General features: G+C 69.0%; 36 protein-coding genes and 9 pseudogenes. 22 read left to right on the forward strand and 23 right to left on the reverse strand.

Annotated elements, in window-relative coordinates; genetic code table 11:
- The first annotated feature begins 258 nt into the window (after window positions 1–258).
- Window positions 259–399 carry a hypothetical protein gene (locus ACZ4NT_RS04995; protein ID WP_183117208.1) on the forward strand — a complete coding sequence of 47 codons (141 nt, stop codon included), beginning with the start codon at window positions 259–261 and terminating at the stop codon, window positions 397–399.
- Window positions 400–627: 228 nt separating this feature from the next.
- On the opposite strand, the gene ACZ4NT_RS05000 is transcribed toward ACZ4NT_RS04995, so the two are convergent.
- Entirely contained in the window at window positions 628–1,602 is a 975-nt protein-coding gene (locus tag ACZ4NT_RS05000; RefSeq protein ID WP_467723490.1) for an alpha/beta hydrolase, read from the reverse strand.
- 267 nt (window positions 1,603–1,869) lie between these two features.
- Between ACZ4NT_RS05000 and ACZ4NT_RS05005 the strand changes: the two genes are divergently transcribed.
- Window positions 1,870–2,787, forward strand: coding sequence for an NAD-dependent epimerase/dehydratase family protein (locus ACZ4NT_RS05005; RefSeq protein WP_467723492.1), 918 nt, complete (start codon window positions 1,870–1,872; stop codon window positions 2,785–2,787).
- Between the two features lie 32 nt (window positions 2,788–2,819).
- On the opposite strand, the gene ACZ4NT_RS05010 is transcribed toward ACZ4NT_RS05005, so the two are convergent.
- Window positions 2,820–3,185, reverse strand: a complete 366-nt coding sequence (locus ACZ4NT_RS05010) for a hypothetical protein (RefSeq protein ID WP_467723496.1) — start codon at window positions 3,183–3,185, stop codon at window positions 2,820–2,822.
- A 581-nt stretch (window positions 3,186–3,766) separates the two neighbouring features.
- Between ACZ4NT_RS05010 and ACZ4NT_RS05015 the strand changes: the two genes are divergently transcribed.
- Together ACZ4NT_RS05015 and ACZ4NT_RS05020 are read left to right on the forward strand one after the other, a co-directional pair.
- Complete coding sequence (locus tag ACZ4NT_RS05015) at window positions 3,767–4,468, forward strand: SDR family NAD(P)-dependent oxidoreductase (protein WP_467723500.1); 702 nt, start codon at window positions 3,767–3,769, stop codon at window positions 4,466–4,468.
- A gap of 98 nt (window positions 4,469–4,566) precedes the next feature.
- Window positions 4,567–4,854, forward strand: a pseudogene (locus ACZ4NT_RS05020) (DUF2071 domain-containing protein); the annotation flags it as partial.
- 24 nt (window positions 4,855–4,878) lie between these two features.
- Here the strand turns inward: ACZ4NT_RS05020 and ACZ4NT_RS05025 are convergent.
- Window positions 4,879–6,183: a glycosyltransferase gene (locus ACZ4NT_RS05025; protein WP_467723503.1), complete on the reverse strand. Its 1,305-nt coding sequence runs from the start codon at window positions 6,181–6,183 to the stop codon at window positions 4,879–4,881.
- A gap of 211 nt (window positions 6,184–6,394) precedes the next feature.
- Here ACZ4NT_RS05025 and ACZ4NT_RS05030 point away from each other — a divergent pair, with 211 nt between their 5' ends.
- On the forward strand, window positions 6,395–8,473 hold the full coding sequence (locus ACZ4NT_RS05030; RefSeq protein WP_467723506.1) for a glycosyltransferase family 4 protein: 2,079 nt from the start codon (window positions 6,395–6,397) through the stop codon (window positions 8,471–8,473).
- Between the two features lie 52 nt (window positions 8,474–8,525).
- Here ACZ4NT_RS05030 and ACZ4NT_RS05035 read toward each other — a convergent pair whose 3' ends face one another.
- Both ACZ4NT_RS05035 and ACZ4NT_RS05040 read right to left on the reverse strand, forming a co-directional pair.
- Complete coding sequence (locus ACZ4NT_RS05035) at window positions 8,526–9,047, reverse strand: DUF427 domain-containing protein (RefSeq protein ID WP_467723573.1); 522 nt, start codon at window positions 9,045–9,047, stop codon at window positions 8,526–8,528.
- A pseudogene (locus tag ACZ4NT_RS05040) lies at window positions 9,045–9,329 on the reverse strand (UBP-type zinc finger domain-containing protein); the annotation flags it as partial. The gene ACZ4NT_RS05035 and the pseudogene ACZ4NT_RS05040, both read right to left, overlap by 3 nt.
- A 518-nt stretch (window positions 9,330–9,847) precedes the next feature.
- Between ACZ4NT_RS05040 and ACZ4NT_RS05045 the strand changes: the two are divergent.
- The gene (locus ACZ4NT_RS05045; protein WP_467723574.1) at window positions 9,848–10,702 is read left to right on the forward strand and encodes a hypothetical protein; all 855 of its coding nucleotides are present in this window, start codon (window positions 9,848–9,850) and stop codon (window positions 10,700–10,702) included.
- 242 nt (window positions 10,703–10,944) lie between these two features.
- On the opposite strand, the pseudogene ACZ4NT_RS05050 reads toward ACZ4NT_RS05045, so the two are convergent.
- The 5 genes and pseudogenes from ACZ4NT_RS05050 to ACZ4NT_RS05070 all read right to left on the reverse strand — a co-directional run.
- A pseudogene (locus ACZ4NT_RS05050) lies at window positions 10,945–11,142 on the reverse strand (hypothetical protein); the annotation flags it as partial.
- Between the two features lie 470 nt (window positions 11,143–11,612).
- The gene (gene dacB, locus ACZ4NT_RS05055) at window positions 11,613–13,199 is read right to left on the reverse strand and encodes a D-alanyl-D-alanine carboxypeptidase/D-alanyl-D-alanine endopeptidase (protein WP_467723507.1); all 1,587 of its coding nucleotides are present in this window, start codon (window positions 13,197–13,199) and stop codon (window positions 11,613–11,615) included.
- A 639-nt stretch (window positions 13,200–13,838) separates the two neighbouring features.
- Window positions 13,839–14,306: pseudogene (locus ACZ4NT_RS05060) on the reverse strand (peptidoglycan-binding domain-containing protein); the annotation flags it as partial.
- A gap of 141 nt (window positions 14,307–14,447) precedes the next feature.
- A pseudogene (locus ACZ4NT_RS05065) lies at window positions 14,448–14,708 on the reverse strand (M23 family metallopeptidase); the annotation flags it as partial.
- A 533-nt stretch (window positions 14,709–15,241) separates the two neighbouring features.
- A complete protein-coding gene (locus ACZ4NT_RS05070; protein ID WP_467723509.1) occupies window positions 15,242–19,375 on the reverse strand; it encodes an nSTAND1 domain-containing NTPase in 4,134 nt (1,377 codons plus the stop codon).
- A gap of 533 nt (window positions 19,376–19,908) precedes the next feature.
- Between ACZ4NT_RS05070 and ACZ4NT_RS05075 the strand changes: the two genes are divergently transcribed.
- Complete coding sequence (locus ACZ4NT_RS05075) at window positions 19,909–20,334, forward strand: hypothetical protein (protein ID WP_121408744.1); 426 nt, start codon at window positions 19,909–19,911, stop codon at window positions 20,332–20,334.
- A 65-nt stretch (window positions 20,335–20,399) separates the two neighbouring features.
- Complete coding sequence (locus ACZ4NT_RS05080) at window positions 20,400–21,308, forward strand: hypothetical protein (RefSeq protein WP_467723511.1); 909 nt, start codon at window positions 20,400–20,402, stop codon at window positions 21,306–21,308.
- A gap of 45 nt (window positions 21,309–21,353) precedes the next feature.
- On the opposite strand, the gene ACZ4NT_RS05085 is transcribed toward ACZ4NT_RS05080, so the two are convergent.
- The 3 genes from ACZ4NT_RS05085 to ACZ4NT_RS05095 all read right to left on the reverse strand — a co-directional run bounded on the left by ACZ4NT_RS05085 (window position 21,354) and on the right by ACZ4NT_RS05095 (window position 23,336).
- On the reverse strand, window positions 21,354–21,914 hold the full coding sequence (locus tag ACZ4NT_RS05085) for a dihydrofolate reductase family protein (RefSeq protein ID WP_467723513.1): 561 nt from the start codon (window positions 21,912–21,914) through the stop codon (window positions 21,354–21,356).
- Between the two features lie 712 nt (window positions 21,915–22,626).
- A complete protein-coding gene (locus tag ACZ4NT_RS05090; RefSeq protein ID WP_467723515.1) occupies window positions 22,627–22,944 on the reverse strand; it encodes an Imm21 family immunity protein in 318 nt (105 codons plus the stop codon).
- Between the two features lie 44 nt (window positions 22,945–22,988).
- Window positions 22,989–23,336 carry a DUF1330 domain-containing protein gene (locus tag ACZ4NT_RS05095; RefSeq protein WP_121408741.1) on the reverse strand — a complete coding sequence of 116 codons (348 nt, stop codon included), beginning with the start codon at window positions 23,334–23,336 and terminating at the stop codon, window positions 22,989–22,991.
- A 332-nt stretch (window positions 23,337–23,668) separates the two neighbouring features.
- Here ACZ4NT_RS05095 and ACZ4NT_RS05100 point away from each other — a divergent pair, with 332 nt between their 5' ends.
- The gene (locus ACZ4NT_RS05100) at window positions 23,669–23,854 is read left to right on the forward strand and encodes a hypothetical protein (RefSeq protein ID WP_467723517.1); all 186 of its coding nucleotides are present in this window, start codon (window positions 23,669–23,671) and stop codon (window positions 23,852–23,854) included.
- 749 nt (window positions 23,855–24,603) lie between these two features.
- Here the strand turns inward: ACZ4NT_RS05100 and ACZ4NT_RS05105 are convergent.
- Window positions 24,604–25,542 carry a sigma-70 family RNA polymerase sigma factor gene (locus ACZ4NT_RS05105; protein WP_467723518.1) on the reverse strand — a complete coding sequence of 313 codons (939 nt, stop codon included), beginning with the start codon at window positions 25,540–25,542 and terminating at the stop codon, window positions 24,604–24,606.
- 10 nt (window positions 25,543–25,552) lie between these two features.
- Window positions 25,553–26,743, reverse strand: a pseudogene (locus ACZ4NT_RS05110) (NAD(P)/FAD-dependent oxidoreductase).
- Between the two features lie 1,957 nt (window positions 26,744–28,700).
- Between ACZ4NT_RS05110 and ACZ4NT_RS05115 the strand changes: the two are divergent.
- The 5 genes from ACZ4NT_RS05115 to ACZ4NT_RS05135 all read left to right on the forward strand — a co-directional run bounded on the left by ACZ4NT_RS05115 (window position 28,701) and on the right by ACZ4NT_RS05135 (window position 33,343).
- On the forward strand, window positions 28,701–28,994 hold the full coding sequence (locus ACZ4NT_RS05115; RefSeq protein WP_467723520.1) for a hypothetical protein: 294 nt from the start codon (window positions 28,701–28,703) through the stop codon (window positions 28,992–28,994).
- A 943-nt stretch (window positions 28,995–29,937) separates the two neighbouring features.
- Window positions 29,938–30,456, forward strand: coding sequence for a hypothetical protein (locus ACZ4NT_RS05120; RefSeq protein ID WP_467723522.1), 519 nt, complete (start codon window positions 29,938–29,940; stop codon window positions 30,454–30,456).
- 194 nt (window positions 30,457–30,650) lie between these two features.
- On the forward strand, window positions 30,651–31,085 hold the full coding sequence (locus ACZ4NT_RS05125; protein ID WP_467723524.1) for an NUDIX domain-containing protein: 435 nt from the start codon (window positions 30,651–30,653) through the stop codon (window positions 31,083–31,085).
- A 472-nt stretch (window positions 31,086–31,557) separates the two neighbouring features.
- Window positions 31,558–32,106 (forward strand): DUF4262 domain-containing protein, encoded by a 549-nt coding sequence (locus ACZ4NT_RS05130; RefSeq protein WP_467723526.1) that lies wholly within the window; start codon window positions 31,558–31,560, stop codon window positions 32,104–32,106.
- A gap of 1,105 nt (window positions 32,107–33,211) precedes the next feature.
- Entirely contained in the window at window positions 33,212–33,343 is a 132-nt protein-coding gene (locus ACZ4NT_RS05135) for a hypothetical protein (RefSeq protein WP_467723528.1), read from the forward strand.
- Between the two features lie 15 nt (window positions 33,344–33,358).
- On the opposite strand, the gene ACZ4NT_RS05140 is transcribed toward ACZ4NT_RS05135, so the two are convergent.
- Window positions 33,359–33,724, reverse strand: coding sequence for a hypothetical protein (locus tag ACZ4NT_RS05140; protein ID WP_467723530.1), 366 nt, complete (start codon window positions 33,722–33,724; stop codon window positions 33,359–33,361).
- Between the two features lie 666 nt (window positions 33,725–34,390).
- Window positions 34,391–35,017 carry a hypothetical protein gene (locus ACZ4NT_RS05145; protein WP_467723532.1) on the reverse strand — a complete coding sequence of 209 codons (627 nt, stop codon included), beginning with the start codon at window positions 35,015–35,017 and terminating at the stop codon, window positions 34,391–34,393.
- A 402-nt stretch (window positions 35,018–35,419) separates the two neighbouring features.
- Here ACZ4NT_RS05145 and ACZ4NT_RS05150 point away from each other — a divergent pair, with 402 nt between their 5' ends.
- From ACZ4NT_RS05150 to ACZ4NT_RS05165, 4 genes and pseudogenes are all read left to right on the forward strand, one after another.
- Window positions 35,420–35,905, forward strand: a complete 486-nt coding sequence (locus tag ACZ4NT_RS05150) for a hypothetical protein (RefSeq protein WP_467723534.1) — start codon at window positions 35,420–35,422, stop codon at window positions 35,903–35,905.
- Window positions 35,906–35,980: 75 nt separating this feature from the next.
- A pseudogene (locus ACZ4NT_RS05155) lies at window positions 35,981–36,794 on the forward strand (IS5 family transposase).
- Between the two features lie 821 nt (window positions 36,795–37,615).
- The gene (locus tag ACZ4NT_RS05160; protein WP_467723536.1) at window positions 37,616–37,825 is read left to right on the forward strand and encodes a hypothetical protein; all 210 of its coding nucleotides are present in this window, start codon (window positions 37,616–37,618) and stop codon (window positions 37,823–37,825) included.
- On the forward strand, window positions 37,822–39,765 hold the full coding sequence (locus tag ACZ4NT_RS05165) for an ATP-binding cassette domain-containing protein (protein WP_467723538.1): 1,944 nt from the start codon (window positions 37,822–37,824) through the stop codon (window positions 39,763–39,765). The genes ACZ4NT_RS05160 and ACZ4NT_RS05165 overlap by 4 nt, the downstream gene beginning before the upstream one ends.
- A 649-nt stretch (window positions 39,766–40,414) precedes the next feature.
- On the opposite strand, the gene ACZ4NT_RS05170 is transcribed toward ACZ4NT_RS05165, so the two are convergent.
- The 6 genes from ACZ4NT_RS05170 to ACZ4NT_RS05195 form a co-directional block, all read right to left on the reverse strand.
- Window positions 40,415–40,666 (reverse strand): hypothetical protein, encoded by a 252-nt coding sequence (locus ACZ4NT_RS05170; protein WP_467723540.1) that lies wholly within the window; start codon window positions 40,664–40,666, stop codon window positions 40,415–40,417.
- A 488-nt stretch (window positions 40,667–41,154) separates the two neighbouring features.
- Complete coding sequence (locus tag ACZ4NT_RS05175; protein ID WP_467723541.1) at window positions 41,155–41,508, reverse strand: hypothetical protein; 354 nt, start codon at window positions 41,506–41,508, stop codon at window positions 41,155–41,157.
- An 88-nt stretch (window positions 41,509–41,596) separates the two neighbouring features.
- A complete protein-coding gene (locus ACZ4NT_RS05180; protein ID WP_010988952.1) occupies window positions 41,597–41,842 on the reverse strand; it encodes a DUF2283 domain-containing protein in 246 nt (81 codons plus the stop codon).
- Between the two features lie 69 nt (window positions 41,843–41,911).
- A complete protein-coding gene (locus ACZ4NT_RS05185) occupies window positions 41,912–42,676 on the reverse strand; it encodes a transposase family protein (protein WP_467723544.1) in 765 nt (254 codons plus the stop codon).
- A 284-nt stretch (window positions 42,677–42,960) separates the two neighbouring features.
- Window positions 42,961–43,119, reverse strand: coding sequence for a hypothetical protein (locus ACZ4NT_RS05190; RefSeq protein ID WP_467723546.1), 159 nt, complete (start codon window positions 43,117–43,119; stop codon window positions 42,961–42,963).
- Window positions 43,120–43,132: 13 nt separating this feature from the next.
- Window positions 43,133–44,566 (reverse strand): endo-1,4-beta-xylanase, encoded by a 1,434-nt coding sequence (locus ACZ4NT_RS05195; protein ID WP_467723548.1) that lies wholly within the window; start codon window positions 44,564–44,566, stop codon window positions 43,133–43,135.
- Window positions 44,567–45,450: 884 nt separating this feature from the next.
- Here ACZ4NT_RS05195 and ACZ4NT_RS05200 point away from each other — a divergent pair.
- The 4 genes and pseudogenes from ACZ4NT_RS05200 to ACZ4NT_RS05215 form a co-directional block, all read left to right on the forward strand.
- A pseudogene (locus tag ACZ4NT_RS05200) lies at window positions 45,451–46,917 on the forward strand (non-reducing end alpha-L-arabinofuranosidase family hydrolase).
- Between the two features lie 252 nt (window positions 46,918–47,169).
- Window positions 47,170–48,390: a metallophosphoesterase gene (locus ACZ4NT_RS05205; RefSeq protein WP_467723550.1), complete on the forward strand. Its 1,221-nt coding sequence runs from the start codon at window positions 47,170–47,172 to the stop codon at window positions 48,388–48,390.
- Window positions 48,391–48,465: 75 nt separating this feature from the next.
- A complete protein-coding gene (locus tag ACZ4NT_RS05210; protein ID WP_467723551.1) occupies window positions 48,466–48,600 on the forward strand; it encodes a hypothetical protein in 135 nt (44 codons plus the stop codon).
- A gap of 307 nt (window positions 48,601–48,907) precedes the next feature.
- Window positions 48,908–49,183: pseudogene (locus ACZ4NT_RS05215) on the forward strand (transposase); the annotation flags it as partial.
- Window positions 49,184–49,301 lie beyond the last annotated feature (118 nt).

The raw sequence follows: 49,301 nt of genomic DNA on the forward strand, positions 1-49,301 counted from the left end.
AAAGCCTCCCCCACCGGATAAGGGGGAGGGAAGGGTGCGGTGGTGTGGGTCTCTTCCTCCTCCGTTAAACCCCCTCGGGGGGGGGGGGGGGTCCTTCCCCCCCCCCCCCCCCCCTCCCCGGGGAGTACGGCCGCACCCCGGCGGAACGCCCCACGCCGACGATGCCGCACCGCCCCCGTCCGGCGACGACGGCAACCCCCTGGGCTTCCTCACGCGGCGTGCGGCCGTTGAACCCCGGAAGGCCACGGAGGTCTGATCATGGCCCGCAGCACCGCGATGCGGGCCATGACGGGCGCGTCGACGATGGGGTGCGAGGGCCAATGGACAGGAGGAGCGGCCATGGGCGACGCCCAGGCCGCAGCACTGCAGGATACGGTCGAGGTCATTCTCGGCGAGTGAACGGTGGGGGGCGGACTGTTCGCCCGCCCGGTACCGGATGCGGACCGACCTGGACGAGGTGGCGCGGGATCCCCGCGTACCCGGCGTCGAGTTCTTCCGGGACCAGCCCAAGATCGAGGTGCAGTCCAGGGACGGGCCGACCTTCAGCCCGAACCTCTACTACGCGATGTCGATCGCCCGGCTGCTCGACATCGCCGAGGAGACGGGCATCGCCCGGCCCGGGTTCGTTCAGTCGTCGTGGAGGGCCGTCCTGAGCGCGTCGACGGCGAGCTTGCGGGCGACATTGGCGGCACGGGTGTCGCGCAGACTGTCCAGCAGCAAGAAGTCGTGGACCATCCCGGCCACCCGCACCGAGGTGACGTCCACGCCGGCCTCGCGGAGCTTGTTGGCGTACTGCTCGCCCTCGTCGCGCAGCACGTCGGCCTCGTCGGTGATGACCAGGGTGGTGGGCAGCCCGCGGAGCTGGTCGAGGGGCGCCTGGAGCGGGGAGGCGTACACCTCGGCGCGCTGGGACTCGTCGGTGGTGTAGGCGTCCCAGAACCACTTCATGCCGTCGCGGGTGAGGTAGTAGCCCTCGGCGAACTGGAGGTAGGACGGCGTGTCGAAGTCGGCGTTGGTCACCGGGTAGAGAAGAACCTGCGCCTTGAGGTCGATGCCGCCGCGGTCCTTGTTCATCAGCGCGAACACCGCGGACATGCAGCCGCCGACCGACTCGCCGGTGACGGCGACGCGGGAGGTGTCCAGCCCGTGCTCCGCGCCGTGCTCCATGACCCACTGGCCCACGGCGTAGTTCTGCTCGACCTGGGTCGGGTACTTCGCCTCGGGCGCACGGTCGTACACGGGGAAGATGCCCGCCGCTCCGGCGCCCACGACGAGTTCGCGGAACAGCCGGTCGTGGGTCTTGTCGTCGCCGAAGACCCAGCCGGCGCCGTGGATGTACACCACGACCGGCAGTGGTCCGGTGGCTCCCTTGGGCCGGATGATGCGGGTGCGGACCGTGCCCCACTCGCCGGCGTCCACGTCGACCCACTCCTCGTCGACGTCGGGGCGCTCGACCCCTTCGCCGCTCTGTAGGTCGGAAAGGATGCCGCGGCCCTGATCCGGCGGGACCTCGTAGATCCGGGGGTGGGGGTCGGTCGCCTCGCAGAGCTCCTTCGCGGCTGGTTCGAGGTACGGGGTGATCGGAGGGGGGAGATCCACCATGTCCACTCCATTCACGGACACGCACGTGCCCAGGGGGTTCGCTATACAGGCAGCAATCGCACCTTTTTTAATCGGCACTCACTCGTACCGGGTTCCATCGTTCGCCTCGCTCCCCCCTGCTGCAACCCGGACCACTGCGCCCGGCTCAGGAGCGTTTGGAAGCGGCTTTCCGCTTTGAAGTAAGCAGTGCTAACATGTGAATGTGCGGTTGTCTTGCAATCAAGCGCCTTCCGGGTACCGAGTAGACACGAGAGAGTGATGGTTTCCATGCATACGGTTCTGGGTGCGAACGGGCCGATCGGTGAGGAGCTGACGCGTGAGCTGTTCCGTAGTTTCACGCGTGACATCCGGCTGGTCAGTCGTAAGCCGGTGAAGATCCATGACTCGGATGAGCTGGTCGCGGCCGATCTGACGGATCCGGAGGCGACGGCCCGGGCGGTGGAGGGCAGTGAGGTCGCCTATCTCACGGTGGGTCCGCCGATGGATTCGGAGCTGTGGGAGCGGCAGTTCCCGGTGATGATGCGCAATGTCGTCGATGCCTGCGCGAAGTACGGCACCAAGCTCGTGTTCTTCGACAACACGTACATGTATCCGGGGACGACCACCCCGCAGACGGAGTCGACGGGTTTCGTGCCGAACGGCCGCAAGGGCCGGGTGCGTGCGCAGATCGCGACGATGCTGCTGGACGCGATGAAAGCCGGATCCGTCGACGCCGTCATCTGCCGGGCCCCGGAGTTCTACGGTCCCGGCAAGACGAAGAGTCTGACCAACTCCCTGGTCTTCGACCGGATCAAAGCGGGCAAACGGCCGTTCGTCCCGGTCAGTGCGAAGACGGTCCGGTCCCTGATCTGGACGCCGGACGCCAGCCGGGCCATGGCCCTGATCGGCAACACCCCGGACGCCTACGGGCAGACCTGGCATCTGCCCATCGACCAGCACCGTCTCACCTACGCCGAGCTGATCGACGTGGCCGGGGAGGTCACCGGCCGCCGGATCGGGTACAGGGTGCTGCCGCTGGCCCTGTTCAGGATCGGCGGCCTCTTCGTCGGGCCGCTCAAGGAGGTCGAGGAACTCCTGCCGCGCTACCACGGGGACAACATCTTCGACGTCTCGAAGTTCGCCGACCGCTTCCCCGACTTCCGCGTCACCTCCTACCGCGAAGGCATCACCGAGATCCTCCACTGACGCTGCCCCGGCGCCCCGCCCGCTCGGCGGCCTCACCCGTCGGTGGTGCTGCGCTCCCTGGACAGCCAGCTGCGGTAGGTGCGCAGGGCCTGGCGCTGCTTGTGCCGTTCGGAGACCAGGGCGATCGCCGGGTTCATCCCCGGATCGGTCTTGCGTCCACGCGCGAGGCGCCGCATCTGAGGGCGGGCCTTCGCCATGCCGGCGGTCGAAGCAAGGGCCTTGTCCGACCAGGTGATCGGCTCCATTGGCCGGTCGGCCTCGCGCTCGCTCCTCCAGCGGTGAGGGAGGTCGGGGGTGAGTGTCAGGGCGGCGCCCATGCCGACCGTGGCCACGCCGCTGGCGAGGACGCGCTCGGCGCAGTAGCGCTGGGTGATGCCGCCCGTGAGCATCAGTGGCACGGGTCCCTCTTGACCAGGGTCTTGCGGGGTCCACGCCCAGGACGCTGTCGAGCATCCCCTGCTGGGCTTGCGTCAGCTTGTCCCATGCGAGCCGCTGCGCGATGGTCCAAACGCCCAGGTCCTTGCCCTGCACGACGACCTCGCCCGCCCGCGAAGGCAGGACGCCAGCTGAGCGGACGTGCCGGAGGGTGAGGTGAAGCCCGCGCTGCCAATCGACCCCCAGGCCAGGCACCGGGCAGGATCGATCGCGTCCCACGCCTCCATACGGCTCTCCGCGAGCTGACCAGCGGCGGACACGCCCGTTTTCCCCGGCGGCCCGCCGTTCGGCGCTCTCACGGGTCTTGCGTGCGGCGGCACGTTGCGGGACGCAGGACCTGCGGGAGCCCGCGGACGCGCCGGCGGCCGCGCGGCACGGTCACGCACCGGCTGACTGATCTGGACCGGGGGCGCCGTCGACCCTGGTAAGCCGCCGGCAGGCCGACGCGCCGTTCCTGGTGTGCCCGCGTCTGCATCCGACCGAAGGCAGACCAGCGAATCACACATGTACTGCCAGGTCGTCGGCACGGAACGCGAGGCGGGGCATGGACCTACGAGGTGCACGGATTCTGGTGCCGGGTGCCACCGGGGAGATCGGGGCGGCGCTCGCCGTACAACTGCACGCCCTCGGTGCCCGCGCGGCGCTGGCCGGACGTGACCGCGAGGCCCTCACCCGTGTCTCGGCGGCGTGCGAGCGCGCTCCCGCCCGCACCTTCGACGCCTGGGACGCCGACTCCTGTGCGAAGACCGTCGACTGGGCGGCGGCGGAACTGGGCGGCCTGGACGGCGTCGTCGTATGCGTCGGAGTCGCGGCATTCGGGTCGGCCGGGGAGGTGGAGGACGCGGTGTCCGAACACCTGATGGCGGTGAACGCGCTGGCCCCCATGGCGTTCCTGCGGGCCGCCGGGGACCGTTTGCCCGAGGGCGGCGTCCTCGCGGCCGTCACCGGGATCGTCGCCGAGGCGGCACCGGCCCGGATGGCGGACTACGCCGCCGCCAAGGCCGCGCTGGCCACCTGGCTGACGGCCGTCCGCCGCGAGCAGCGACGCCGGGGATTGACCGTGCTGGAGATCAACCTGCCCCACATGGACACGGGCTTCGCCGGGCGCGCCGTCGTGGGCCAAGCGCCGCCGCTGCCGCGGGGATTGCCCGTTTCGGAAGCAGTGGACGTGATCGTGCGGGCGCTCTCCGAGGGGGCGAGCCTTGTGCGTCCCGGCAGCGGTGCGGCGCTCGACGTGGTGCGGTAGGGCGGACATGCCGAGGAGACGTCCGGCGTACGGCCCTTCGTCCACCGCGCCCGGCCGCGGAGGCGTTGACCCCGCTGACTCCGCGTACGGTGCGGCGCGTGCTGTTCCGGCAGCGCCGGCGAGACCTGGTGTTCCCGCACTGGCCCACCGACCCGTTCGAAGTGGCCCGACTGCTGCCGGCCGGCACCGTGCCCGACCTCCACCAGGGCCGGACGTACGTCGGCCTGGTCTTCCTCCGCATGGACGACCTCGCCTTCGGCCCTGCCGTACATGGGGAGCCTCGGCGAGGTCAACGCCCGCCTGTACCGCCGCGACGCCGCAGGACGGTGTTCCCTTCGCTCGACTGCGGCCGACCGCTGCCCGTACCGACGGCCCGCGGCGCGTTCGGCCTGCCCTCGACGGCGCCGGGATCAGTCCGTCGACTTCCGCCGGCCCATGGCGGCCAGCAGCTCTCCGGCCGCCCACCCGGGCCCCCGCCGCCGTACCGCCGCGGCCAGTTCGGGCATACGCGGGCTCACGGTCCGCCACAGCGTCCTGAGGGCCGCAGGGACGTCGGCCGGCGACAGCGTGTTCGGGTCGAGCACCACGCCGGCACCGGCGTGCTCCGCGTCCCGGGCCACCGAGAACTGGTCGCTGGAGAACGGCAGCACCACCGCGGGCACGCCCGCTCGCAGGCATTCGGTGAAGGAGTTGCTGCCACCGTGGTGCACCATCGCGTCCACCTGCTCCAGCAGCGCGCGCTGGGGCACCGACGGCACCACCACGGCCCGTTCGCCCGCGAGATCGGCCAGCGAGGCGGCCCGGTCTCCAGCCGCGACGACGACCGACCCGTCCGGCATGCCGTCGAGCAGCCCCGTGACGACGGTGCGCAGGACGTCGTCGCGCGCGGACAAGAACGTACCGAGCGCGACGAGGACGACCCTCTCGCCGCTCGAACGCAGCATTTGCAGGCGCGCGTCCCACTCCGCGTCGAGCGGGTCCGGGGCCGCGGCCATGTGCCCGGCGAACAGGCGCACCGGGCCCGGTGGAGGCGTCGGCAGCCAGCGCAACGCCGGGTAGGCGTAGACGACGGCGTGCGGCGAACTGAGGGCGAAGGCCCGGCCCGGAGCCGGCCGGGAGGGCGCGTGCCGCCGGGTGAAGGCCGCGAACAGGGCGGTGAAGGCCTCGTCGTTCTGCCGCGCTGCGGCCCTCAGTTCCCGCAGCCGCTCCGGATCGGGCCGCAGTGCGTCGGGCCAGGCGTAGGGGACGCCGAAGTAGGAGTCGGGGCCGGAGAGCACATAGCTGGGATGCCCGGGGCAGAAGGTCGCGTAGGGCACGCCCAGGCAGTGCAGGGCCAGGGTGACCGGGTAGCTGAGCTGGTCCACGACGTACCAGTCGGGGCGCAGCCGCCGGTCGGCCGAGCGCAGCGCTTCGAGCACCCCGTCCGGGTCGGCCAGCATGTCAGCCCGCCTGTGGCGGGCCTGGGCCAGCAGTGCCGACACGGCGCCCTCCCTGGTGGCGTCCAGGAACTCCGCCAGCCGGGCCGCCTCCCGGGCATCCTGCTCGGTCGCCTCGGCCACCCCGGTGTTGGCATTTCGCGTCACGGACAGCGGCTCGAAGCCCACCCCGGTCTCCCGCACCAGGTGCTCGAACGCCGGAGCGCAGGCGAAGTACACGTCCGCACCCCGCCGTCGCAGAGCCCTGGCCAGGACCGACAGCGGTCGTGCATGGGACATGAAAGGGGGACTGACGACAACGACACGCGGCATGCGAACCCCTCGGCCAAGGCATCTTCCGCCCGTTGTTCAGCAGACCCGGGCCAGCGCATCGTAGCCACGTTCGGGCAGGTCGGACGGTGTGGCAATCAGCACCGAAGGCAGGTGCATCCAGAAGGCCGACACCCCGCGAACCATAGAGGTCAGCGCCGTCCCTGAGACAGGAGAACCCGTGGCCGGCACCGCTTTCGCACCCCCCTCAGCGGCTCACGACCTCGCACGGCCGGGAGGAACGGGACACGAGACCCGCGACCCCTTGGTGGCCGCCCGCACCGCGTTCTTCAACGGCTCCGGCTGGACCGCACACCTTCCCGAGCCAGGACACGACAGACGTCTTCCCCACGCGCAGAGTGAACTGGCGAAACTGCTGGAAGCCGAGTACGGGCTCCGGCCGCGGGCCGCCCCGCCCGGCGAGGAACCCGGGGTGGACCGCCGGGACAAGGCCGTGGCGGGACTGCGTCGCGCCGCCCGGCTGGGCGTTCCGCTGACGCCGGAGGCCCTTCTCACCCACCGGGAGGACGACCCCCGCCTCATGGCCGTGCTGACGGAGCTGTGGCCGGAGACCGTTCGCTGGCACGGCCCCCGGCACGCCGAGGAAGTACTGCGCGCCATGCTCGGCGAGTCCCGCGACGGACCAGCCGCCGGCCACCTGCTGGACCTCGCGGTGGCCGCCGGCCTGCATCCCCTGACCCCGGTCGAGAGCGCGTCACTCGCGCGCACCACCACCCACCGGGCCGTACGCCATTCAGCCTGGCGGTACCTGCGTCAACTCCCCGGTGGCCCCACCCATCTGCCCCATCCTTCCCAGGCCGGGGACGCCTACGAGCGCCTCCTACTGGCGCCCCCGGTACTCGCGTTCGGCCCGGAGAAGCACGGGTCCGCGGGCCGGCTGGTCGCCCAGAGCATGCTGCTGGGCGGCCTGGACACCCCGGGGCAGGGGATGAGCGGTGGACTGGCGGTGCTGCTGGGCGGGCTCGGCGACCGGCTGGCCGCGACCGACGGGATATCCGGCGTCATCACCGTCGTGACCGCCGGGCACGAGGACCTCGCCGCCGACGACCGGCTTGCCCACGAACGCGCCCCCGGGCACTGGGTCCTGCGGCTCCCCGTGGACGCCCCCTCGGCCCCGGCCCAGGTTGAGATGCACCGCCACCGCCCCGCACTCACCTGGTGGGCGGTCCGCCTGCTCGGCGCCATGCCACGGCCCCTGGACGTCCTGCACGTCAGATACGCCGACGACGGCAGCCTGGCCCTCGCCGACGCCGCCGAGCGCCTGGGCGCCGCGCTGGTCTTCACGGCCACACCCGACCCGCACCGCGGACTCGCCGAACGCCATGCCGCGAGCGATCCCGCCGACCCCACGGCGGCGGACGCCCTCCGGCACGATCTGCACCGGGTCTTCCTGGCCGACCGGCTCGTCGAGCGCGCGGACACGGTCGTCGGTATCCCCGGACGCGGCGGCACGAGCGAACTCGTCCGCCACTTTCCCGGCCTCGCCCGGCTCAACGAAGGACGCGGACCCAGCGCCCCGCCCGAAGGCATCGCTCCCTACCGGCCCGCACCCGACGAGGACGACCGGCGGCGCGAGGCGCTGCAGGGGCTCTACCGGGACGGGACACGCCCCGACGCCCTCGACCCCCGGGACCGCGAACTTCCCGTGCTGCTGTGTGTGGGCCGGCTGCACCCGGTCAAGCAGCAGGACCTCCTGGTCCGGTCCTGGCTGGCGACGGGCGCCCACCGCACCACGACCCTCGTCCTCATCGGCGGCAGCCCCGGCACCGGCACCGCCGCGGAGGACGACATCCGTTGCCGCATCGACACCCTCATCGCCCCGCACCCGCAGGCCGCGCGCCGCCTGGCGCTGCTGCCGGCCCTGCCGAACTCCGAGGTACGCCGACTGCAGCGTGCCCTGGCACAGCGCACGGCCGACGCCTGCTGCTGGTACGTCTGCCCGAGCGCGAAGGAGGAGTTCGGGATAGCGGTCCTGGAGGCGATGGACGCCGGCCTTCCCGTCGCCGGTCCCCGCCGCGGGGGAGTCGCGCACTACCTCCGCGACCAGGTCAACGGCCTCCTGATGGACACATCCGGCCAGGCGGGCCTGATGCGGGCCCTACGGCGGGTCGCCGCCACCTCCGCCGACGAGCGGCGCCGTTACGCGGCTGCCGGCAGGAAGCTGGTCGCCGAGCGGTTCTCCGTGACACGCATGGCGGACGAACTGGCCGCCGAGTACACCGCCCTGCATACCGGCTGACCGGTGTGCAGGGCCCGCCACGAGAGGGGTGGGACCGAGCGACAACTCGGCCTCACCACAGCAGGGTGCCCGGCCCGCCCTTGAACGGCCCGCGCACCTCCGACGTGATCCAGCCGCCGTAGAAGTCGCCCTCCTGCGCCGTGACGTCCTCTCCGGCGACCGTGCAGCGGTCCATGCGGCTCGGGTAGAAGGCGAAGTAGTCCTTGAGGGCCGCGAAGCCGGGTTCGGGACGGGGATAGCTCCAGGCGGCGTCGGCGCGTACGTCGTCGTCCCCCACGGCGACGTCCCAGTACCGGGCCGAGCCCTTCCACTCGCACCAGGTCCGGCCCGAGAGCGCCGGGATCAGCAGCTCCGTACGGAAGTCCGCCGGAGGGATGTAGAACACCGGCGGATGACTGGTCTCCAGCACCCGGACGGACTTCCGGGTCTCCGCCACCACCTGGCCCGCGCACTCGACCCGCACGACGCGGTCGTCCTCCCGTACGGCGGGCGGGCGCGGGTAGTCCCAGACGGACTCGGGCGGCCGTGGGGCGGAATGCGGCACGGGTTGTTCCGGCAGCGGATCCAGGTACACCTCGTCCTCGTAGCACCAGGCCCACTCCTGGCCGGGGGCCAGGGCGCGGGCCACCGGGTGGCCGCTGGAATCGAAGTGGGTCGTCGCGTGAGCGCCGGGAGAGCTGTCGCTGCAGCCCACATGGCCGCAGGTCAAGCAGAGCAGCAGGTCGGCCGGCGCCCGTCCGCGTGCCGCGCACGTCGTGCATGTTCCACTCAGCGGCGCCGGTTCGGCCGTCCCGGTGTGAGAACAGGGCCTCCCGGAGGGCCGGCCGCCGTCGTGCCGGGGCGCCCACTTCGTCATCGGTGATCACCGGCCGGTGCAGTGCTGTCCACGATCTCTCCTCCGCCGTCTCTCGTCTCACCCCTTGCTTCGCCCCCACCCTGCGCGGGGGATGCAGGCGGCGGGCAAGTGCGCCGCCGTTCAGCGGGGCCGGGGAGCGCAGTCGTGCCGGTGTCGGCCGGGTTGATCGGAGCCGGCCTCCCACCTGGCGAGGATCTTGAGCCGCTCTTCGTCGGGGCATCCCCCCACGCCGACGGCACGCTCGTCGCCGCCGAGGCCGGTCCCGGGCAAGACCGTTACGGGTCCTGGGCCCGTACGAGACTCAAGATCGCGCACCGCCCTTGACGCCGCAACCAGTGTCTCGTGGAGACGCGCACACCAGGAGGCCACGCACGCCGCGCTGGACTGCCCATCAGGCGGGCCGGCTGCGGACGCGTCCCCGCCGAGTGAGAGACCAGCGGTAGTCCAGAGGCGTCACCCCGCGCGTGCCGTAACTTCGACCACCCCGTTCTCGTACCGCCGCATATGCACATCCTTCGATGTCGATGTCGATGTCGATGTCGATGTCGATGTCGATGTCGATGGACGACGGTCGGCGGGCGAATGCCCGTGTCGGCCGGTCGGTGGAGGACGCGACGGGCCCTGGGCGTGCGTACCCCGATATGGTCCGCGCATCCCACGTACCGTCAAGCCACCCGCCGATCCTCGCCGTCACCCCCGCAGGCACGACCTTCGTGCCGGTTCGGAGTCGGCCTTTCTCGACGTCGCCGTCGGAACAGGAGCAGTCCATGCGTCTCTACGCCCAGACCCCAGCGCGTCGGGGTCGTCAGCTGATCGCGGATCTGATCGCTCTGCTCCTGATCGCGATCACCGTGAAGTTCGCCCTGGTCGTCCGTGACGCGATCCTGACGCTGGCCGAGCCCGGGCGGAAGGCGGAGAGCGCGGGAGACAGTCTTGCCTCCGGTCTCGACGACGCCGGCAACGCGGCCTCGAAGGTCCCCTTCGTCGGGGACTCGTTGAAGAAGCCGCTCAAGAGCGCGGCCGACGCCGGCACCAGCCTCTCCGATGCCGGACAGTCCTTGCAGGACACCGTGAGCCAGGTCGCCACCCTCACGACGATCGCCCTGATCGTCCTCCCGACCGCCGTCATCCTGGTGTTCTGGCTCGTTCCACGGCTGCGGTGGATCCGGCGCAGCGCCACGACTCGTCGCCTTCTCGACGCCCCTGGTGGCGCCGACCTCCTCGCGCTGCGCGCGCTCACCGGGCCGCAGCGGCCACTGGCCGCGATTTCCACGCCGCCGGGCGGCCTGGCCGACGCCTGGCGTCGCGGGGACCCGGATGTCATCGCCGATCTGTCGACGCTGACGCTCCGACGCGCGGGTCTTCGGCCCTGATGGAGGAGAACGCCCCCGTCTTCCGGTCCGCGACCGGAAGACGGGGGCGTCCCGCGCAGGCACCATCTGTGGCACCGGTCAGGTTCGAGCGTGTGCAGCAACAACCTGCTCCAGCGGGTTAACAGGCTTGCCCGACTGGCCATGTAGTCGCAGACCACGGCAACTGCGGCTGCAGTACTGGTGATGGTGCACCCACGCTTGGCGAGCAGGGGCCGCACCTCACTGGCCGCCCGGGTGATGGTCGAGCGGCCCACGCCGAACCAGCAGGCCGGCACGTCATGGGTGGCCCCATGACGGAGATGACCGGGGTGGCCAGCAGCCGGTCGGCGAACACCAGCTGGCGCTCCGCACCGGCGCCTACGGCCGCTTCCGTGGCCGGCGTACGAGCCTGGCCTGATGGCGCTGGACCCACAACGGACTGATCTCCTACACGAGTTCACCGATCACCTCGGCCGTCAGGCCCCTGATCGGCCGGTTGCTTACGAGCACGGCGCGCGTTGCATTCCCCACCACATGGCCATGATCAACGATCAACAGCTCGACGTCTCACCGCCAACCATTCACGAGCTTGTGATGAGGCGGACGAAGGTGATGTGTCCGCCTCGTCTGAGGATGAGCGCATGCCGGCCGTAGTCGACCAGCTTGCTCGGCGCAAGGACGGCGCCGGGCTGCGTCTCTGATTTTAGGTTTGCATGCTCATGTAGGCAGCTGCTGCCTCGGATGATCACAGGCGACCTGTCACGATCATGCCGTGAGTCGCCGTAGGTTCCCCCCGTCGAGATGCCGCGGAGCGCACGGGCACCTGCGCCCCCCGGGGCCCTGTGCAGCAGCCCCCGCGCGGGACGGACCCGGGCAGGGGCTGCGGCAGACGTGTTGGTGGAGGGCTGGCCCGCTGGGACCCGGCCGGGTGCTAGTTGCCCCGGGAGGCCTGCTCCTGGAGGAGCGCGGTGATCTGGTTGACGTCGTTGAAGATGCTGAGGAAGCTCGTGAGGTCGGGGCTGCTGGCCCCGTTGACGCCGACGAAGAAGGTCAGCAGCCGGCCGTCGTCGGTCCTCAGATATCCCGCTTCGTTCTGCGCCGTGGCCGCGAGCTGCTGGTTCAACTCGTCCCCACCGATGATGGTCCCGGGCTTGGCGAAAACCTTGCCCTTCGCTGGGCAGTTGGTCCTGCAGGAGATCCCGTTCGAACCGTCCACGCCGAGGATCGGGAGCAGGCGCCGGAAGGCCTTTGCGTCCGGCGTGTGATGCCAGTAGGTCAGGAGCTCGACGAGACCCTTCGGTGTGACCCTCTCGGACGGCGTGCCACCGCGCCCGTCGGAGAGCTGGAACTGCTTCGGGTCAATGTCCGCGACGTCGGTGAGGAAGTCGTGCTCGATCGGGAACGCGTCGAAGCAGTTCTTGCTGCCTCGTGCGACAGCCATGTTGCACAGGGCCAGGTTGGCACCGAGGTTGTGACTGACCTTGAGGATGAGCTTTGCGTACTGGCTGTAGGGCGGGGAGACGTACGCCGCGACACGGGGGGCGTTGCGGTAGGAGGCAGGGAGCTGCTTCTGCGGGTTGGGGCCGGTGGGCGGCGCGGTGACGGTGACGCCGGCGCGGGCGAGGGCCTCGATCAGCGCGGTGCGGCCGAACGCGTTCGGGTCCTTGATGGCGGAGACGCGCAGCTCCGGCTTGGCGCCTGCGGCGATGGTGCCGGTGAGGTTGATGCGGGTGCCATCGGGCGACGCGGTCACCTTGATGGACGTGGTTTCGCCACTGGACACTGTCCGCACGCTGGACGTCACCTTGTACGGCGCGACCTGCGGGCGCCAGGACAGCTTGGCCTGCTGTCCGGGTCGGGTCGGGGTCGTGAGCAGGTCGATCAGGTTGTCGTTGAGGATCAGCGGTGTGGGCTGCGGGTCCAGGGCGGGAAGTTTGAACAGACGGGGGTCGATGACGACGTTGCCGTCGACCCGGGTGATCCCGGCCTTGCGGATCTGCCTGGCGATCTGGTTGATGCCGGCGAGCGGGTTCTCAGGAGTGAGGGCGGCGCCGGGGAGTTCGGCCTCGGTGTGGTCGATGTCCGTGTAGTCGACCGAGCCGTCGGGCTTGGTGCGCCCGCCCATGGTCAGGTCGCCTTGCGCGATCAGGGCCAGATTCCCGTGCAGGGTCGATCCGGTGCGATGCCCGGTCGCCATGACGGGAGTTGTGAAGCGGTGGTCGGGCCCGAGGGTGTGCCAGGCGGTCGAGATGGTGACGAGCTTGACCGTCGAGCCCGGGACGAAGAACTGGTCCGCGAACCGGGAGTGAATTACCTGGCCGCTCTCCGGGTCCGTTTCCAGCACACCCCACTGCGCGTGCTCGTAGCCGGGCTTGTGCATGATCGCCTCGATGGCGGGCCCGAGGTCGTCGCCGTGGGCCGCCGCGGCGGGACCGGCGGCCGCCGCGCCGCTCAGCGCGCTGAGAGTCGCACCGGCGGCGACCAAGGCACGGATCCGTCCGCAGAACATCGGTCTCATACGTTCCGTCATTTCGTGAGGTGGCAAAGCCGGGTTGAGGCAGTCCGCGACGCGCAGGCCCGTCAACACAGCAGCTCCACGGCCTGGGACCACTTCTGGCGGCATGCTAGGGAGATAAGGCCCGGCCACTCGGTCGCCTGGCCCGGTCGCGCGGCCACAGGGCGGAACTTCATCCAGTCGGTCGATCATCGATGATGCGAACCGTTTGGTTGCGATCATCAAGTGATGCTCCGGCCTGGTCGGCCCTCCACCCCACGGTGCAGGACAATCGAAGCCTGTTATGGGAAGCCGTTGTCTTTCCGAGCGTGTTGGGTGCGTTCCTGTCGGCCAGGTGTGGGGGCCGCGTTTCGGCGGGAGGGACGAGGAGTGGTGTCGTCTCTTCGGTGGAGGTGTCGGGGTGCCGTCGGTGATGGGGTTGCTGGGGGAGCGTGAACGCGCCGCTCGGCAGCGGGTGGAGGCTCTGCAGGCGGCGCCCGCACGATCGCCCTCGGCTTTGGTTCTGCGGCATGGCCTCGTGCAAGATCCCCTCCGGGGCCACCCCGACGTCGCCCTCGACTCTGTGAAGCGCCGGACGTCCTCGCGGCCGATCCGACGCCGGTCGTGGGCGGAGTTGCCGTGCTTCCCCGCCCACGAGGGTGCTTATCGTCCGGCCTGCAAGGCTGCCCAGGTCTGCGGGCCGACGTCGCCGTCGACACCGAGGCTGCGGGTGGTCTGGTAGTCGCGCACGGCTTGTTCGGTGGTGGGGCCGAAGTCCCCGTCGATGCCCACGGTTCGGCCCAGTGCCGCGGTCAGTGCTCGCTGCAGTCGGCTGACGTCCGCGCCGGTCGACCCGTTCTGCAGCGCCGGTGTCGAGCCGTACGACAGCAGGGCCGTCCAAGTCCTGGGACCGATGTCACCGTCGGCCGTGAGGCCCCGGGCGGACTGGAAGGCCGTCGTCGCCGTTGCGGTGTTGGGCCCGAAGTCGCCGTCCGGTTCTCCCGGATCGTGTCCGGCGGCGATCAGTCGGCATTGCGCCGCCTTGACCAGACTGCTGTTGGATCCCTGCTGGATGAGGGGGTACGCGGTGAAGTCGAGGTTGACGCCGCTGCAGGTGGGCGCTGGTGTGCCGCCGCAGTTGTTGCTGGTGACGTTCCGCCAGGTCTGGCCGTTGGCCTGGCCGTACTCGACGCCGTTGAACCAGGGGCGGATCCGTTCGGAGGTGGAGTTGCCCCAGGTGGCGGCTCCGTTGTTGTCGGCGTCGTAGGCGAGCTCGAAGTGCAGGTGCGGGTGGTTGTTCGAGGTAGGCCCCGTCCTGCCGACCCGGCCGATCAGCTGGCCGCGCTGCACCGTCTGGCCCACGCTGACATCACGGCTCTGCAGGTGCAGGTATGTGGTGAAGTAGCGCTGCCCGTGGTTGATCTGGATCACGTTGCCGGCGTTGGAATGGTAGAAGGACTGCCGGACCGTGCCGGAGGCCGGAGCCAGCACCGGTGCTCCTTCGGTGCCGGCCTGGTTGGGCTCGCGGACCATGTCGAGCGCGGGTGCGTGTGCCCAGCTGTCGAGTCGCCACTGCTGGCCGCAGGTGAAGGGCAGTTGGAAGGCGATCGGCGGGGCCGCCGCGGCGGCCGGCGCCGCGGCCTGCCAGGGCAGGACGACGAGAGCGGCAACAACCACGAGCAGTCTGCCGAGCAGCCCTGCGCTCAGCGTGCGGATGAGGGATGTCAACGTGCCTCCTTCTTTGGTGCCGAGTTCATGCGTGTCCGGGGCGGGGTGTGACGGCGGCGATGGGACGGCAGATGCCCTTCCGCTGTGGCTGGGCGCTGCGGGACGGCCGCGTTCGGTCGCGGTGTGTCGCCCGCATGGCGCTCACGATGAGGGCCGAGGTGGCGGCAGCCGTGTACGGCCCTCATCGTGAGCTCGTCGGCGGGGGAGCGACCGGTGCGCTGAGCGTGCCCTGCGTCGGTATAGACCGGGTATTCCCGAAGGTCACCCGGCCGCCCTGGGCGGTGGTGCCGGCCACGGACCGCTTGCTGGGGAGCACGCCGCGCCGACGGCGTGCCGGGTCAGGGCTGCGGACAGAGCGCGCCGGTGTCCTGGCCGGGAAGATGGCGGTCGAGTTGCGCCGCGGTGGGCAGTGGCTCGGTGGCTCGGCAGATGCGCCGGATGGCTTCGGTCGCGGTCAGCGGCCAGTGGATGATGCGCTGGTCGGCTCCCGCGGACAGCAGGGTTCCGTCCGGGGTGAATGCCAAGCCCTGCACGTCTGCCGAGTGGCCGGTGAGGGTGGCGATGCGCCGGTGGGTTCGTACATCCCAGACGACGATCGTGTGATCCTCACCTGCCGAGGCGAGGAGGCGTCCGTCCCTGCTGAAGGCGAGCGTGCCGACCGCTGCGGTGTGGCCGGTCAGGGTGCCCCTGCTTTTCCATGTCCGGGTCGACCACAGGCGCACCGTGTGGTCCGAGCCGGCGGTGGCGATCAGATCGCCCGCCGGAGTGGCCGCGATGTCCTGCGTGGACCCCTGCGTGGCCGGGAAGGCCTTCACCAGCCGGTCGTCGGCGGTGCTCCACACGGCGATGCCACCGGCCGGTGTGCTCGCGACGAGGAGGCCGCCCCGAGCGGGGTAGGCCATGGCGGTCGAGGTGCGCGGGCCGGCCGGCGCCGGCAGCGGACGGGGGTGTGCCGGGTCGCTGACCCTCCAGCGGAACGTTCCTCCCAGGGACATCACGGTGACCGTGCTGCCGTCCGGGCTGAAGGCGACGTCCGTGCCGGTGCCTATACCGGTGAAGGTGATGGTGGTGTGGCGCCGCCCGGTCGACGGGTTCCACAGAGTCAGGGTGTGGTCGCGCGTCACGGCCGCCAGCACCGTGGCGTCCGGGTTGAACGCGACTGCCTTGACATGGTCGGAGTGTCCGCCCAGCAGCCGTTCGGCAGCACCGGAGGCATTCCAGATTCGTACGGACCTGTCGTCGCCGGCGGAGGCGACGAGCCGGCCGTCGGGGCTGACGTCCACGTCGTTCACGGCGCCCCCGTGACCGCTGAAGGGTAGGGCCGTTCGGCGCACCACGATGGTGCGTCCCAGGCCGCCCGAGACCACCGTGCTGGCGTCCGGTGCCAGGTCCAGAGCCATGGTCTCCGAGCGGTAGCGGTCGGCGTGGCGGGCGATCTGCTCGCGGCGCCGGTAGTCCCAGATCGAGATCATGCCCTCTTCGTCGGCGATCGCGATCCGATCACCGACCGGCGCGGAGATCATCCAGGGGAAGGCCGTCTGCACCGGGAGGTCGGCGAACTGGCGGGCCGAGCTGCCGGTCAGCCGCCAGAACCTGATGCCGTGTTCTTCGGAGGCCGTGGCCAGGACGTCGGATGTGGAGCCGAACCGGGCCACCTGGGCGCCGTCGGTGTTCAGCTCGAAGCGACGGCGACCGGTTTCGATGTCCCAGACGGCCACCGTCCCATCGGTAAGGGTGACGGCGAGCGAGCGCTGATCGCCGGCCAGGCTGAGTGCCGCGGGCATGCCGGTGGGCAGGAACACGGCCTTGCCACCGCCCAGCGTGGCTACCCGTGTGCCCTTGCCGGTGCCGTAGGCCACGACCGTGCCGTCGGCGCTGAAGGCCAGACCGTTGCTGAGGTCTCCGGACACGACCTGCTTGAACAGCACCTTCCTCGACCGGACCTCCCGCACGACGACCGAGCCTCCGGTCGGCTGCTTCGGATTGTTCAACCGGGCCAGGGACGCCAGCCGGGTCCCGTCGGCGTTGAAGGCCACCCTCAGCGCGAAGAACCCCTGGGGGAGTGGCTTGACGACATGCTCGGTGAAGGAGGCCAGCCTCCTGTGTCGTTTCGGATCCCACAGCTCCACGGTGCCGTCGCTGGTGGCCGCGGCCACCAACGAGCCGTGAGGGGACAGGGCCAGGCCGAACGACGCGGGCCCGTTCGTGTTGAGTACGACGCTGGGCTGCGCGGACGCCGACGTGCTGATCACCGCGCCCAGGGTGTCGGCGTCGGGATGCAGCCGATAGGCGGCCAGGGCGAGGGGCCGGGCGACGTCCGGGTCGGTGGCGACCAGCGAGCGCGACGTGAGCGCCGCCTGATGGGCCAGGACGGTCAGGTGCTCGCGCTGTGCCTCCTGCCGCTGCTGCCAGGCGGCACCGCCCCCGGCCACGGTCGCCGTCAGCAGCACCGCCAGCACTATCGCCAGGACCCTCAACCGGCGGACCCGGCGCCGCGCCGCAGCGAGTTCGGACTCGGCCAGTTCCTCGCTGGCGTCGAGGAACTCACGCTCCAGAAGGTTCAACTCCGAGCGGTGCGGGCGCGCCTCGGCCAGCCTCAAGCCCCGATAGAGTCCTCCGGCGTCCCGCCCCGACTGCTGCCAGGCTCGGGCCGCGGCAGTGAGCCGCTGCCGTACGACCAGGCGCCAGCGGTCCTCGCTCAGCCAGGCCCGCAGTCTGGGCCACGCCACGATGAGCGCCTCATGGGCGATCTCCACCCGATCCTGGTCCACGACCACCAGGCGCGCCGCCACCAGCTCGTCGACCACATCCGCGACCGCCGCGGCCGGGCCCATCCCGTCGAGTTCGGTTTGCGGGACCCGTCGCCGGCTGTCCCGCACCCCGTCCTCGTCCAGGCTGATCAACCGCTGCATGAGCCGGCGCACCAGGTCCTGCTCGGCGGGTTCGAGCTCGGTATAGACGTGTTCGGCGGTCTGCGCGATCGCACCGTGCATCCCGCCCCCTGCCTGGTACGCCGCGAGGGTCAGGGTGCGGCCGGCCCGCTTGCGCCAGGTCTCCCGCAGCGCGTGGGACACCAACGGGAGTGCGGCGGCAGCGCCGGAGGCCTCCGCCACCACGGTCGCCAGCAGATCGGCGTCGACCGAGCAGCCCTCAAGGTCCGCCGGCCGGACGATCAGCTCTCGCAGTTCCGCGGCCGACGGCGGGCCGACCAGCAGCTGCGCGTCGCTCATCAGCGCCGGCGCCAGCTCGCTCAGCCCGGTCATCTGGACGAAGAAGTCCGCACGGACACTGAGCACGACCTTCGTTCCGGCATGGGACGCCGCTAACAGCCCGGCGACGAATTCCTCCCGTACCGTGGGATCGGAGCACACGGTGAACAGTTCCTCGAACTGATCGACCACCAGCAGCACTTGGCCGGCGGGCTGGTCGTGCTCGGCGAGCGCGGCCGCCAGCTGTTTCACCGGCTGGTCGGTCGGCGTCATCATGACCGGCTGCCACCGAGCGGTCGTATCCCGCCGGATCCGGCCCAGTAGGCCCGCCGCCAGCAGCGAGGTCTTCCCCGATCCCGACGCGCCGAACACGACGACCACGGGGAAGCGTGCCACGCGCTCCCACAGCAGCCCGCACAGCCGGTCGCGGCCGAAGAACCGGTCGTGATCCGAGGAGGTGAACGCCGGCAGGCCCCGGTAGGGGTTGGCCCCGACCGGCGCCAGTGCCGCGACGGGGACCGGAGACGGCATGAGTCCCTCATCGCCGCGGAGCATCGCCTGGTGCAGGCGCTGCAGACCCGGGCCGGGCTCGACGCCCAGTTCGGTCCCGTACAGCGCATGGGTGCGCCGGTAGAGCTCGAACGCCTCGGCCTGCCTGCCCGAGCGATACAGGGCCGTCATGAGCTGGCCGCGGAGCGACTCCCGAAAGGGATGCCGGGGCAGCAGCTCCGTCAGCTCTACGACCACCTCGGCATGCCTGCCGAGGGCCAGACCGCAATCGGCCCACCGCTCATGCACGGCAAGACGCAGCTCCTCCAGCCGGGCCGCCCGGGTCGCGACGGCTTCGGTATCCAGGAACTCCGCGAACGCAGGCCCGTTCCAGCACCGCAGCGCCTCACCGTGCAACTCCTGCGCGCCCGCTGTCTCACCCTGTCGCAAGGCCTCCTCCGCCTGGAGGGCCAGCCGTTCGAACCGCGTGGCGTCCAGCGCATCACCCGCCACCACGCTGTAGCCGTCGCCCTGCCGTTCGATGCGCTCCGGGCCCAGGGCCTTGCGCAGCTGATGGACGTACAGCTGCAGGTTCTTACGCGCCGAGCGCGGCGGTCGCTCGCCCCACAGCGCGCTCATCAGGAGCTCCGAAGACACGGGCCGGTCGGGCCTGCTCAGCAGGACCGCGAGCAGCAGACGCACCTTGGGCGATCCGATGTCGACCGGCGAGCCCTCGCGACGGACCGCCAGATCCCCCAGAATCCCCAACTCCACTCGGCCTCCCCCAAGGCTGCACGGATCAACGCTGGCGGCCCGAAGGTACACCAGCCTCTCCGACGTAGACCCGCGCCGGCCCGCCCGAGCCACGCATGACGCCGCACTGACGTGGATCAGCGGGCTGCCGCCTGGTGCGGCCTCCCAGGCCGACACCCCTGGCCGCGTGCTCCGAGGATCCGGGATTCGCAGCCGGCCGAAGCCACGCCCGATCACCTGCCGCACGCATCCCCATCAGGACTTATACGGCTCCTATACCGCGTCTCACCACGATCGCTTCCCGTACCGGGCCACCGGCTCCTTGGCCCCTCCGATCCAGGAAGGAACGGGTGCGCCCATTCAGAACGACGCCGACCAGTCCAACCGGCACCCCCCGCCGTGGAGATGACGTCGGAGTCGCCGAGAACGCGAAAGGACACGGCGTGAAGCTCGGGTTCAGCTCGGGAAGCGATCGGAACACCCATCAGCGGAACACTGGGAAGGCAGGACAGCACATGCGGACAAAGCTCGCGGCAGTCGCAGGAGTGGCCGTCATGACCGCCACGCTCGGACTGGTCGGCGCGTCCCCCTCGGCCGCCGGCCCCAACTGCGCCTCCGGCTACCACTGCGTCTTCTACACCGACATCAACTCGGCACGGCAGTCCTTCTTCAACTCCGATCCGGACTTCTCCAACGACACCTTCGACGAAGCCAACGTCAGCGGGGTCGGCCAGAACCGCTCGGTCAACAACAACGTCTACTCGGCCAGCAATTCAAGCACCGGGAACTACGAGAGCCACTACTGGGACAACACCAACGCAACGGGCTTCCTGTTCTGCCTGAACCCCGGTCACTACGTCAACTCCGCCTCCACCGTCGACCAGGCGGGCAGGCAGAACGGCGATCCGCTGCCCTCCGACCTCCGCAACCGGGCCAGCCGGCTGACGCTCCCGGGCCGGACGTCGACCGACTGCTTCTGACCTTGGTGAACGTGGGGGGCCGGCGCGAACCGGGCCCGCACGTTCCGGACCTCGACAGGATTCACATGGCACTGAGCTTCCACGGCACTCGCCGGCACCTCGCCGCCTGCGTCCTGACCGCCACGGTGGGCGCAACGATCTGGGCGTTCACCGACGCGAGGGCCCAGAACCCCGAACCCCGGCCCCATCGTCCGCCGTCCCCGGCCGCGCTGGCCGAACAAGGCTTGCGTCCGCCGATCTACACCCAGCTCTACGCCTGGACCCGGAGTGGCGAACAGATCGCGACCGCCCAGCAACAGGTCCTCGTCGCCTGCATGGCCGAGCGCGGATTCACCCTCGAACCCGCTCCCGTGGCGAAGGCAGGTGACGCGGCGGTGTCCCGCCCGACTCCGTTCGGTCTCGAGACCCTGGGAGAAATCGGGGCGGACAGGCAGACGCAGGCGCCACCGGAGCAGCCGCGAGGAGAGGCCTTCAATCGCGCCCTCTACGGCAAACCCGGAAACGAGATCTCCGTCAAGGGCAAACTGCTCAAGGTGACCATGCCGGCGAGCGGCTGCCAGGCCGAGGCGGAGAAGCACATGCTGGGCGACGGCCGGGTGCGGTGGACGGAACTGCGGATGCAGCTCGACGAGGGGGAGCAGACAGCGTTCAAGTGGCTCAAGCACGACTCCCTCTTCCGCAAGGCGAACGAGGGCTGGCGGCGGTGCATGCTCACCAACCGCGTCCAGGCCAAAGACCCCCTCGACCTGGTCAGAGCCTTGCCGCCCGACGCGGACATCCGCACCCACCCCGCGACCAAGGCGGACGTCCGGTGCAAGCAGGACACCGGATACCTGCGCACCGCCTACGCCAGACTCGCCGTGATGCAGCAGCGCTGGCTCGACGAACACCCCGACGTGCTCGAGGACCGCACCGCGCTCCGGGACAGGCAGTTGAGAATCGCCCGCCAGATCCTCCAGGGGCAGACCGGCTGAGCACCCCGGCGCACCCGATCCGCCCCGGCCCGGCGGCACGGGCGCTCACGGCTGGGTGCGGTAGCGGAGGTAGACCACGCCGCTGGTGAGCCGGCGTTCGTCCAGGAGCTCCAAGTGGAGCCGGGCCCCTTCGGGGAGGAAGGGCTTGCCGCCGCCCAGCACGGCGGGGCCGACGAACAGGTGGTACTCGTCCACCAGCCCTGCAGCGATCGCGTGGGCGGCGAGGGCGGCCCCGCCGACGGTGAGGTCACGTTCGGAAGATGCCTTCAGCCGCCGAACGGCCTCGGGGTCGAAGTCGCGTTCGATCCGGGTCCGGGTGGTGGAAGCCGACTCCAGCGTCCCGGAGTACACGACCTTGTCGGCCGCCTGCCAGATCTCCGCGAACTCCCGCGCCCCGGGCGACTGGCCCGCGATGGACGGGTCGGTCTCCCAGACGGCCATCATGTCGTACAGCCGGCGCCCGTACAGGTAGGTCCCGACCGGCCGCAGCACATCGTTGATGAAGGAGTAGTACTCCTCGTCCGGTACCGCCCAGTCGAAATTGCCGTCCGCGTCGGCGATGTAGCCGTCGAGGGATACATTGAACATGTAGATCAACTTGGCCATGCGAGCCTTCTCCCAGGTCGGGGCCACGTGTATGTCCCGCAGCACACTAGCCCGCGCCTGTGACAACGCCCGGCGAACGGCACGGTCATCGCTGCGAAGAGCTGCGTCTGGGACTGCCGTGGCACTGACGATTCCGCCCGGCCCGTTCACGGACCCGGCCGCGCAGCCGGTAGTCCGGCTCGGTGACCAACGCGCCGTCGCGCCCACGGCGGAAGAAGGCATATACCCGGTCCGACGCCGGGAAGACTGCGGGATCGCCCGCCACTTGATGCCGTTGTCGACCAGATAACACCGCATCCAGCATCTCCCGGTGGCAGTAACCCTCCAGGCGGCCACCGCGGCCTTCCAGACAGGCCAGCACCGGCAGAGCCGTGCGCACCACCGCCCACTCGGCGTCCGTCAGATCCGACGGATACCGGCGCACCCGCACCGGAGGGTCGGCGGCAGTGCCGAGCGGTGCGCGAGACGCTCACACGAGCGCACCGAGGAGTTGGACTCCACGCCGGTTCCGCGTACTAGAAGTCTCCTTCGTCTTACCGGTTCTACGTTCAGGGTCGCAGTACCAGCTTCATCTCGTGGCAGCAAGCCCTGGGGGATGACCTGGGGCTCAAGGGGGCCCCAGCAGACCGTGGACCTGAACCCGACACGGCAGACGTGAACTCGGGCCACGCTGAAGTTCGCGACGTCCCACCGCTGACCGTGCACGAGCTCGTCAGGGCGTGCACCACGCGAGGCTCGGCATCGCCCATCTGCACAGCCTTGCTCGCCGCGACTGACCACCCCCGCCGAAGCACTGTCCGTTCAGATTCGGCGGGCAGGGGAATTGGACCAGGCTGACCCAATTCCCCTCGTCCACCTTGGCATGGGCGGCGCGGACCCTCCAGCGGCCGGCGGGCAGTGGGACCGGTGCCTCACTGGGCCTCCCCCCATCGGGGTACTCGACGCCCAGGTCGGAACCCGCTTCGGCGGAGTCCGTGAGCACCGCCGGACCGTCCGAGACCCAGGTGCCGCACGGCCAACATCGTTCCACCGACCTCAGTTCGTCATCTGCCGCTGGCCTGGCCGAGCCGAGGGCTACTCGGCAGGCAGGGCCTCTCGCATCGCCTTCGCGGTGGCAGTCGGGTCGTAGCCCTCCGGGACGCCTTCCACAAGGATGATGTCGCCCTCGATGTGCCGCGAGCGCAGCGGTGCGATCTCCCGGTATGCGGGTGAGTCCCACCAGGCCCGCGCCTCGGCGATCCCCGGGAAGCCAATCAGCACAACGTGCCCGGGCCAGCTGCCTTCCTTCACCTCGTGCTGCGTGGCGTGCACGAGGAAGCGTCCGCCGTACGGCTCGAAGGTGGTGGGGATGCGCTCGATGTACTCAGCGATCTCCGGGTGCGAAGCGGCCTCTTGCAGGTGAGCTAATGCGTAGGCAGGCATGGTGTCCTTCCGGTCGGTCGAACTCTGTACGCCGGGAGCATGGCATGCCGACGCACTGGGGTCGATGACCTAACAGGTAAAGTGGACGCGCCCGCACCTCGGACTGGCGGCGCACATGCCCCCTACTGCCCGATCGGACGGCGAGTGGCCGGATCAACGGGCAACAGTGGCGAACCCCCCTTGAATCAACAGTATGGCCACGTCACCAAGAGGCCACTGAGCACTGCTCATCATGGCCACCCGGTCTCGCCCCAGCTTCAAGGAGGGCGCCGCGACAGCAGGTCGACTGGACCCGCGACGTCTTCTACGGCGCGGACATCCGCGCATCGGCCGTGGACTGGTTCACGAACCAGCTCCGAGAGATCGCCCGGATTCCCGCTTCCAACGACGACGGAGACCGCATCCGGGGCCTGGTCCTTGCCAGCCACGACGTCGACGGGACGAGAGAGTGGCAGGTCCGCGAAGGCCAGCTCGTCATCTCGCCCGCCGAAACCAGACACCAGTACCTCGATGAATAGCCCCACCCATTCCGAGTTCCAATACCCGACTCCACCATTACATGTGCGCGCGGAGCACATCGGGGGGCAAGGAGCGGGTGGCCGGCAGCCTGGGCGTCGGCGGGCCGGGCCCACCTGATGCACTGGCAGCTGCGGGCGAGGGCGACGGAGCTCGGCATTGCAACGGCGGTGGGGATGCGCCGGCGTCTGGCCGCGGCCGGTCTGACGGTCAGTGCGGGTAAGATGTCGCACCTGTGGTCGGGTACACCTCTCACGGTCCGGCTCGCTGACCTTGAGGTGATCTGCACGGTATTTGGCCTGCGAGGACGCGGACCTGCTGGTCCGGAAGTCTTCCACCGCTGCTGTGCCCGCGGTTGAGTGTCAGACGGAAGGGTGTTCACCCCGTACCGGTGCTGGCGACGGTGCCAGTGTGCGGGCAGGATGGCTGAAACGGCCGGTGCCACCACTGTGAGCGAGAAGCGGTCCTCTCAAGCGAAGCACCCCTGCGTCGGCGGGGAGGACTTCACCGAACCAGTCCTCCTTGGCGTGGACCGCGAAGCACCCCAGCGTCGGCGGGGAGGACGGCGCCATCCTCTGGCTCCGCCGAACAACGCCGAAGCACCCCCGCGTCGGCGTGGAGGACGGTCAGTACGGTGACCTTCTCGTCGAGCTGCGGGTGTGACTTCGAGCGATAGGTGGCCAGGGGCGCTGTGATCCGTCCTGGTTAGCCCTCCGTGACGATTCGTCGTTGGCTACTCCGGTGGCTCCGGTCACCATGCGTTGATGACCGGCGCGTCGGGTTCGTGCTGCTGCCAGGCCTCGTTGAGGCGCGCGAGCCGGTCCGAGGCGGCGATGCCGAGCAGGGACGCGACCTTGCCGTCGTTGACTTCGAACGCCACAGCGCCCACGATCCGGTCGTCGACCACGGCGAGGACGGCCGGGGAGCCGTTGACCAGGGCGATATGCATCGCGGGCGAGCCACCGGCCAGCCGCCGCTTCGCCGGCGTGGGCTTGAAGCCGGCCCGCACGTAGGAGGCGACCCGCTCGCGCGTCTTGTACCGCAACAGCCGCGTGCCCAGTCCGGCGCCGTCCGAGACCGCCGTTACGTCGTCGGTGAGCAGCGCCACCAGCCGTTCAGTGCGCCCCGACGTGGCAGCGGCGAGAAATTCCTCGACGACCCGGCGCGCGGACGCGGGGTCGACCTCGCCGTCGCGGCGGCGCTCGGCGGCGACCCGGATCCGGGCCCGGTGGATGTGCTGCTGGCTCGCAGACTCGGTAATGTCGAGGATCCCGGCGATCTCGGCGTGGCTGTACGAGAAGGCCTCACGCAGGACGTAGACGGCCCGTTCAGCCGGCGAGAGCCGCTCCATCAGGGTCAGGACGGCGAAGGACACCGATTCGCGCTGCTCGAACGTGTCGGCCGGGCCGAGCATGGGATCGCCCTCAAGGAGCGGCTCGGGCAACCAGGTACCTGCCGCTCGCTCGTGGCGCGCCTGCGCCGAGCGGAGCCGGTCCAGGCAGAGATTGGTGACGACCTTGGTCAGCCACGCTTCCGGCACCTCAACCCGTTCGCGGTCTGCGGCCTGCCAGCGCAGGAAGGTGTCTTGCACGGCGTCCTCGGCGTCGGCGGCCGAGCCGAGCAGACGGTACGCGAGCGAGGCCAGCCGGCCCCGGCTGGCCTCGAACCGATCGATGGCTGCGCTGTCCATGCTGAACAGCCTATGCAGCGGCCCTTACACCGGCCCGGTCAGGCGCGGTGACCAGGCGGCGCTTGGGCTTCGGCATGCCGAAGGTCGGGTGGGCGATGCCCTACCCGGCCCCTTTGAGTACGCCCGACTTCAGCCGCGCGGCAGTCCGGCCGCCCAGGTACCAGGACTTCGCCCCGACTTCTGCGTCCACCATCTGAAAGATCGCGTCCCGCCGCCCGAGGCTGATGTGGTTGCCGTGGTACTTCAGCCTGGTGGTCGGGACCTCGCTGCCCGTCAGGCGCGCGATGATCGCGGCGGTCGCCTGCATGGTGGTGACGCCGGCCGAGGCACAGGACATCGGCAGCGGCCGGCCGTTTTCGCCGATCGCGTAGGCGCAGTCACCGGCGGCGTAGACGTCCGGGTGGGAGACCGAGCGCATGGTGCGGTCGACGACGATCTGGCCCGTCTCGGCGACCTCCAGGCCGCTGGCGGCCGCGATGGGGTGCACGGCGAACCCGGCCGACCACACGGTCACGTCGGCCGGGATGGATGTACCGTCGGCGGCGATCGCCCGTGTCGGCTCGACGGCTTCGATGTCGGTGTGCTCGTGGACGGCGATGCCGAGCCGGTCGAAGGCGTGGCGCAGGTGACGGCGGGCCTTCGGGGAGAGCCAGACGCCCAGCTCGCCGCGGGCGGCGAGCGCGACCGAGAGGTCGGGCCGGGACTCGGCGAACTCGGTGGCGGTCTCGATGCCGGTCAGCCCCTCACCGACGACCAGCACGGTGCTGCCCACGCCCAGTCCAATCAGGCGCTCGCGCAGACGCAGCGCCGAGGACCGGCCGGTCACGTCGAAGGCGTGCTCGGCCACGCCGGGGACGCCATGGTGGGCTACGGAGCTGCCGAGCGCGTAGAGAAGCGTGTCGTACGCGAGCTCGCCATCACCGTCCTCGCCGGTCACAGCGACGGTCCTGCGCCCGGGGTCGACGCCGGTGACGCGCGCCAGGCGCAGCCGCACCCCGGTGCCCTCGAAAACGTGGGCGAGCTTGCGGAACGCGAGGTCCTGGCCGATCGCGAGCTGGTGGAGCCGCATCCGCTCAACGAAGTCGGGCACGGCGTTGACGACGGTGATCTCGATATCCGAGGGGGAGAGCCGGCGGGCCAGGATTCCGGCGGCGAAGGCCCCGGCATATCCGGCGCCGAGTACGACGATGCGGTGCTTCATAGCGTTGCTCCTGTCTCGTTCGCGTGCTCTTCGAACGAGACGGCGCCCCGATTGCTGACAGGAGCCGGGTGTGACGCGGGTCACCGAACTAGGACGAGCGGCTGGGCCTCCGACAGGCGTTGAGGTCTGTCTTGGGCGGTCGAAACGGGGCGATGGCTAACCATCGGTCGGCGTCACATCGGGCATGGTTGCTGACCTGGCTGATTGCTTGGTCATCCGGCGAGGGCGAGGTTGTGCAGGCAGGCAACGCCGAGCATACGGAACCTGCGGGCCCGCCGGCAGCCACTGATGAGCGAGCGGCACGGCACCCGTCTGAGGTGCTCGCCAAGCTCAGGAGCTGAGGGGAGCGATCCGTCGAGAAGAACCTCCGGCCGGACCACACCGCCGACTCCTGCCCCGCCCACTGGAGGTAGGGGGAGCAGTTCTGCTCGGGTAGGTGGGAGCCGTCGCGAGACGGTCGTCTCGACGCGGCGGACCGGCGTTAGCCACCACCGTTCTTCGCCTGCGCCGTTGGGGGGTAATGGCGAGGGCGGCGGGGTAGAGGACCTGCTGGCCGAAGCGGGCTCGAGCGCGGTCGGCGACGGCTTCGATCGCGAGGGGTTTGTCATCTCCGGCGTCGAAGGTGAGCTGCCGGGTGGCGTGGCCGTCGGGGCGCAGGTCGTCGGTAGGTAGCGCGATGCTGCGGACGCGGGCTCGCTGGAGGCCACGAACGGGTTGGAGGACGTAGGCGGCAGGCTCGACTGCTACCAGGCTTCCGTGATGAACCGCAGTGCTTCTACTTCGATGCCTGTAGCTCGATGAGGACAATTGGACTGAGGGCTTCGTTCGAGTTCCGCCGGGCGAGTAGGCCGGTGGGCAGGCCGCCTTGCTGGCGGTCCTGCTGCTCTGTCGATGCGCCGACGCTTGGATCCGGGTTTCGGGGAAGAGAGGCTGTTGACAGTGGCAGCCTTGGTCCGGCGGATCTCCAAGCGACCGTGGCCGTTTCCCCGGGCGCGGCCCTGAAAAGGGGATGCCTTTCCAGAGCGGGGACTTGAGGGGTCGGCGCAGCTTCTTCCGGTGGCCCTTGACGATCACGGTGCGGGGGCGCCCGTGCCGAGGAGGTTGTCGGCGTGCTCATTCACTGGCGTCTCGCTGAGAAGGCCCCGTTGCCGTCTTGCCTGTCGATGGGCCGCTTCCGGCCAAGCTGTGCGCGGGGTCTTGTTCCTGGATCTTGCGATGTGCTTATGGTGGTTTCTGCATTCCGGCGGTCCTGACTACTCCGCCGGTGGCACCCAATCACCTAAAACGGGGGAATGGCGTCGCCATGGGGGAAGTGCACTGCCGTGCCGCAGTGGCCGGTTTTCACGTAGCCAGAGTCGACCTTTCGTGCATTGAGGCCAGCCGTAGGCAGTAGCGCCGGCGGCAGCCATTCTCGTCGCTGCCCCATGTCTCTGAATGTTTCATCCCGGGTGGCATACTGCCGTGCCCGCCTCAGATGAAGCTGGCACCGGCCAACTCGCGATCAGAGACACGCGAGCACACGTTACGAGGCCCGTAAATACCCACCTTGTACTGGCCGCCCGCGGACTCGACCCCGTCGTCGACCCCTTCGAAGTGTCCCTGTCCGGTACGTCACAGCGTAGCCCTGACAAGGAAAACGAGCTGTTCGAGATCTGGAACAAGCTGCGCACGAACAACTGGTTCACCATGGCGACCGTGCCCTATGTGCACGTGACGTGTACCACGCGTCACTCATCAACCTGCCCCGGCCTAGCCTCAGTACCTCGGATGCAGATACCGAGGAGATTCTGATCCGATACCAGGGCACGACCGCGGATGTAGAAAAGGAAGGGAAGAAGCGCATGGGCCTCTACCGCGTTTTTGAGAAGTACTACGCACCGATGCGCGAGCACCTCGGATGACGGTCGGGTCGGCTCGAGTCCCGGTCGGGGCGAACGTTCTTCTTGGCGTCTTCGCCATGGTGCCCCTGCACAGCGCCTGGTGGCTGCTGAACCACCGGCTGTTCAGGGGCGGGTTCGTCGACGGGCAGCCCAGCACGCTCTTCGCAGTCTGCGGAGCCGATTGCGACCGGGTTGGGCTGGCAGGACTTGCGCTGGCTGTCACCGGCGCGCTGGTCCTGCTGGCGGTCCTCGTCGTTGATGTCCTGATCCCTTCTCATCGCCGCAGGCCGCTGCGCCCGTGGCTCATGGGCACGCTCCTCATTCCCCTCCCGTATGCCTTGTTCCAAGCCGTCTCTGTCGTCCTTTCCTGAATCGGGGTCACATTCATGAGCGCTGGCATTGCGCGTCGCACCGTGCTTGGGCACGGTGCGGCCTTGGCCGGCGGCGCCGCTCTGGCGTCGATCGCGGGCACTACCTTGCTGGCTCCTGCCGCCCAGGCCGCCGACGCCGGTCCAAATCCGGAGCGGAACCGGGTCCTGACCGCGAGACCGTCCGCGAACGGGTGGGAGATGGAAAAGGTCGCCGACTGTGGCGGCTCCATCTGGACCCGCCCCATTGCGGGAACCGGCTTGACAGCCGCTGTGCGCATAGGGGACGTGCAGTCCGCCGGCCCCGCATGCCGAGCATCACGCACGGGCACACCCTTGAGGTGGAACGCTCGGCGGCGCCACTCCCGGAAGCCGTCACAGTGCCGCTGGCCCAGCTGGAAATAGAGATCGGGAAGCTCGCGAAGTCCTCGCCGCTGGCGGCACTCCGCGCGGCCCGGCGAGGGAGGTCCTCGCGGTGCAGACCGCGTACTGGCCGGCCCGCGACGCGCGCAGGGACGCAGACCTCGGTCACGCCGCCGTGGCGCTCGGTCTGGACGAGCGCGGGGCGCGGGCCCTGCTGGCCGCTCCATCCGCTGGAGCCCCTGCCGCTGAATATGAAGCCGCGGCGTACAAGGTCGAGCGTGCCATCGTGGGTGGCGCCTCTGGTCCGTTGCTCCTCCGTGGCTACGGACCAGACGCCCTTGATCCCGATCGTCCGGACGGAGGGCTGGCGGACGCTGGCCTCGCGGGGCGAGGCGGGCCAGCAGGGTGCCGTCGAAAGCCAGCAGCAGAGATGCCTTGCCGTCCGTACGGCTGATCCCGCTGGCGAGCGCGTCACGGGCGTCGTCCGCAGACCGCGACCACGAATGGATCTCTAGCCTACCGCCGATGAGTCCTTTCCGGGCGTCCGTTATGTTTCCGGTCTCGTAGACAGAGGGGAGATGCTGTGCCGGAACACTTGGGGCCGCTGGAGCTTGTGGGGGACCGGTGGGTGATCGGGGATGCGACGCGGAAGGACGGCCTCTCCATTCTGCTTACGCCTGGAGGGCTCGAACATCACCGGCGCGGAGAGACGGCAGCTTTGGTCTCTGCTGAGTGGACCCAGTTCGTGGAGTTGAGGATGCGAGCCGCGTACCGGAGGTGGCAGGCCAGCCCTGGCGCGGGCATCTTCGTACAGCCCGGTGCCGACTTCGGCCGTGACGGCTGCTCCCTGCTCGGCGTCCGGCGTGAGCCCTACGAACCATGGTCGGTTCGGTACACACATCACGCACGTCGCTATAAGGGTGGCCACGTCATCGTGCTCAAGAGGCTGTTCAACGAGCTCACCGAGGCCAAGGCACTTGACCGGCTTGGTGATTCTGAGTGGCTGGGGGCGGCGGTTGCAAAGCTCGCCCCGTATACCTCGTGGTACGCACCCAAGGGTATTGAGCTGGTGAAGGAGACCATCCGAAGTCTTGGCGTGTGAGCTGACGACCGTGGTGAGTGTCCGCTCAAGCCTTGTCCGGCTGTCGCTGAGGTTCGACGTTAATCGGCCGTACGCCCATGCTGGTGTCAGCCGTTGATGTCAGACGCTCCTGGCGCCCTTGCCGTCGGCGTCTCTCCAAGTCTCAGGCTGGCAAACCGAGTTCCTCGCGAGGTCGGACGCGCTATGTTCGCGACATGAAGATCCGGCGCAACGTTCGCGCGGTTCTGCTCGATGGCCATCACCTAGTGTTCCTGCATCGAGGTTGGCCAGGTGGGCCTTCCTACTACGAGACCGTCGGCGGAGGCGTCGAACCAGACGACGCGGACCTTGAAGCGGCCCTACGCCGTGAAGTCATGGAGGAGATCGGCGCCACGATCGGCCCTGTCACTGAGTTTCTCACCGTGACCGACCCGGGTGAGAGGGTCACAGTCGTGCGTCACTACTTCTTCGCTGACGTGCTGGACATGGATCTGGACCGCCGTAACGGTCCTGAAATGCATGATCCGGACGTAGGGGACTTCTCGCCAGTTCGAGTCGCGCTGGAGGTGCCAGCGATTGCATCGCTGGCACTACAACCGCCTGAACTCGCCGATTACCTCCGCGATCACGTCAGGTCATGGCGCGCCTGACAACCAGCGGGTCTTTCGAATCCACCACTGACTCCTGCTCGCATCCCGTCCGCCGTCGACCCACACACCGGAGAGCGAGCGTGGTTCATGGCGTCCAGGTGGAGCGCGCCACCGTACGAACGACCTGGATGTCATGGGCCGCGTCTCCGGGCCGGACGGCGGGCGGTTCGAGGCGTGCAGTGCTCGGGCGGGATGACCAGTGCAAGCTCACCGGGATGCTCCTTGTGAGGTCAGGTGGCCAGCTGGTGCTTGGCCGACGGCAGGGTGTAGGTGGTGGGGTCGGCGGGTGTGCCGTCGTGGCATTCGAGGCAGCTTCTCCTAACTGCTGGTGCCTGCATGGCGGCGTGCCTTGCTTCGTACGCGAGAACAGGTTGTGGTACAGATCTTGCGAGCCGTTGCGGAGGGCGATGGCGTCGAGAGGGGGCCAAGCCCCAGTGGCTCGACGTGAGGGCTCACCTCGTACCCTCCGAACATGACTGATGATCCGTTCCAGTGCCGCTGTGTCCTCTGCCATGACTATGGCGATCGGGACGAAGCGGACCGTATGGATCTGACGATCATCGAGCATGTGCAGCAGCACGGATGGCACGTCGTGATGGTTCCCGAAGACGAGATCGGTCCTGGATTCGCCTACACGATCGGCCTCGCGCACACGCACGGCGGACCTGAACTCGCCATGTTTGGGCTCGATGTCCAGGCCATGCACCGCATGCTCAACACGCTCGGAGAGAAGTCTGCCGCGGGAGAAGCGCTTGCGGACGGCCAGAGCCATCCCGGTGTTATCCACGAGTACCAAGTCGCGCTCAGACGGGTCGATCGCAGCTGGCACCGGATCTTCTTCGGACAGGCCATCGGGTTCTACCGGCGGCCGCCTCTCCCCGTGCTCCAAGTCGCGTGGCCCGATGCCGAGGGCCGTTTCCATTGGGATGGACAGGCTGACGAGAGGCATCGCGACTCACAGCCTCAATTGTGGCTACCTTCGCGTGACCATCCTGTCGGGATCTGGACGGCCGAACTCTGATCTCAAGGGGCCGGGAAGCTGGCGAGCCGGCACCTGGGCGATGCGTCATTGAAGCAATTCCGCTTACGAAGGATCCGGCGGGGTGGAGACTGCGGTAGCGCGAGCAGCAATCTCTCGGAAGGTAGGGATTCCCAGGTCGACAGGCTCCTGCTTCCGGGAGATCTGGGCGTCGAGTTGGGCTAGCTTCTCCTCGGCGTGGGTCAGGCTGCTCTGCAGCCCCTCGGTCTCGCCGAGCCGGCCTTCCCTTTCGGCTTCCATGATGCGCGTGAGGAGGTTGTCGCGGATTTCGACAAGTCGGGGGGGCTGTCGCATGGACGATCAGGGCGGGGCATCGGACACAAGCGTGCTCGTGAGCACAGTCAGTTCCATATGCGCGGCCGCAGTCGCCCAGGGCGAGCTTGCGGCGTGCAAAGGGCCCGAGAAACTCTCCCCATTCCTCAGGAGTCACGGTGCGGTATTCATCGGCAGGCCGCAGTGCCCGGCGCCGGGCGATGAGCGCTCGATGTGCCTCGATGGCATCAGTGGGGCCGGCCCTAGATCGCGGCGTATCCCATCGTCGTTCCGATGTGGTCGTGACCCCCGATGACCTGGGTGCAGGGCAAGCTTTGGCAGGACGGCACCGCACTCTTCTACGTCATGTATGTTCCCGAGTTAAGCTTTCCCGGAGTGTCGATTTCCTGGTCCTCTCCGGCACCTACGCAACGGTCATTTTCCTCGTGTATTTCCCCCTGGGTATCCTCGTTCCCCGCCTGCGCCCTTGGGTCGCGGTCACGTCGATCGCATTCCACATCTCGATCGCGGTTTTCATGGGCTTGACGGGATTCGCCCTGACCATGGTGGCGTGCGACCTCATCTTCCTGAGCCACGGCATCAGCGAGCCTGGCCTGGACCGCTCGATTGTCGGTCCTCGTCAGAGCCAGGCTGGGATGGCCGAAAGAGGACACCGTGCCCGTGCCCCTGACGGACACTGCGGGTTGACCCGCACGCAGAGAACCGATCGAGGACACCATGGCAGGCCAGAAGCAGACCCCGCACAGCCTTGGCCAGCGCAGGGGCGGGGCCATGGCGGGCCTGTTCTGGATCACCCCGGAGTCCGTCTACTTGGGTGCTCCGCCCAGCACGACGCCCTCAGCTCGAACAGCACATCGCCGAGCTACGGCAACAACTCTCCGACCGCGACGCCGCTCGCGCCGCCAACCGGCACCTCATCGCCAACACGGCCAAGGGCAAGCTGTGAGAGGCCGTGCCCCCCTCAGGCCCGGTCCGTCAAGTCCTCAGCGAATACCTGAGACAGGGGCTGCGGTCCCACGTACTGCTGACAGTTGCATTGGCCGGCCTCGTAACGCAGCGGCTTCTTATTCTCGTCCCAGGCCGTCGGCACCTCGACGCCTTCATGGCACCGGCCCTGCTTGTCGTGCTTGGCGAGATGGTGCGTGCAACCGCACACGGCCTCCGGCGGCTTGTGCGCGGCTTCGATGGCCAAACGTTCCTGCTTCGCCGCCTCCAGCAACTCCAACTTGCGCTCATGCCGATTGCGCAGTGCGGCGCGGATGTTGTCGGCCGCCCACGCGAAGCCACCCGTCCAGAAGATGATCAGAACCCACCAGAACCAGTCCATGACTGTCCCCTCCCCCTGTTCTGCTGTGGGTCAGCATAGATGGCTCGTCGGAAGCGTCGTCTATTTCACGCAGGCATCTTCTGGTAAGCCGCATAAGTGCACGACACCTGTCGCATATGCCCGCCACCGCTTCCGCCCGCCCGAGCAGGAACAACCCGACCGGAGCGAACACCTACGGATCAGTGGCCGTACGGAAGGGCATGCCTCGAGACCGCGACGCCGCCGGAGACGGGGGACGGCCTCGAGCAGGACCGGGACCGCGGCTGGTTCCGCCGGCGACCCTGCCCCGGCACACCACGGGCCCCGGGGATCAGCGTCCTCCGGGCCCGGTCCGCGCCCCGGGCCTGGCTCGCGACCCGGGCCTACACCCTCTGAGCCCGCCGGGAATGCCTCGGATCGGTGCGGGGGAACGATGCCGCGAATCTGCTGTAAACCAAAACTCTTCAGCCGCCTGCACCTGGAGGTCCTCCCGGCGGATCTGTTTGACTAGCAGGTCGATCGCGATCCCCGAGACCGCGGTCACTGTGACGCCTACCAGGATCCACAGCCATAGCGCCACTGCGGCCACGCCCCCTTGGCTGATGCCCCAGATGCCACGACCGCAATGATGACTAAAGGGGAAGGGTGTAGTTCCCCTTAAGGGACGTCCCTGATCACGCGGTTGAGTCAGCGGTGCAAGACGTCCAGTGCTGCTCGTCCGCGGCGGACGTCCCTGAACAGGACGTGGCCCAAGCCCGCTGGCTTCGAGCAGTGTGGACCGTGTAGGTCGAGGTCCTCAAGTTCCGCGGGGAAAACGAAGTGCGGCCCGACATATGCCGGGTCGAAGGTGAAGCTCACTCTCGTGCCGCTGCCTTGTGGTGGATGAAACGCTTGGGGGGCGATGCGAGGCCGGATGCCGGTGTGGACTTGGCGCAACCCGCGCCCAGCGCACCACATCTCAACAGTCACCTGCCCGGACAGCGTGGCAGCAGCAGCCAATAGCCACCACTCGGGCCCAAGGAGGGAGCCGAAGTATCCGAAGACGGGAGCAACGGGGTCATGCCAGGCGTGCGGCTGGTCCATGGATATCGTGAAGCTGCTGTCGCTGGTGATCTCGAGGAGACCACGCAGTGTGTGCTCCCCGGCTACGCTTGCCGCTGGATGAAGCACGTGGCGGCCCACCGCGCATAGCAAGTTGGCTGGCAGCTTCGGATTTCCGGATCCCACCCCGAAGTACATACCCGGCCGTCTGCGCACGGCGGCATCGAACTCGAGCACCTCGATGTCGGCCGCGTCATAGGAATGGTCCGTCACGACCACACGCTATCGGCCTGGCAGGCCCATCTGAAGGTGCACTCGAAGCGGAAGTGCCTCGGGAGACCTGTAGGTGGGACCGGAGTATCGGCTACTTTGGCGGGTCGGTCCGTTTGCTCAGCGTCATGTCAGGCCGAGAGCTCGTAGTTGTGCTGGTCGGGGGTTGGGTAGAGGCGTTCGTGCTCGCGTGCGAGGTGATATGGCTAGTAGGCGTCGAAGTCACCGTTGCCGATGAGAGCGCGGAGCTTGAGGACGGCTTCGGCGCCGTCCAGGACCCAGCGGCTGCCGGTGGTGTCGAGGCGGTCGCCGATCAAGTGGCGTCAGGCGCTTTCGATCGGGCCGGTGGCGATCGGCCAGCCCGCGCTGAGCGCGGTGTCGTAACGGAGGTGGTCGAGGTGGCCGGTGAGGGAGCGGACGCAGGAGTTCGGCTCCCTCGCGCCGGGTCCCGTGCAGCCCTGCCTCATCGGCCTGAGCGGTGATCTCGGCGGCGGCGCGGGCGGCCTGGCCGTGGAGCATCGTGGTGAGATGGCCGGCGACCCAGGCTTCGACTTCGGGCGTGCCCACCTTGTGGAAGCAGTGTGCCGCGCCCCAGACGTCCTCGGCAACATGGACGAAGTCGAGCAGGACGCGCACCTCGAGATGGCGCCGGCCGGCTTCGGTCTGGATCAACTCAAGCTGGTGGCGGGCCCCGTCGACCAGTACCACCCAATTGCGCAGATGGTCCCGGTCTCGGGCGTGGGCCTGGTCGAACGCGGCGGCGATCACGTGCTCGGGCGGATGAACGAGGGAGGCGGTGAGCCACTTGTGGTCTGCCTTCGGCCTGGGACGAGGCCATCGCAGCGTGCCACGTCCCTCGAGCGGAGCGATCACATCGTCACCCCGTACTGACAACCAGCCACTACGCGAGTGATCCAGAAGAAACGGCCTAGGGGGTGTCTTTCCGATCATCAGATCGTTGGTCCGGTGGTGAGGGAAGCTGAGTTGTCTGATGCCGCGTGGGCGGTGATCGAGCCGTTGTTGCCACCGGCGGGCCGTGCCCGCGGGCGGTGGTGTGATCACCGTCAGGTGCTGGAAGGCATCGTGTTCAAGTTCCGCACCGGCGTGCCCGGGCGGGACCTGCCCGAGCGGTTCGGGCCTTGGCAGACCGTCCACGGACGGTTCGCCCGCTGGGCCGCCGACGGAATCTACGCCCGTCTCCTGGCCGCCGCCCAGACTCGAGGTGAGGTGGACTGGCTGGTCTCGATCGACTCCACGATCGTGCGGGCCCACCAGCACACCGCCGCCAAAGGGGGCTCGACGAACGGGCCCTCGGACGCTCCCGCGGCGGGCTGACCAGCAAAATCCACATGGCCTGTGACGGCCGCGGCCGACCCCTGGCATTCGTGCTCACGGCTGGCACCCGCAACGACTGCACCCAGGCCGAGACCGTGATCAGCCTGATCCACGTCGCGAAGGGCGGTCCCGGACGTCCGCGGGTGCGACCCGAGCGGGTCATCGCGGACAAGGGCTACTCGTCCCGGACCTTCCGCGCCTACCTCCAAGGCGCGGCATCAAGGCCACGATCCCCGAACGGGTCGACCAACTCGCCGGTCGGGCCAGGCGTCGTGAGCGGCCCTGCCGTTTCGACAAGACCGTCTACCGGCGACGCAACGTCGTCGAACGCTGCTCCCACCGCCTCAAGCAATGGCGCGGCATCGCCACCCGCTACGACAAACACTCCGTCCGCCACCACGCGGCAATCACCCTCGCCAGCACCCTCATCTGGCTCGACAAGTGATCGACAAGACGCTGCCTAGTAGTGACCTCGTGCGCGGCGCAACTCCCCAAGAACGCAGCGGGGGGAGGCACGTTCGAACGCAGCGGCTGATCTGCGGGCGCGGGCACGGATCGCGAGAACATCACCCGGGCGGGTGTCGGCCGCGTCGGAGGTTGCTGATGTTAGCCGCTGTCGCGGCCGTCCATGGGGTGACGCTCCGGGCGCTCACCCGGCCGCGAACCAGATCGAGCCACTCTCGCGGGCGCCGGATTCCGGGCCCGTTCGGTGAGTTCGCGAATCCTTTTTCCCGCCATCACCCCAGTTCAGAGACCTCCGATTCGCGGGTGGCGGCTGGCGGCAGGGCGCGCTCGGGATGACCGGATCACGGTGCTGATGACCGCGGATTGTCAGTGACGTGGACGAGGGTCCGTCCGCAGAGCACAGCCACATCGCACCGAAGGAGACGGGTGCTGTCGACGCGTCATGCAATCCGCCGCTCGGGCGACCGTCCCGCCGTCTTCCCCGAAACGTGTGAATCGAACGAAGTGAGAGGAGCCGCCCACGCAGACGGCGCTTGCCGTCCGCGTCCCGGCGTCGAACCTTTACTCGACTCGTCGCCCGCGGCTGCCCGTAGCGGCCCTGTGATCAGGTCCGTTGTCCGGGTGCTCTGCCCCGTTTCCGCAACCGAGGAGAACCGTGAATCCCGTCCGCTTGGCCACCTTTCACCCTGTCCTTGAGAACCCTCCTGCTGCGGCCGTCGAGGCTCTCGCGCACCGGCGGCCCGTCGATGCCCGCCGCGTCCTGTTCGCCGCAGCATCACGACCGTCATCGGGGTGGGGGGCATGACCAACCCGACCCCTCCGCCCCCCGCGGTGCTCGCATGGGCCAGCCGGGCAAACGGAGCCCGTCCTGCCGTCAAGGACGTCAGCCACCGGCGCGAGAACTCCCGCGTCTGGCGGCTCGACCTGACTAGGGCGCGCCGCTTCGACCCCCATTTCGCCGCACGCGGACGGCGCACCCTGGACAGGCTGATGGCGGGGGTGTTCGCATGACCGCATCACACCACCGCACCGACTCCCTGGCCGCCGGCGCAGCAGACGTCAACGGTGAGGCGGCGTCCGTCCCGGCCGCGCGGACGGGCCCTCCGCAGCCCTCCGCGCCGCCGGAGCTCGACTACAACGGGCGCAAACACCGGCGGGCGATGGACGACGCCACCTTGTGGGACATGACCCGCCGCATCCCCGCGGCCCTGAGCCAGACGGCCCGCCTGGCCTGGAGCGTCGACCGGCGCATGGCCCTGACGATCGTCGTATGCCAGCTGCTGTCCGGCATCGGTACGGCCGTGATGCTCACCGCCGTTGCGAAGGCTCTGCCGCAGCTGATGGTCGGCGACCCCCGCCAGGGCCTGGCCCATGCGTGGCCGGCGCTGACCGTCGCCGTCCTCGCGATGGCCACCGGAGCGTCCATGTGGATCCTCGCGGACTGGGCAACCCGGCGTCTGAATCCGCAGATCGCCTCCGCCGCGGACCTGCAGCTCGTTGATCTCCACATGCGGGCCGAACTCGCCGCCTACGACGCGGAAGGGTTCGGCGACCGGAGCCAGGCGGCGGAGATCGGCGCGCTGCGCGCCGTCGACCTCGCCGACGACGCCAAGACCCTCACCAACGGAGTCGTCCAGCTCGCCTCCGCAGCCGTGGTACTCACCACCCTGCACCCACTGCTCCTCGGTGTGCTGCTCCTGTCCGTCGTCCCCCGCGGCCTCGGCGGCGTGATCGCCGCCCGGGTCGACTACCGCGTCCACGACCAGACCGTCTCCGCCCGCAATGTCCGCGGCATGATGCGCTGGTGGCTGACGACGGCCGAGCTCGCCGACGAGCTGCGGGCCAACACCATGCGCGGCTACCTGCACTTCTGGTACCGGTCCATGTGTGACCGGGTCGAGATGCGGGAGGTCGCCGGGGCGCGCCCGTATCTGCGGATCACGCTGCTGGCCGCCTCGCTCGGCGGCCTGTTCACCCTCGGCATGTGGGCCTCGCTCGCCGGCCTGGTCCTCGCCGGGGGCATGACGACCGCGATCGCAGGCACCGCAGTCGTCGCCTCCCAGACCGCCGGCCGCGCCCTGAACTCGATCATCCGATACTCGACGGTCATGTTCCACCACGGGCTCTACCTCTCCGACTACTACGAGTTCATCGACGAGGTCCGCGCCATGACCACAGCCCGCGGCACCGCGCGGGCCAACCCCCCGCAGCAGATCCGCCTGGAAGGCGCCTCCTACACCTACCCGAGCAAGGAGGCCGCAGCCGTTCAGCCGATCACCCTCACCCTGAACCGCGGCGAAGTCGTCGCTCTCGTCGGGGAGAACGGCGCCGGCAAGTCCACGCTGATCCGCATGATCACCGGACTGACCGTCCCGACCGAGGGCAAGGTCCTGTGGGACGGCACCGACCTGGCCGGCGCCGACGCGGAGTCGGTGTGGCGGCACGTGGGCCTGGTGCCCCAGAAGAACGGGCACTGGCCGCTCGCCGCCCGGGAGAACATCACCCTGGGCCAGCCCCGCGAGCACGGCGACGAGCGGATCTGGGACGTGGCCGAACGGGTCGGCATGACCAAGGCCCTGCGTGAACTCCCCAAGGAACTGCAGACGCTGCTCGCCCGGTCGGTGTGGGGCGGCCACGAGCTGTCCGGAGGTCAGTGGCAGAGACTGGCCTGCGCGCGAGCGATGTACAGGGAGCCGGCAGTGCTCGTCCTGGACGAGCCGACCAGTGAGATGGACGCTCGAGGAGAGCACCAGATCTTCCAGGAGCTGCGGACCATGGCATCGGACCGGATCACTGTGGTGGTCACCCACCGCCTCGACAACGTGCGAATGGCCGACCGAGTGATCGTCCTCGACCAAGGGACCGTCCGGGAGCAGGGCTCCTTCGACGAACTCGTCGCGAGTGAGGGGAGTTTGCTCGGCGAGCTGTACGCCCTCGCCCAGGACCGCTGACCCGAGACCCCCAGCAGAGGTCCACGCGGGGCCGCGCAGCCGGCGCGGCCCCGCCACACCCCCGACGCCCTGGAGCGACACGCACAGCACCGAGCCCGAGGCCGTCAACGCCCCTGCCTGGACCATGTACGGCACCGCCATCTGCCTCGGAGCTGTGCACGCAGATTCGGTGATGTGTAGGGGGCCCAGTGCGGCATCAGCGGCCTGCCGGTAGAGGTTTTCGGCGTTTCATCATCTCCGGCCTCCTCCTGCACTTGGACCAGGGGCTGCAGGGCGTCGTTGTCTCCAAAGTCGGCAGCTTCTCGATACAGGGCTTCAGCGCCCTGCCAGTCCTCAGCTGCTTTTCGTGCTTCGGCTAGGCGTCGCAGGACGCGGGTGTCTCCGAGAGCGGCGGCATTGCGGGCCAGATTAAGGACCTGATGATCACAGTTTCGGACGTCGCCAGTCCGCACTGTGGCGGTTGCTCGGTCATCTCATGCAGGTTGCCGACCGTCGGCTGCGGTGGCGTCACCTGTGGCATTACTTCGGTGATCCATCAGGCGGAGTTCGACGCGATGAAGTTCGAGCTGGACCAAGCCATCCAGGTCGTCCGCGCCACGGCCGACGAGGAGTCGCAGACCCGCCTCGCGCCCGAGACGGTCGAGGAGGCCTACGAGTTCGAGCAGAAGCTCACCGCGGCCCTCGAAGAGGTGCGGAGTGTGAAGGCGGAGTGGCGGCCGGACTGCTGGCTTTTCACCGGGAGTGTGCAGGAGCCGCGCAGCTCGGTGTCGCTGTGTCGTACGGCGGTGTGCGACACCGTGGTCTCACCGGCCAACATCTTCTGCCCCTTCTGCAAGGAGGGGCAGAAGAAGTCGCCGCTGCCCGACGCGGAGTTCGCGCGGGCCTTTGTGCCGGCGCGCAACCGGATTGCCTTCGGCGGTGTTCCGGAGCCGTGCGGCTTCACGAAGGAAGGGCAGCGCTGTGTTCGGCCCCGCCACTGCAAGGAACTGTGCGTCACGCACTACACCCAGTGGAAAACCCACTCCACCCGCAAGACCGCCGGTCGGTGGGAGGACACCGCCGTCCCGTATGCCGATACCCCTGCCTGCCCGGCTCCTGCCTGCCCACTGCCGGGCCTGTACGGCCGGGGCCTGTGCCGGCATCATGCGCAGCGTTTCCGTGAGCACCGCCGTACTCACCCGGACGCGAACGTGGCGCCGTGGGCGGCGCAGCAGCCCCCGTATCTTGCCCCGCACCAGGTCAGTCTCCTGCCACTGCCCGAGCTGCTGCTGCGCTGGGAGGTCCTCTACGGTCTGCAGCAGGTGGATCCGTGGCTGCGGATCTTCGAACCCCCGCAGGTCCGCCGCATGGTGCGGGACCTGGCTGAGACCGGCACGCTCATCGGCGGCATCACGGACCAGCAGATGTGCCCGTTCCACCGACGCGGTCCTTCGGATGCTCGGCCGCGTGCGTACGGCGGTCAGGGCGGGCCATGCGCAGTACACCGGCACCGCGCCGACGCAGGACGATGTCCTGGACCTGCGGGCGCTCGGCCAGTGCTCCCGCACCCCGGCCGGCATCCGGCAGCCCAAGACCGTCGACCTTCGCACCATCCGGCAGCCGTGGCTGCGCGGCCTGCTGCGTACCTGGACCGTCCAGCAGCGCCCGGGAGCGGACGAGTTCGCCCGCACACTGCGCGGCGTGGAGCTCGCCTCCCGGGCTCTCGCGCAGCGCCCGGGAACCGACGACCCCACACGGCTTCACTACGACGACGTCACCGCCGTGGTCGACGCGATCCGCACGGCACTGAGCCTTTTTCAACCTGTTCGCCGCGAGCGTGGTGCTCGGCTGGTCATGCACCTTCGGTGTCAAGTCGCTCCGCGGACTGGAGCAGGTACTCGGGCAGTTTTGAACTGGCCGCCAACACCTCGATGCCGATGAGGCGGCCCTGCTCATCGAAGTCGAGGTTGATCATGCCGTCGACGTCCACTGGATCGCAGGGATACATGCGCGCGGACTTCACGCGGGCCTGCGGTTCGGTGAGGTACACGTACGCTGCGTTGACGGTCTTGTCGTAGGTGACTCTGACGTCTGTCACGGTGAGCGGTCTCCCTTGCTGTCATGGATGGTGGCGCTGTCCTTGTCCATGCCTCCGGCCGCAGCGATCTCAGGCTGCCGTGGCGAGGTGCAAGGCCAGGACGGCTTTGACGATGTCGGTGATGCGGGTGGTGCTGCAACGGAGTTTGCGCAGGAGCCGCCAACTCTTCAGGGTGGCGTTGGCCTGCTCTCCGACGGCTCGGATCTTGGCGTGGGAGGAGTTCACCGCCCGCTTCCCGGCTGGGAGCCTGCTCCAGCGGCCCCGATAAGGCACCCGGATCGTCCCCTGAGCTCCCTGATATCCCTTGTCGGCCCACGTCCGGATGCCGGCTTGGGTGAGAGCTTCGATGATGCCGTGGGTGCGTGCGGCCTTGATGTCGTGGACGGCACCTGGCAGGGCAGGTGAGGCCCAGAGCAGGCGCCCGAACGCGTCGGCGATGACCTGGACGTTCATGCCGTGGCGCTTGTGCTTTCCAGAGTAGTAGGGGCGGTCGGTGGCAATGCGGTCGATGCGCAGCAGGGTGCCGTCCAGGATCACGAATGCCTTGTTGGCGGCGACGGTCATGGCCTGCTGGAGGGTGGGGGCGAGGGCGGCCAGGACCTCAACCGCCTCGACTATGTACCGGTAGACGGTGGCCAGCCCGATCCCGAAGCCGGCCGCGAGCTGGTCGTACGTGTGCCCGCAACGCAAATGGGCCAGCGTGAGCAGAGCCTGTCGGTCCGCGGTCAGGCGGCGCCAGCGCGTGCCGCGCTCACGCCGCCGGGCTCTCAGCAGGTCGGACAGGTAGCGCAGGGTCGAGTTGGACAGATCGATCCCCGATGGGTAGACAAGCACGTGAAGCTCCGGGCGGACAGGTTGATCTTGGTCGACAACCCATCTACCAGGAGCTTCACCTTTTCCTCAACGCGGCCTTCAGCCAACCGACGTGCTACGCAACCAGGTTGGAAAAGCCTCAATGTGACCGGTGGCACGAGGCCGGTCCCACCGAGGGTGCCCGCCGGCATCTACCCACTGCCCTCGCCAGGCTCGGCATCGAGGGCGCGCGGCATCTTCGAACGGAGAGTCGTCGACCGAGTGGAGCCAGGATCATCCTGGCTCCACTCCGTGGTGCGCGCGTGTCACTGGAGCGACATGGCCGTCGCCGCCGCGGCGGGCGCCGGATGCACCACGCCGAGCATGCCGATCGCGCAGGCCGCCGCCGCCACGGCGGCGATCCGGGTCCACGAGAGAACGGGGAAGCCGCACCGCAGGTCTTCATCGACCTCCCCCTCTCGCATGTGGCGGGTCCCGTCAGGTGCGGGTCCAGCGTTGGTTGCTGCCGTTCGAGCAGGTGTAGAGCTGGATCAGCGTGCCGTTGGCGGTGCCGCCCGCGACGGCGTCGAGGCAGAGGCCGGACTGGACGCCGGCGATGGATCCGTCCGAGTTGAGGCGCCACTTCTGGTTGTCGCCGCCCCAGCAGCTGTAGATCTGGACCTTGGCGCCGTTGCCCGTGCCGGCGGCGTCCAGGCACTTGTTGCCGTAGACCCGCAGCTCGCCGGCGGAGGTGTACGTCCACTGCTGGTTGGTGCCGGAGTGGCAGTCCCACAGCTGGAGCTGGGTGCCGTCGGTGGTGCTGCTGCCGGGCACGTCCACGCAGCGGCCGGAGGCGACGCCCTTGATCTGTCCGCCGCCTGAGGGAGGCGGGGTCGTGGTGCCGCCGTTGAGGGCGTTGAGGACGGCGGTGTACGCGGGCTTCTTGCTGCCGTCGTTGTTGAACAGCAGCGGCGTGTCCCCCGACCGCCAGGAGTCCATGTCACGCACGCCCCAGACGGTGATGCCGAGGCAGCGCGGGACGGCCAGGCAGTCGTTGGTGACGTTGGCGTAGGTCGTGGCCGAGGCGCCCTGGATGTCGAGTTCGGTGATGGCCACGTCGACGCCGAGGGCCGCGAAGTTCTGCAAAGTTGTGCGGAAGTTGCTGTTGTACGGGCTGCCACTGTTGAAGTGCGACTGGAAGCCGACGCAGTCGATGGGCACGCCGCGCTGCTTGAAGTCGCGGACCATGGCGTACATGGCCTGGGTCTTGGCCCAGGTCCAGTCCTCGACGTTGTAGTCGTTGTAGCAGAGCTTGGCGGCCGGGTCAGCTGCGCGGGCGGTGCGGAAGGCGACTTCGATCCAGTCGTTGCCGGTGCGCTGCAGATTGGAATCACGCCGGGCTCCCGAACCGCCGTCGGCGAAGGCCTCGTTCACGACGTCCCACTGGACGATCTTGCCTTTGTAGTGGGTCATCACGCCGTTGATGTGGTCGATCATCGACTGGCGCAGTGCGCTGCCGCTGAGGCTCTGCATCCATCCCGGCTGCTGCGAGTGCCAGGCCAGCGTATGGCCGCGCACCTGCTTGCCGTTCTGCACCGCCCAGTTGTAGACGCGGTCACCGGCAGCGAAGCTGAACTGGCCGCGCTGCGGTTCGGTGGCGTCGATCTTCATCTCGTTCTCGGCCGTCACCATGTTGAACTCACGGCCGGCGATCGTCGTGTACGCCGAGTCGCCCAGCTTGCCCGAGGCGATGGCGGTGCCGAAGTAGCGGCCGCTCTGCGCCGCCGCGGCGCCGAGTGTGTTCTCGGCGGCGTGTGCGGGCGGCGGCGCGACCAGTACGGTCACCGCACCGAGGACGCCGACGACCAGCGCCAGCAGCAAGCCGCGGATCTTCCGGCGTAGGTGGGGTCCGGGAAGGGCGTAGGAGCCCATGACTGTGCCTCCAAGGTGGACATCACGGAAGGACGGAAGCGAAGAGGAACGTGTCGTCCGCTCCCGTTCCGGAGACGGACGGGGCTGGCCTGAACGCGGCAGCACGGGATCACCGGACACCGCGGACGTGGGATCGGACGATCTCCACTGGGCTATCGCTGCTACGCATCTCACTGGAACGACATGGGTGACGCATGTGCCGTGGACGCGCGGATCTGTCGCGCGGGTGGCACAGGTGCTGTGGTGCGCGGATCTGTCACGCCTGCGCTGGACTGTCTTGCGGCTGGTGCGCGGAACTGTCTTGCGGCTGTACGTGGTCTGCCGTGCGGCACACGGTTCTCAGGGCATTGCTCGCCGCCGGAGTGGTTCGATATACCGAACTGCGGCCGGTGTCCCAGACACGGATGATTGAGCGTTGACGGGGCATCGTCAATACTCATCGCAAAATAAGTTTCGGATTTTCAATCGAAACTTTCTGAACTGCACGGGCCGGAGCGTGCTCCCTCACGGCCCCTCCGGCGTCGCCGTTGACAAATGACGCAGGGCGAGGCCGGAGCCAGGGCGGGAATGCGGGAGGCGCCCTCGCTCGACCACATCCCCCCAAGCAGGCCCCCGGGAAAGGCGAATGACGGCCGTGAACTGCGGAGGGGCAGGTCGGCTCGACGGCTTGTAAGGCGCAGGAGGCACACGCTGTTTGTGGACAGATCAGTCCTAGGCCTTGACCGACGGGCCCCGCATTCCTAGCTTGTGCCGTCGAAGCATTCGGAAATCTCCCGAAACTTTCGAGATCGCCCTCCTCTCGCCCCGGCACGTCCGCTCCGCGGTCCATCCGGTCACCGCTCCCCCTCCCGCCCCGCTTCACGCCCCCAATGGAGGCCCCCTTGATGTGGTTTCGCCATCCCGCCCTGGTCCGGCTACGACGCTTACTCGCCGTGCTCGCGCCCTTGGTGATCGTGGCCGCCTTCCTCGGCGCTCAGCCCGCCGCCGCGGCGACGGTGGACCCCAACGCCTCGTACGTGCTGGTCAACCGCAACAGCGGCAAGGCCCTGGACGTCTACAATATGGCGACGAACGACGGCGCCCGCATCACCCAGTGGACCAGGAACGATCAGAGCCAGCAGCAGTGGCAGTTCGTCGATTCCGGGGGCGGCTACTAACGCATCAAGTCCCGCCTCTCGGGCAAGGTGCTGGACGTCTACAACTGGTCCAGCGCGAACGGCGGATCGATCGTCCAGTGGTCCGACCTGAACGCCACCAACCAGCAGTGGCGGCTGGCCGACAGCTCGGACGGCTACGTGCGGCTCGTTTCGCGCCACAGCAACAAGGCTCTCGAAGTGCAGGGCGCCTCCACCGCCGACAACGCGAACATCGTCCAGTACGACGACTGGGGCGGCACCAACCAGCAGTGGCAGCTCGTCAAGGTCGGCGGCGACAACCCCGGCCCGTGCGACCTCCCGTCGACATACCGCTGGACATCGACGGGCGCGCTGGCGCAGCCCAAGCCGGGGTGGGTCTCGCTCAAGGACTTCACCGTCGTCCCCTACAACGGCAGGCAACTCGTCTACGCGACGACACACGACACGGGGACGAGTTGGGGTTCGATGAACTTCAGCCTGTTCACCGACTGGTCGGAGATGGCCTCGGCCAGCCAGAACACGATGTCGGCTTCCACCGTGGCGCCCACGCTCTTCTACTTCGCGCCGAAGAACATCTGGGTGCTCACCTACCAGTGGGGCGCGACCGCCTTCTCCTACCGGACGTCGAGCGACCCCACCAACCCGAACGGCTGGTCGTCCCCGCAAACCCTCTTCTCCGGAAGCATCTCCGGCTCCGGAACAGGACCCATCGACCAGACGCTCATCGGTGACGGGACGAACATGTACCTGTTCTTCGCCGGTGACAACGGCAAGATCTACCGGGCCAGCATGCCGATCGGGAACTTCCCGGGCAGCTTCGGCACGACGTCGACCGTGATCATGAGCGACACGACGAACAACCTGTTCGAAGCCCCGCAGGTCTACAAGCTGCAGGGCCAGAACCGCTACCTCATGATCGTCGAGGCGATCGGCTCGCAGGGCCGCTACTTCCGCTCGTTCACGGCCACCAGTCTGAACGGCTCGTGGACACCCCAGGCCGCGACCGAGAGCAATCCCTTCGCCGGCAAGGCCAACAGCGGCGCCACCTGGACCAACGACATCAGTCATGGCGAACTGATCCGTACCGGCGCCGATCAGACCATGACCGTCGATCCCTGCCATCTGCAGTTGCTCTACCAGGGGCGCAGCCCCAACTCCGGCGGCGATTACGGCCTCCTGCCCTACCGTCCGGGTCTGCTGACACTGCAGCGCTGACGGCGTGACACGAGTCCGGCTCCGGTACGGAGTCGGCGGGGGGGGGGGGGGGGGGGGGGGGGGGGGGGGGGGGGGGGGGGGGGGGGGGGGGGGGGGGGGGGGTGGGGGGGGGGGGGGGGGGCACCCCCCCCCCCCCCCCCCCCCCCCCCCCCCGACTCGCTCGAGAATCTTCGCCCGTGAACGCCGGTCCGGCGGGCCCGAGGGCGACCGGATACAGTGCGCGAGACGGCAGCCCGGTCAGGGAGGGGAAGCATGACCGACACCAGCGACACCCGACCCGCCGACAGCGAAGCGCATGTGCCGCGGCAGGGCCGACTGCACCGCCTGATGCGCTACATCCCCCTGATCGCTCCCGTCCTGCTGTGGACCGTGCCTTGCTGGGTGTTCCTGCACACCGGCCAGCACTGGCCGCTGCCCGTCATTCTGGTCGGCACCGCCCTGTTCGCCCTCGGCCTCGTTGCCATGCCGCTCGCGATGACGCGCGGCCACGGACGGCGCCAGCAGGACCGGGCGGCGATCGTCGGTGACACCCTGCTGGGCGCCGGCTGGGTTCTGTTCACCTGGTCCGTTCTGCTCGGCGTCCTGCTGCGGCTCGCCCTGACCGTGGCCGGCGTCGGCGAGAGCCAGGACCGGGCCCGCATCGTCACGTGGGCCGTCCTCGGCGTGACCGCCGCACTCCTCGCCTGGGGGTACGCCGAAGCCCGCCGCGTGCCACGCGTGCGCCGGCTCGACGTGCAACTCCCCCGGCTGGGTGCCGGGTTGGACGGCCTCCGCGTCGTCCTCATCACCGACACCCACTACGGTCCCCTCGATCGCACGCGCTGGTCGGCACGGGTGTGCGAGACGGTGAACACTCTGGAAGCCGACCTGGTCTGTCATACCGGCGACATCGCGGACGGCACGGCCGAACGCCGCCGGGCCCAGGCCGCCCCACTCGCCACCGTGCGGGCCACCCGGGCCCGGGTGTACGTCACCGGCAACCACGAGTACTACAGCGAGGCCCAGGGCTGGGTCGACCTGATGGACGAGCTGGGCTGGGAGCCGCTGCGCAACCGCCATGTGCTACTCGAACGCGGAGGCGACACCCTCGTGGTCGCCGGCGTGGACGACGTCACGGCCGAGTCCTCGGGCCTGGCCGGGCACCGCGCCCACCTCGCCGGAGCCTTGACCGGCACCGACCCCGACCTGCCCGTCCTGCTCCTGGCACACCAGCCCAAGTTCGTCGACCGGGCGGCAGCCGACGGCATCGACCTCCAGCTCTCCGGCCACACCCACGGCGGCCAGATCTGGCCCTTCCACCACCTGGTCCGCATCGACCAGCCCGCCCTCGCCGGCCTCAGCCGGCACGGCACCCGCACCCTCCTGTACACCAGCCGCGGCACCGGCTTCTGGGGACCACCGTTCCGCGTCTTCGCCCCCAGCGAGATCACCCTGCTCGTGCTCCGCTCCCCGCTCCTTCCCACCTCGCCGTAGCACTCCGACGGGCCGGCACAAGGGCGGGCGAAACGGGCGACCGCGGCGCGTGACACGAAGTGGGGTGCCGAAGAGGTGTTCCGCGCCCAGGACGACAGCGGACGCGTGATGGTCGTCGTCCTCCGGTACGAGCTGCGCGACGAAGCGCGCGCCATCGCCGGCGTCATCGGGCTGACCACCGCGGCGCTGCGCGACGCGTCCGCTCAGTAGCAGCAGCCAGCCGACGCGTCGGCCGGGCACTGACAACGGCGGCAGCGTCCGCCCAGTAGGGAAGGGAACGGCGGTGGCGAGCAAGGCCCAAGCAGCGTGGGACGCGCTGAATCAGCGGCAGCGGACATACCTGGCGGTGCTGTGCGACACGGACCAGGCCATCGAGGCCCTGCCCTTGCCGAGACGAAGCACTGGCCCGTCGCCCAGGACCAGGAGATCATCCGTATCCCGCACGCGACGTGGAGCTTCACCGCATTGCGCTCACCCAGCTCGACGCCGGCGCTTTCGTCGACGTCCTTCTCCCGGTCACCACGCCCGCCTTGGCATCGACATGGAAATCGTCCAACGCGCCCCCGGCACCAAGGGGTTCACGCCGCTGCCCAGACGCTGGACCGTGGAGCGGACCTACGGCTGGCTGATGTTCCACCGCCGCCTGGCCCGCGACTACGAAACCGTCCCAGCCCGCTCCGAAGCCATGATCCAGCTGGCCATGACCGATCTGATGGCCCGCCGCCTCACCGACGAAGCCACCATCTCCTGGCGCGACCCGACACCACGGGATCAAACACCCATTGCGGGATGAAACATCGGGAGAAAACGACCTCTTACTGATCTTTTCGTAAGTTCGGTGGGTGTGCTGGATGGATGGTCAGGCCGGTGTGAGTGAGGAAGGACCATGGCAGTTGTGGGTTGTGGTTGAT

The sequence above is a fragment of the Streptomyces sp. NPDC026417 genome (assembly GCF_055567695.1).

Excerpts from the sequence above, each read along its gene's own strand:
- ACZ4NT_RS05115 (WP_467723520.1), top strand. The coding sequence starts at position 28,701 with ATGGTGCCCCTGCACAGCGCCTGGTGGCTGCTGAACCACCGGCTGTTC.
- ACZ4NT_RS05045 (WP_467723574.1), top strand. The coding sequence starts at position 9,848 with ATGTCGATGTCGATGTCGATGTCGATGTCGATGTCGATGTCGATGGAC.
- ACZ4NT_RS05205 (WP_467723550.1), top strand. The coding sequence starts at position 47,170 with ATGACCGACACCAGCGACACCCGACCCGCCGACAGCGAAGCGCATGTG.
- ACZ4NT_RS05140 (WP_467723530.1), bottom strand. The coding sequence starts at position 33,724 with ATGGACTGGTTCTGGTGGGTTCTGATCATCTTCTGGACGGGTGGCTTC.
- ACZ4NT_RS05130 (WP_467723526.1), top strand. The coding sequence starts at position 31,558 with ATGACTGATGATCCGTTCCAGTGCCGCTGTGTCCTCTGCCATGACTAT.
- ACZ4NT_RS05105 (WP_467723518.1), bottom strand. The coding sequence starts at position 25,542 with ATGGACAGCGCAGCCATCGATCGGTTCGAGGCCAGCCGGGGCCGGCTG.
- ACZ4NT_RS05195 (WP_467723548.1), bottom strand. The coding sequence starts at position 44,566 with ATGGGCTCCTACGCCCTTCCCGGACCCCACCTACGCCGGAAGATCCGC.
- ACZ4NT_RS05005 (WP_467723492.1), top strand. The coding sequence starts at position 1,870 with ATGCATACGGTTCTGGGTGCGAACGGGCCGATCGGTGAGGAGCTGACG.
- dacB (WP_467723507.1), bottom strand. The coding sequence starts at position 13,199 with ATGAGACCGATGTTCTGCGGACGGATCCGTGCCTTGGTCGCCGCCGGT.
- ACZ4NT_RS05125 (WP_467723524.1), top strand. The coding sequence starts at position 30,651 with ATGAAGATCCGGCGCAACGTTCGCGCGGTTCTGCTCGATGGCCATCAC.
- ACZ4NT_RS05015 (WP_467723500.1), top strand. The coding sequence starts at position 3,767 with ATGGACCTACGAGGTGCACGGATTCTGGTGCCGGGTGCCACCGGGGAG.
- ACZ4NT_RS05000 (WP_467723490.1), bottom strand. The coding sequence starts at position 1,602 with ATGGTGGATCTCCCCCCTCCGATCACCCCGTACCTCGAACCAGCCGCG.
- ACZ4NT_RS05080 (WP_467723511.1), top strand. The coding sequence starts at position 20,400 with ATGGCACTGAGCTTCCACGGCACTCGCCGGCACCTCGCCGCCTGCGTC.
- ACZ4NT_RS05160 (WP_467723536.1), top strand. The coding sequence starts at position 37,616 with ATGACCAACCCGACCCCTCCGCCCCCCGCGGTGCTCGCATGGGCCAGC.
- ACZ4NT_RS04995 (WP_183117208.1), top strand. The coding sequence starts at position 259 with ATGGCCCGCAGCACCGCGATGCGGGCCATGACGGGCGCGTCGACGATG.
- ACZ4NT_RS05165 (WP_467723538.1), top strand. The coding sequence starts at position 37,822 with ATGACCGCATCACACCACCGCACCGACTCCCTGGCCGCCGGCGCAGCA.
- ACZ4NT_RS05025 (WP_467723503.1), bottom strand. The coding sequence starts at position 6,183 with ATGTCCCATGCACGACCGCTGTCGGTCCTGGCCAGGGCTCTGCGACGG.
- ACZ4NT_RS05190 (WP_467723546.1), bottom strand. The coding sequence starts at position 43,119 with ATGCGAGAGGGGGAGGTCGATGAAGACCTGCGGTGCGGCTTCCCCGTT.
- ACZ4NT_RS05085 (WP_467723513.1), bottom strand. The coding sequence starts at position 21,914 with ATGGCCAAGTTGATCTACATGTTCAATGTATCCCTCGACGGCTACATC.
- ACZ4NT_RS05075 (WP_121408744.1), top strand. The coding sequence starts at position 19,909 with ATGACCGCCACGCTCGGACTGGTCGGCGCGTCCCCCTCGGCCGCCGGC.
- ACZ4NT_RS05095 (WP_121408741.1), bottom strand. The coding sequence starts at position 23,336 with ATGCCTGCCTACGCATTAGCTCACCTGCAAGAGGCCGCTTCGCACCCG.